Origin of the sequence: Collimonas arenae (genome assembly GCF_001584165.1) — a bacterium.
In the GTDB taxonomy this organism is placed as follows: Bacteria; Pseudomonadota; Gammaproteobacteria; order Burkholderiales; family Burkholderiaceae_D; genus Collimonas; species Collimonas arenae.
Genome location: NZ_CP013233.1, coordinates 4,430,812 through 4,488,482 on the forward strand (window position 1 = coordinate 4,430,812; position 57,671 = coordinate 4,488,482).

A 57,671-nucleotide genomic window follows, 5' to 3' on the forward strand; every position below is an offset into this window, starting at 1 on the left:
CGTGTTGTCGACGGCCCCTGCCGCATTGACAGTCAGCTGGCTGCCGCCCAGATAACCGCCGGCGCTGTTGTTGATATCGCCCTGGGTGGCGGCGATGGTCGTGGCTTTCTGACCAAAAATACTACCGCCCTGGTTGGTAATACTGAGCGCGCTGACATTCGTCAGTCCGTTGCCGCCAATGCTGCCCTGCTGGTTCTGCAAGACGCCACTAGCGGCGGTGACGGTCAACGTTCCGCTGCCCGCCAGCGCAATGGTACCGCCGGCGTTGTTCAGGGTCTGCGGCGTCAGCGTCAGATCCGCGCTATTGGTTTGAATGACACCACCGGCGCTGTTGTCGAGCGCATTGGCGACAGCAATAACATTGGTGCTTGTGCCAAATTGGGCGATCTGCCCCGCTTCATTCGTCAGGTTCGTGCTGTGGATTGTCAGCTGGTCGGCGGTAATTTTACCGCCGCTGTTGTTCAACTGTGGAATCGTGAGCGCGACAGTCGACGCATCGATCACACCGGCGTTGTTGACCATTGTTCCCGCGTTGGCTTGCAACGCATGGCCGGCAGCGAGGCGACCGCCGCTGTTGTCAAACGTGCCGCTGACATTCGTGGTCAGATTATTGTTGGCAGTGATACTGCCAGCGTTGGTCGCATTCGCGGCAGATACCGCTACATTGCCATTGCCGCCGATCACGCCAGCGGCGCCATTGGTCAACTGGCCGGTGCTGGTGAGCGTCAAGCCGCTGGCGTCGAGCGACACCATATGACCGGCGCTGTTATCGATGCTGCCTGCATTCACTTGTAAAGCGTTGGCAGCCTGGACAGTTCCCTGCACGTTGTTAAGCGCGCCAGCGACGTTCAATGTCTCGCCAGCATTGGCCGTCAGTTTCCCGGCCTGGTTATTGACGCTGCCAGCGGTCACAGCCAGCTGGCCATTCGTGGCGATACTGCCGTTTTGATTCTGCACCGCACCGCTGCCGGTATTCACCGTCAGGGTGCCGGACCCCGCATGCGCAATAGTTCCGCCAGAATTGTTCAACGTCTGCGGCGTCAGCGTCAGGTCGGTGCTATTGGTTTGAATCAGGCCGCCCGCACTGTTGTCCAGCGTAGCGGCGACATCGATCACGTTGGCGCCCGTGCCGAACTGCAGCAGTTGACCCGCTTCATTGGTCAGATTCGTGCTATGGATCGTCAGCTGGTCCGCGCTGACTTTGCCGTGAGAATTGTCCAGCTGCGCAACGGTCAACCCGACGTTGGCCGCATCGATAGCGCCAGCGTTATTTTTCAGCGCCGCCGCATTGGCTTGCAGCGTCTGTCCGGCGGCAAGATGGCCGCCGCTGTTGTCGAGCAGGCCGCTGACGTTGGTGGTCAGATTATTGGTGGCGGTGATCTGGCCGCTGTTGCTCGCGTTCGCCGCCGTCACGGATACGTTGCCGTTACCGCCAATCACGCCTCCTGCCACACCGCCTGCCGTCGTGCCCGCCGCATTGGTGAGTTGACCGGTGGTGGACAGTGTGAGGCCACTGGTGTCAAGGGACGTGATCCGGCCGGCACTGTTATCGATGGCGCCCGCCTGCACGGTCATGCCTGTGCCCGATTGCAATATGCCCTGGTTATTGGCGACGTTGCCGGTTATTTGGAAATTTTCGGCACCGGCGGCGATCACTTGACCGCGCTGATTATTCAAACTCGATGCATTGACGGCCAGCTGGCCGCCAGTCGCTATGTTACCGGCGACGTTGCTCAGTGCGCCGCTGTTCACGGTCAAGGTGCCCGTGCCGGTCTGGTTGATCTGTCCCGCGTCGTTGGAAAGCCCCCGACTTGCAGGGTCGCGTTTTGCGCGGCGGTGGTGATCGCACCAGAACTATTGTCCAACAGGCCGCTGGTCGAAATACTGGTAGCGCCATTGCCCGATTGATTTAACGTGCCGCCATGGTTCGACAAGCTGGTGGAGGTGCTGGTCAACTGCGCGGCATTGATCACCGCAGCATCGTTGAGAATAGCTCCACTGGCGTTGAGACTCGCGCCGCCACCAGCCTGTAGATTACCGCCGGTATGGTTGATATCGCCGGCCCGCGCCGTCAACGCCACATTCCCCGCCGCGCTGGTGCTGGCATGCGAAATATCGAGGCTCGCGCCATTCATCGTCACATTCGCGCCGGCCACGTTCTGGCCGGTCGCGCTCAGGCTGCCTGCCGCCACCAGGTTGACACTACCAGGCTGGCTGGCCTGGTTGTTCGCATCAATGCCGGCACCCAGCACGCCAGTCGACGCGATACTGCCAGCGAATAAGGTCAAATCGCTTTTTGAAGCAATCGTGCCGGAGTTGGCGACCTGGTTGTCGCTGGAAACCAACACCGCTTGCTGACCATATACCGTACCGCTGTTGACGACGCCATCATGGCTGTGTATCGTCACTGAACCGACTGCGCTCGTTTGGCCGGCCAAGGTAATTTGGCCTTGGCTGTCCAAGCTCAGATCACCGGCCTGCGAGGCAATTCCACCCAGGCTCCTAACGCCGACGCCGTTTTCTGTGCCCACGAGGCGGATCTTGTTGGCATACATGCCGCCAAGCGAGGCAACGTCTATCGCCACGGTCGGCTTGTTATTGTCGCTCTGGATGGTCTGTACACCTAAATCAGCAAAATTGACTTGGTTCGTGCCCGTGATGACATTGAGCTGGTTAGCCCACAATTGCCCATTGATGGCGACGGATCGAGAAATTAAATCTGTCTGGTCCGTATTGGCTGCGTTGAGGCCGTTGATTTGAATATCACCACGCGTCACGCGAAACGCTTGCAGACTGCCATCGCCGCCAAAGACTGGCGCACCCGTACTGAGAACACCTCTGCTCGTATTGATCCAGCCACATCCGCTGCATGTGATGCCATTTTCGTTACTAATAATGACTTGCGCCTTCTGGCCCGCCACTTCCAGATAACCATTCAACTGGCTGCGGCTGCCCCCACCACCTCATTCAAAATGATGTTGGCGCTGCCGCCCGATAGATTGGGGTTGCCCTGAATTTGCCCTGCGAGCTGGGTTCCGACAACCACTCTGGAATTGTTCAGGACCGCGCCCTGGCTCCCCACTGAGAAGGAGTTAAATTGATTGTGCGACAAGCCGGTGGAATTCGGGCTGGCAATCTGCACCAAGGGAATGCCGCTGGCCGTTTGCGTCACGGTCGGACGTATGTTCGGCGCGGCATTCGGGTTGGCGACGATCTGAGCGTTGACCCCGCTGACACATCCGAACAGCGCTAAGACAGCAACGACCAGGTGCGCGAAGCGCATCAGCGGCGCATGAATCACGCCAGAACTGCTCGACTCACTACCGCTGCCCTTGGACTGATTGGAAATATTTTCTGCCACGACGACCAGAGCGTTACGTGGTTTGCTGAAAATCACGCGGAAATTTTGCTTGTTCATTTTATTTTTCCAATGCAGGGAATTTGAATCTGCAGCACTTAATATTGATAGGTCAAGTTGAAGCCAACAGCAGGCATGGCGGTATTGAAACCTTGCGGCTTGTATAGCGCCCAACTGGAAAACACGTCATAGCTCAAACCATAGAAGCCGCCGCGCAAGCCAAGGGCAGCGCCGGCCAGCTTATTGCCGAGCAAACCAGAATTACCCGCTCTATCGGCTGTCTGCGGCCAACCGGCAACACTAGGTCCGTAGACTTGTCCATAGTCGAGGCCGACATAGGCAGATTGGCCGCTATTAGCGATTGGCAGATTCAGTTCATTGCGCAGATAAAATCCGCGTTCAGCGGCCAGGGTCAGCTCTCCATCGAAACCGCGCACCGTGTATCGGTTGCCGATGCTGAATTGATCCGCCAGGATGAGCTGCGAACGCGAGGTTTGACCGTGCAGTGTGCCAATGTAGGTCACCGGCTGATCAGCGATCTTGAACGGTACGCTCAAGGTGGCGTCGATGGTCTGCAAGGTGTAGTGCAGGTTATTGGTGGTGGGATTTTCTTGTCCGGCGAGATCCTTCAAATACGTCTGACCGTTGAACCAATTCACACCCCATCTGTTAGCTATCGACAGATCCAGTTGCGCGCTGCCGAAGTAATGGGTGTGCACCCAAGCCAGCTCAGCGTAAGTGGTATCGCGGTTTTGCAACTGGATTTCGGCATCATCCACATAGGCATGGCTCCAGCGCTTGCCGACTTTGAATTGCCAGCTGTTCTTTTGCTGCTGGTCACGCTGGAACAGTTGCGAAATCTTCAGTTCCAGATTGCGCGATTTTCCGTGAGAAATAAATGGCTGACTCGCTTGCGCCACCGCTTGATGATAATCATAGGTGCTGCCCGAGACCGCGAAGTTCCAATATCCGAAAGGGATAGCGTAGTAAATATTGTTGCCGGTGGTGCCGCGCTGGCCAGCCTTGCGGTCAGCATCGGTGCTGATGCCGATATTGAACAGATCATTAAGTCCCAAGGGATTGTCGACGGCTAGATTCAGGCCCGCTTGCAGCTTACCGGTGCCCTTGGCGCCGCTGTCGTCCAGCGTGCCAGTCAGCTTCCACGGCGTGCTGCGCTTTACCGAAATCACCACATCGCTTTCACCAGGCGTATCGCCCGGCACGATCTGCATGTCCACATCCTGGCTCGGAACACGTTTCATCTGTTCCAGCCCTTGCTCCAGGTCGCGCAGATTGAGCAGCTTGCCGGGACCAGTCGGGAAAGCCGTCTTCCAAGTGCCGTACAGGCTCGGATCGCTAAAGCGAATCGCGTGGATCACACCAGGGATCAGCGTCAACGTGAGGGTGCCGGCGGCAATATCTTGTCCTGGAATACCCACACGCGTAGTGCTGTAGCCCGCTCTAAAATCCGGTTGGTCAGACGCTTGACGATCACGTTCAAGCCGTTTTTCCCAACACAAGCGCCATCGTAGCGCCGCAGGTAATCCTGAGCAAAGCGGAAGGGATCGTGCGGTAAATCACTGGCGCCGACAGCACGGACCGATGGCGATAACTGCGCCGGCACATCCAGGACGAATTGATGAATGGTAAAACAAGGAGTTTCGGCCGGCAGAGCTAGGCTGTCTATGTCCTCCGCTGGCGTAGCGGCTTGCAAAGTGACGTTCGGCGCCTGCAACTGGCGCTGCCTCTCCTGCGCTTCAGCCTGGCTGCGGCGGCGCTGTTCTTCACTATCGGGCGTTTGCACCGATTGGGCATGCAAGTTGGGTATGGCGCCGGCCAATAGCAAAGCCAGGCTAACGCCCTTGGCAAAGCCGTACGGATTCCCCTTACGTCTAAAACGCTTCCCCATTTCCACTGCTTTCCTGTTGTTTTTGTTTGGAAAGAGAGAGTGTGAGAGAACTTGAATGTTATTTGCTGGTTAACGACAGGAATTTGCCAAAGTTCACCTTTGTGGTTGCAATAAAACAACGATTGCCATAAGGGAATAGGCCTTACAGGCTATCGGCAACCAAAAAAATCCATAGAAATGCAGCAAAAAACGCGTTATTTTGCGTCACGTTGATGTAGTCGATTGCCCGCGACCCCCACGTGCCTTGGACGCTTTGCATTTTGGCGAGTTTGGAGGCGTATCCAGAATTGACGGTGCTAACACTCGCCGTCTAGTATTTAACAGTATGGAATTGTGTTAGCACCATGCTGGGGGGCTGAATCTGGAATTTAAGAGTTGGCCGAGGCATCTCATGCTTGGGGGGCATATGCATTTTTCTAGTCCATCCTCTACTACATGCAGGTCCGATATCCTGTAATGACCTTTTTACATGATTTTCCCCAGAATGTTTATTTATTCTCTATAGAGCAATTTTTTAAATATTCTATCCAGGTGAACTTGCGTCAGACATCAACAGGGCGGCTCCAGGTATAGGCATGTTTACTAATTGCATTTAGTAAATATTTCCTGCCGGTTGGGGGTAACTATGTACCAGACCAAAAGCTGACAATCGCAGGACGCCGCCAGGGACAATTTGGTAGGTGTGCCGATATGTTGCTGTCAGTGCGCGGCAGGTAGATGTCAGACGGTTATGCTCGTGCAGACAGCGAAGATTTTTGGGAAGATGAAAGTCAGGGCCATCAATTTAATGACATGGACGCCAGCTCAATGCTGCTGGACCCTGATCTACTTCAAGCGCATTAAGGTTTCCGCCACTGATCAGGCTTCCCCTTTGATGTATGCCGTACACGCTCAACGTGCGGCGCGACACCATTGTTCAGCTCGCGGGCGCGTTGGATTGCCTCTCCTTGAGTTGCCTTCACATCACTTGCTCGATCAGAGTTTGCTCGCCTGACGGCATAGTCACCCTGTTCACGTTGTTCAACGTACATTCTCTTGTCAGCCATTTCAATTTCCTTTCAATTTAAAGAAAATACTAGATGTAGTGCCGTGGCACTGTTTTCCACTATAGGTGGAAAATTCGGAAAGGCAAGAATTTTTTAGCACTCATGCGGCCAGAGTGCTAATACCTTGAAAATCGACTTCATTTCTGAGGTAACGACAGCAGATTATCGGTCTTTCGGCCATCCGCGACGGTTTGGACATACTTGATGCGCCCGTTATTGTGAACATGCACCCATGCGCCAGTGAGTTGAGGATTGCGGTCGGGGCACCATACCGAAAAATTGCCGTTCTTCTCAATGTAGGTAACCATTTCTTCCCGCGTGCAGTTACCACGCTCGGTTACATTTCCCGACTCATCAACCCTGTCCCACCAGAGGTGGCTGATGTGTTCATGCCCTGTGCCTCCCGCCATCCGGCGAGCCGTACATTTAACTGTTGTTGCCATGGTGAAGCCCTTTATGAAAGCGCCAAAAATGGAAAGTTCGGCATAGGCGCACTTTAAGTATCGGCCCAAAGAATTCACTTGTCAAGCAAAAAAATACGTCTACTCTGAACATTGTAAATGGAGGATTAGAATTGAAAACTGTACTTGGTGAAAAAATACGAGCACAGCGGAAACGATTGAAGTTGACGTTGGATCAGCTTGCTGAAAAAACAGGTTCCAGCAAGAGTTACATTTGGGAATTGGAAAATAAGCCAGTGGTACGCCCTTCGGCAGAAAAAATTACTCGCATAGCCGAGGTCTTCGGCGTCACTGTTGAATTCTTACTTGATGACGGTAAGCAAGACTTTGCGGAGTCGGATGCCGATCAGGTTTTTTTTCGGCGAATCTCGCAGCTAGATGCAACAAAACGAGCGCAACTAGAAAAATTTCTGAAAGCAATCGACGACGATGAGTGATCCGACCACGCCAGTTGCATGGGGTATTCAACTAGCCAAGCTCTGGCTGGCAAGTGGGCAAGGATTTCCTGTGCGCGTGAAGGATATCGCTCTCGAAGTTACGAAACAGAAGTTCCCTACTGATCCAGTCGGCTGTGTCGTGCCGCACGGGATTAGTGGAATCGATGGCATGCTGTCGAAGCGTCAAAAGCACAAGGACTGGTGCATATCTTACGACGAAGCTGTCACTGTTCCTGGCCGAATAAATTTTACGATTGCCCACGAGCTGGGACACTACCTTCTCCATCGCAAGGTACGCGATACGTTTCAGTGCGGTGTGACTGAGATGATGGACTATGGCAGCCTAGAATCTAAGCGGCTCGAATCACAGGCCAATACGTTTGCGTCATATCTGCTGATGCCGCGCAATGATTTCGACGATCAGATAAAAGGGCAAGAAATATCGTTTGAGCTGCTGGGACATTGCGCCGAACGCTACCAGACTTCGCTAACGGCTACGGCCTTGAAGTGGTTAGAGTTTACTGCTGAGCCTGCAATGCTGGTGGTGGCCGACCACGATGAATTTATTCGGTGGTCATTTTGCAGCCAGTCAGCTAAGCGACTCGGTGCATATAAGTCACCGGGCGAAATGGTTCCATCGTCGGCGCTCGATTATCTAAAAGAAAACACATCGAGTTCCCGTTCGCCACGGCGAGTGGAAGCTGGAGTGTGGCACCCTACGGAAGAAGCAATAGAATCGGCGATAGTGTCCGATCAATTCGAACAGTTAATTTTCTTAATTCGTTTTCCATGCGCGACAACTCCCGATCACGCGGAAGAGCCTGAGTCGGATGCGTTCACGGTGCTGTCAGAAAAATCCCAAAGATTAAACTGGAAGAAATGAATTATATTTTTCCACGTTTTGTAGATAAATTTTGAGTGAGGCAATCCAACCACATTGAAATTGAAGAGAAATCAGGAATATTTATGGAGTGGAATCTTTCGTACAAAAATTTCAAATTGTATGGCCCCGACCACCCGTCGGTGGACGTATTGAATTCACATTTTCAAACTGATGGCGCATGGCTAGTGTGGCTCACTTTAGAACAGCTCAGCCAGATTGTTGATGATCGCAGAATGTCAGTAAACATTGCAGAAATAGAGGCCGACGTTGTTGGGGACGTAAAATGGAATGGTCTTTTAGATTTTCTTGCATCAAATAAGTCTGTAGCACCTCCTTGGGCGACAATCATCGCCGATACTGAGAAACTAGGACCTGCACACGGGTTGCATAGATTTCAATACGCGATTTTTATGCAAATGAAATCTATCCCGGTAGTGGTAAATTTTGTGGATGCGCGCTTATTGAATTCTAAATTTGGGTGTCGTATTGAGAAAATGGCACCATAGCTTCTGTTTGTAAGCAGGTCTGCCTTTCGAGCGGCCATCTGCGACTTAACCCATCGGCAGAATCCATTGCTGTATTGCTAAATATGTGTATTTTAATTTGTCACTCACCAATAAAAGTGCGGCGTGGCCGCACTGAACCATAGGAAATTTACGAACTGGCGGGCGATTCAAAGTGCCGGACAACCCTCCTAATACTTAGAAAAGTTGCCCATCCTCCTCCGGAACGGCATCATCTGCGCCCCGGATTTGTGGCTCGTGAATTGCCTGCGCCTGCTGTTGTGCAAGCGCCACCCATTCTTGAACTAAACTTGGAAGGCGTTCAACCACCTCGTAACCGAACAGCACTTCGTCGACGTACCCCATATGCAGCATGTCAATGATTCGGCAAAGGTAGCTGCGACCCTTCACCCACCACGTAAAGTGCGCGTCCAGCGCCAGCATATGCTCTACGTTTCGCCCCTCATGCTCGCGCATTTCCTCTAATTCCATGCCATCTAAGAGCGTCTCGTACACCCCGTCCGCAACACGAGAGCCGAAAGTAGTTGTGTAGTAGTACTCCTTGATTTCCCAGAGCGCAACCGGGTTTACGACGCCAGGCAGCGCACCATCGACTCGCCGGGACAGTGTGCGAAGCGGCATAGCGCCTCTAGTGAATGTCGTCAACTGGCCAGGGTTGTAATTGAATCCGTCCAAGCCGGCCACGCTCTCGACAATCATGTTTACGATGGCTGTCAGGTAAGCGATTTTCTTCATCTCGCCAGACTGCTTGTTCATCGTCACACTGAGCTTCGGACGCAAACGCGCCTTCAATTCGTTGTAGACAGTTTCCGCGCGCGTCGCATCCATCAAACGCGGTTGAACAAAATTGTCCAACACGTCAGCACGATATGCAAAATATCGGCAGAGAACGACGCCACGCTCGGTCAGTTGTCCACCGTAAACCAGATGATCGCTCGAAAGTCCCAGCTTGCGAAACGCTGCTACAATCCCTGCTGCTGTCAAAGTCTTGATTACACCCGCGCCTCGGACGGTGTAGCCTTGTGCTTCCGATATACTACGGACATGGGCCCAGAAGCCTTTGTCCAATCCGATAAATTCCTTATTTGCTCGCAAAAGTGTCTCCTCAATGTCGAACTTGCTTGACCAACCACAGTCTACCGCTTTGACCTCGATGTTGTTGGTCGTCAACAGACCGCCCTCCCTCCGCTAAAGGGGCAACTGCTGAAGTGGATTGGTAACAAGCAGAAATTCGCGCTGGAGATATGCAGTTACTTCCCTAAGCTGTACGGCACGTATTTCGAGCCATTCATCGGGAGTGGAGCCGTCCTCGCAACTTTGGCGCCAAAAGTCGCTATTGCGGGCGACGTGTTTGCTCCCCTGATTCAGATTTGGCAGAAGCTGCATGACGACACCGAAGAGTTAATTCAGTGGTATGCCGAACGGCATGCCCTCATTGACGTCATGGGGAAGAAAGAAGCCTATGCAAAGGTGCTGGCGGACTACAACGCCAGTCCGAGCGGTGCCGACCTGCTCTTCTTGAGTCGAGTTTGCTATGGTGGCGTTGTGCGCTTCCGCAAATCGGACGGACATATGAGCACGCCATGCGGACCGCACCGTCCAATGCCCGTCGAGAACTTTGCCGACCGCGCTCACATTTGGGCTGCACGCACACGCGGCGCTCGCTTCATGCACGCGGACTTCGAAGAAACGATGAAGTTGGCCAAACCAGGCGACTTGGCGTATTTCGATAGCCCTTACGTGGACAGCCAGACTATTATTTATGGTGCACAGTCATTCAGCGTCGAGCGCCTATTCAAGGTCGTGGGCGACCTTAAGGCTCGCGGAGTGTACGTTGCAGTCAGTTTGGATGGAACGAAAAAATCCGGCGACCACAAAGTGTCCCTGCCAATTCCCGATGGGTTGTTCGAACGTGAGGAATTAGTTCACCTGGGCTCGTCGATGCTGAAACGCTACCAACTGAAAGATCAAACGGCCGAAGACCACCACGTGGTCGACCGCTTGCTGCTAACATATTGAAGAGCCCCGGCCCAGTGCCAGGGCGTGTGAATCAATTCATCAGTGGCAGAACTTGGGCTGCTACGACCTGAAGTGCATCGAGTCGCTCAGCGTGCGTAGGTGGCACCTTATGCATGTCGAGTAACGCGCAGATGTCCAGCACCTTCTGATGTGTCAGTCCGGCTTCCAGCTGGTGCAGGTGCGCCTGCAGAATAAGCTGTAAACAAAGCCGAACGTGCTCCCGGGTTGGACCGGTTCTTTCCATAATGCTCTCCAGTGGTTGTCGCATTTGGTATAGATAAAAAAAGCCCTTCTAAGAGGGTCATGTGGTCAGTCTTCCGCCGCCGGCACCGATGTGAATGGCTTTCTCTCAATATTCATCCGGCAGCAGGAGTGTCGTTGACGAACGGTCGGCTTCGGTAATGATCCAGATTTTTGTCGAAGCACTAATCTTGTAGCTGCAAAATATGCGCATGCCTGAGCGTATTGCCAGCAGGTTTTGCTGTTGATCTTCTGCGCCCAAATCGCCCCAATCGCCAGTGATGTGCCGATGAATTAATTCATCCGGCGAAACGCCGAGTTCGATCATCGCGTTCAATGCGCCACGTGTTGCGACAACTTGGCCGAGCGAGAACAAAGGCTTGCCTTTAGCCGGTGACGGTTTTACATCCTCACTCATCATGGTCCTTCGCCTTGATCGAATATCCTTCTGAAATCAGATTGCCGAGCCATGTATACAGACTGTCGTTCAGCGCGCGTTTTGCCAGAATATCGATGTGATTCTTGCGTGGCGAATAAACCGAGTCAGACATATAAGCGTCGTGATACGTCAGAGCTTCGGCCATATCACGATCAAGGTAGATGGCAACGGTCATTTCCGTACTAGTAAAAACCTCGCCAGATTTGTGCCGGTCGATGTGACTCAACGCGATAGTCAACTTTTCGTGCGTGCGGTCTAGGACGTCAAAAGTAAGTGGCATCAATCCATCTACTTCAGTTAGGCCAATGTCACCAATGGTGCGCAAATCAGGTATCACATCGAGTAGCCTATGAAAGATTCGAGTGTGGATGTTCTCGAATGAATAGTCGTGAGTCATCGTAGTCCCTAAACAGTTGATGATCGTCAGGCGACACAGAAGTTAAACTTCCATAGTCGCCGTATGTTGACGATAGCAATTTAGATTTCGATGATTTGATGAACGATGGTCTGCACTTCCGGGCCGCTCTTTTTCAGCAGGGAGGCGAAGCGGGCGACGATCAGGCGGTTCTTCTTCGTTTCCAGCTTGTTTATTTCGCGGACTACACTCAGGTCGAGTGGCTTACCCGGCTTGATGTTCTCGATAGTGTTCTTGACCAGTTCGGTGCGCTCGGCATCGAGGGCCTTGATGACTTCGCGCAGATTTTCGGAGGCGTTCTTCTCGGGCGTGCCGCCGCTGGATTGCGCGGCGTCTACCAATGGAGAGGCCGTATCGGTAGTGGTGACCCTCTTGTCGAGAGTAATCGTAGGCTTTTTGTCGGTGGCTGCATTCATAGTAAATCCCTTGTTTATTTGTCAAATCGACAAGAGAAATTCTATCCAGCCTATCGAAAATCGTACATAGATTTATTGCCATAATGCAAATATTTGTGGGATTTGGCGGAAAGCAAAATCTCGATTCAGTTAAATACTAGATAGCTCGGTTAGCACCGATCAGTACAGGCGCGAAACGGATGTAATTCAGTTTCAGTGTTGGCCGAGTGCTGCCATTTCCGGTATAGTGGACTCAATGGCATAGCTGTCCAGTGGACGTGATCGACCTAAATTCAGCTGCCTTACCCAATCGCCTTACTTAGCTTTTCCAACCAGTGACAGCTAAAGCAGTGCAATTAAATGATCACATGGGTTCGCCTCGCTGCTGAGCACGTCACGATTGAGAAAGGTTATGTCATGTCTAAAAATTCCCAAGAGTTCCAAACTGTCGACGTTGTGAAAGAGGCTGTGGATTATTCCCGGACTACACTTCATCGCAACGGCTTCAATGTCGGACCTGCACATTTGCACGAGGCGGTAGCTGGTTATCTCGGCTACCAGTCCAAAGTCGCGCTGAATGCTGATTATTTTTCGTCAGATGATCCAAACATTATCCTGAGCATAAAGCCAAACATGGAGCAGATGACTAACAACATTTCCCGCCAGAAGGAGAGTCCCCTAAAGCAAGTTGCACCTAGTCTTATGGCGGGAATCATTAGAACAGGATTGACACCGGCCTGTGCTTGTTGCGGCGAAAAAAATCCGCACATGACGCCAGTGGCGGATGCGGAGCATGCATCTATTGATGGCTATGACCCTGTTGAATGGGTATGCCCGAAATGTTCGACAAACGAAGAGTATGGTCATTGCCATTACTGCGGGGATGAGCTTCGCTATCGTCTGAGTCATCTCAACGAAAATTGCGAATGCAGCATTCACGCTGGCGAATCCTCGATGGATCCCGAGGAGGCGGAGGACTGGGAAAGCTACATCGAAAACCGTATGAATAACGCTGACTAGACATATAGTTGCTTAATCGCAATATTGGCTAAAGGGTGAGGTTTCTCACCCTTTTTTATTAGATGAAACGTACTTGGCGAATAAATTTTGCGCTATCAATTTCCCTACGCACCTCAAGCAATTCAACGTAAAAGGCTTCAATGGAACCCTGGCAAACAATCCTTCACTGCACAGCCTTCATTCGGTTGTCGAGCACCTGCTTGAGCAGGCCAATGCTTTCTGCGTGAATTCGCATGTTTGCCGCGACATCAGCGTCGGGCGTCTCAAGATGCAGGATCTCAGGATTTTCAGCACTTGGCTGAATCATTCGAATCGATCCGGTACGAGACGCGGCGATGAAAAATCGCTTGCCTGGGTTCGGTACGAGATTGTATTTGGCCGAGATGTGCTCGTTGATATCATCAGGGCTATAGCTTTTGGACAGTAAGTGTTCTCTCAGCGCTGCGATATAGACCGGCTTTTCGACGTAGCCACCGGGATAAATCATGATTCGTCCAATCAGTCGCTTAACCTGCTGGCTGAGCTCGGCCCGCAAGTTATACAGTTCGTCTCCGGTCAGTTCATTCATTCGCGATACGAGATCGTCGATGGTTGCTCGTAGAGCCGCAATATCGACTTTCATGCTGGCCGACCGCTCATATTTTTTCTGAGCAGATTGCAACTCGAATTCTATATGAGTGCGCTCCTGCTCAAGCTGTCTTGCGCGCACTTCGAATTGCTGGAACTTTGCGCCGGACTCGATTGCAGAAAGAATGTTCGACTCCTTGCTTTGGATGGATTCGACGGAAGCTTTCAGCAACGCAATTCTTTCTGCCAGCGACGTGATTTCGGACGCCGCTGCATCGTCCAGTTGAAGAAAATGTTCTACATCTAGGCCTGTGCAATACGTCAGCATACTTTTCTCAAAGAAAGTATATTCCCACGGCACGTAGTGGCAGTCTTTTCCACCCTTTGCATTTGAGCACACGAGCAATTTGCCGCGCGGGCCGACATGACCCTTGTTCACGTAGACCATCGACCCTTGGCAATAGCCACACCTGAGCAGGCCGGAAAATAAGTTCGAAAGCCCTACTCCCTTGCGGCCGGCGCCGCCTACCCTGCGTGACTGTTGCGACGAAGTCGCTAACAAGAAAATCTCATCCGAAATGATGCGCGGGAAGTAGTCGAGGATAGGTTCGCCTTCCGGCACACGTTTGCCATCGAGCATGACGTGTGGCTGAAACTCTCCAAGCACTGATCGGTTGGAAAGGATTTTCTTAATGTATGAGGTATGCCACATGTTTTTGGCACGCGCTCCAAACGTCGGCACGTTTTGCTGGTTAAGGCGTTTCGCAACTGACGCAGTTCCCATACCGTTCCGAGTCCAGTCGAAGATGTCCTGCACGAGTTGGACTTTGTGCGGCACTGGGATATATCTGGATCGATCTTCGCTGATTTCCAACCAGCCGGGAGCCAGCGATGTGAGTTTTTTCGTGTCGAGATTCGCCCGCTTTGAACGCCATGCTTCCTTGATCCGCTTGCTTTTCATCAGCGACTCTTCGTGAGCACGGGACATGATCGCGATGGAAATGATAATGTCGGTGAATTGCTTATTAATCTTGTCTTTGCTGTATTCCATGCCGTCGGCAAGCGTGACGAGAGTAACGCCACGATTGATGATTGCCATGAAAATTTCGAGCGCATCGGTGATCTTCGCTCTTGATATTCTATCAAGAGATTCGACCAACAGGTATGAGCCAATCGGCACAGCCCCAGATTCAATCGCCTTTAGAAATGCACCAAGTTGGCCATCGCGCACATTTGACTTGTCGAAAGCCGACACTCCAAGATCACGATACGTAAGGCGCTCGTCCAGAATAAGGCCATGCAGTTCAGCATAGGCAAGTGAAAGCTCGTATTGGCGCCGGAACGAATCGCCGGTCTGTTGCTCAGGGGTGGAAAATCGGATGTATGAATATGCTTTAGGAGCGATTGTCACAGGAGGATGAGTAGGCAGGGAGAGGGTTTAATATAACATATTGTCTTTATATTATGTCCTATAGAACCCAAATTTTGACAGGCTCAATAGGCCACAGTGCCCTGCTGATAGGGCCGCCCGGCACCGGTAAATCGATGCTGGCGCTGCGCTTTCCCGGCATCCTGCCGCCGATGAGCGATCTCGAAGCACTGGAGTCGGCGGCGGTGCAATCGTTGACCAAGGGATTTTCTGGAGAGGCATGGAAAATCCGTCCTTATCGCGCACCGCATCACACAGCATCCGCGGTGGCGCTGGTCGGCGGTTATGAATTCCAACGATAAAAGCTACTAGATATCGATCTCGGCTACCCTATATTAATAATCACTACCGTTGAGCCACTGAGATGCTCTTGCGACTTTTCCTAGCTCGACATCTGATGATCCAGGTTTGGCTGGGTAGACCAGTTTAACGAACGTACCTTATCCCTCAAATAATCCGCACTTCTCATCTCAGTCACCGAAATTTAAATCCTCAACTCCCCCGCTCGAATATTTTGTTATTTGCAATATATTTCATATTTTATATCGGGCAAATAGCGTTGGTTAAGCACCTGATTTCTTTTCAGTTGCCTTAAACAATGTAGGTAACATTGATATTTGTTACCAGATTGCAATCTGTCAGGTAGAGTATAGATTTGCTAACTATTATTCGTGTAATTTGAGATCATCAGAATGGCTGAAAAAATTACATTGTCGGAAGTAGCAATCCCGTTGCTCACCGAGGGGGATGGATACTGGCGTATCGACTGGCTTGGCAATCTATCGTATCCAGACAGGATTCAACGGCATAGTCAACCTAGCGTTCGTGTCATGCTTTCCAAGCTACAAGGCCCGCCTCGGCAAGTAGATCTCAATCACAAACGTTGCTCAAACTATGAGCAGCAACGCTCGATTTCACTCCCTATCGCTGTTCTACCCCTATTGCGGATAGGGGATATATGGCGTAAGGAACACTATGTTGCCAGCCCTACCTATGCAACAGAGACGTTTGAAAATATTCAAATCAATAATGAACATTGTCAGCAAATTGAAGCTGGAAGCTACGAACTTGATGAAGAAACGGGATCAAAAAGATATTTCTTACCTAGTTCGCACCACCCCTACCATATGGCGCATAGAAATTCTAAGTGCGTCGTGATATCTCAACCAGAGAGCACAACAAAGATTGTTGTTCCTCAATTGGAATTAGCACGCTTTTATTTTGGTTCTTCTGCTGCACTAATTTCAAAACTCTTTAGTTACGGCATGATCCTCGATGGGATATATGCTTACAACGAAACAATTCCACAACAGGAAGATGGGTCAGCATTTGTGCAATTGAGGCCAAAGATGAAGGACAAATCAGCCGCAGATATCGCGCGTATCGCCTTGGACCCATACGCGAAACATGCAGCGATACTCATCAGTAAATCTATTGTTAAATGCGCGAAGGAAAAGCGATCAATATATGCCGAGACTGATTTTCCTTTTAGGGGGGAGACCACACTTACTCTTATAGGAAAGTGGCTACCTTACACAACAGAGGGAAGAATATTTTGTTGTTATCGCATAGTTCGTTGCACCGCCGCGTTCCCGTTTGAATCCCTGAAATTTTTTAGAGACAACGCAGGAAACAAAGATGGCACGAATGACCCCTCTCGTCCCATAGCATACGAAGGAAGCGGTCCCCGACTCACTCCAAACCATATTGATGGCGCAGCTCTACTGACAGATGAAGAACCTTACGCGTTCTTAGATGACACAGAAATATTGATTCCTGAAGAAACACCGTTTCCGGATTTAACAATAAAAACTGTCGAAAAGGAACGTCAGAAACCGTGTGAATATCAGGCGGCAGAGCACACTGAAATTATACCTATCGATACAGGTGGATTGGGGGTAGGTGAAGGTGGCACCGACAAAGCTATTAGCCCTGCCGATTTAGGCAAGGAAGATCAAAAAGGGGTTGAAGCAGTTTCGACATCCGAAAAATTGTCGGCAGACTTCGAGACTTTTTTTTCCATTTTGGATGAACTCAATCGTCGTGAAGGCGTAGAAGGTATTTCGTTTGAATGCCCATATCCAGGTGCCACTGACCCACGTTGTTCAATCTTCCCATTAATAAGCACAGAAACAGGGCGGAAGAGCACATGGCCGTTCATTGATTACATCAAAGGCACATGTCATGAGACGAAATTGCGCAGACGTGTAGTTATTGCAAAAATTCGTTTTGAAAAGAAAATTCGATATTTTATGGAGATAGAACGACGTGTGGACGGGGATGGAAAGGACTTGGATAAATGCTCGATGCTACTGCTCCACAGTCATACTAATGGAATCGTTTCGGAAATAGATCTCAGGGCTATCCTTACCGAATGTGCAGAAAGACGCGGTCAATGGCTAACCGATGAGAGCCTTACTCATCTTCATCGACATCCAATCAAGCACACATTTTCGAATAGAAAATTAGAGCAGGAAACGATCTCAGAATTTGCCAATAAAATTTGGGCGAAGCTCTAATTGGAATAACGAATATTTGACATGTACAAGATGAAATCACAATTCACCTCAAAGTGAATCTATGCATGTTTACGCTCTTTATACGCAACACCAACAGTAGAATAAAAACAGGGAGTGGAAAATGAGTGAAAGCACAAGCAAACATAAAATCATCTCGATTGCGTCGGTTGAAAGAAGCAAAACAAAATCTGTAGATCGCTTGCACGGCCGCGCATCAAAGGAATTAATTGTCGCCTTTATGGGTGCGGTAGGGTGCGGCTTAGCTCGTATCGTAACCGAATGCGAAAAGCAACTCGAGGAACTTGGATATAAGGTCATCAAGATAAAATTAAGCGATTTCATCAAGAGTCAAATAGATGCAAAAAAAATTGAAATACCAGTACCAGATAAGACAAATCGCTACCTGTCCTACCAAAGTGGGGGCAATTTACTGCGTAAGGAATATGGCAATGAAATTATGGCGGAATACGCGTTAAATCAAATTGGCCGCCACCGTATAGCGATCGACACAGAACTTGCAGATCTAACTAAAGAACCTCCTCGGGTAGCTTATCTTATTGATCAAATTAAGCATCCAGAAGAGGTCATGCTTTTTCGCATGGTCTACAGAAATTTGTTCTATCTCATCGGTGTTATGAGTATTCACGAAGATAGAAAGTCGCGTTTGGTGGACGAGGGGCTACAGCATGATCTCATCGAATCCATCATAAATAGAGACCGTAAAGAATCCGATAAATTTGGCCAGCAGCTGGAAAGATCTTTCAAGTTGGCCGACTATTTCATGCACAATCCGCTTGGAAATGTGGAGCTCATCCCGCAGCAGGCAAGTAGATTTTTCAATTTAGTTCATGGCCACAACGGCATCACTCCGACAAAACATGAACACGCTATGTATGTTGCCCACTCAACAGCATTGAAGTCCAGTTGCCTCTCACGACAAGTCGGTGCTGTGATTACAGACAAATCCAACCGAGTTATAGCAGTAGGCACGAATGACGTGCCGCAATATGGCGGAGGCCTCTATACGACCGAAAGTGGTACTGACGACAGATGTTTCCAGCATAGACGTATTTGTGAAAATTCTGCTGAAAAAAAATTACGTAAGCAACGTATTAAGGAAGGGATTGCCAAGGAATTTCCGACAATTTTTTCAGACAAAAAAATGTTAAAGGTAGCTGACAGTAAAATTGATGAGCTAGTTGAATTGGTTTTTGCACAGTCAGGAATACCCGATCTAATCGAATTTTCTCGAGCAGTCCATGCCGAAATGGATGCGATCGTCTCATTGTCACGTGGCGGCGGTGGATCAACAGTTGGCGCAAGCCTTTATGCCACGACCTTTCCCTGCCACAACTGCGCGCGACACATAATTGCTGCGGGGATAGAAAAAGTTTACTACATCGAACCATATGAGAAAAGCCTTGCCCCAGAAGCGCACAATGACTCCGTCATTGTGCTCGATCACGACCATGACGAGGCGACGCAAGGCAAAATTGAAAAAGTGAAATTTATTCACTTTTCTGGCGTTGGCCCAAGATTATTTCCCGAACTGTTCCTGCGAGAGAGGGGGCGGAAGGATGATGATGGCAAATTTATACCGTTTGACTCATCTGCACAAAATCCCCCAGACAAGATGATCAACGAGTATATTGATTCATATAGAACTTTCGAATTGAAAATTGCTGCGCTATTTACAGATGATTTTCCACCCGCCTGAAAATAAACGCTAAAATTTAAACGCGTTTAAATTTGGTCGTATAATTAGCGGTTTTCAAATTTGGCAGGGCATCATGAACTTGACGGAGGTACCTATGAGTAACGATCGTCACGACGTGAAACAACTAGCGCTTGATTTTGAATCAAGAATTCAGAACCAACAGTCCTGCCAAGATGTTTCCTCTGAGCCAACAAAAACTCTAACTTCCTCTAACCGCCTGTCTCTTGTAGTCGACAACTCGACCATAATACGCCGGCAGTCTACGACTACGTTAGAGCCAAATTCACCTGAGATTACTCGCATTATTCGTGATCTGGGGAAAACATTGAGCTGGTAGGTGTCTACGATTGTCGACTCATTGGTGAACTCGAATTTCACTGAACGGCACTTTCTAATGACAGAACCTCTCAATATCTTCCGTGGCTAAGCTTTTTCATCAATCGTTAGTGCCATTGCATTGAGTGATGAAATTGTAGAGAATACGAGCAACAACTAATCCGCAATGCTGGCGTGGCTTGACCATCTAGGATGCGGAGGAAAAAGCCGGCGAAAGCCGGTTTTTCTATTTCCAAAAGAGAAGCTGCGAGTTGCCGCCCGCCAGAGCTCGACACTTTGTACCAGCTCCTGCTATTCACGGTGAAAAAAGGGCAGCTAACCGCTCTACGTCACATCATGGGTCAGCGACCTCATTGGTTCACGCTCGTGTGTGCTACTTTGCGCGCGCACCTTCACGAAAGCTCGTTTCAATGTTTCATTGTGACATCACGGTTTAGAGAATTTTACTTTAAAAAAAACGATCAATTGGTGGGGGATTACCATAGGGGAGTGCTCCCAGAGCCAGGATCGTTGATTCATCAACAGCCTCTTGATCAACGGCGCGGTGCTGGCAAGAATGCCAGAGCGACAAAGCCGCCTCATTAAGTGACTTAGCCTGTTTCATCTCGCTTCTCCGGAGGCTTATAGTTTGGCCGTCTTTCTCAAAGAGCTTTGCATAGGGGTGCGACGTTTGTGGATTACGCAGCATGGGCGTCATTGCCTCATAAATCTTGCTCAGACGCAGATGAGGAATAGCGCTCTTGAGTGATATATATATGTCGAATGCTGCCACGTCGAGATCCCCCCACATGAAGACGTTCGACGCTTTGAGCATCTGATCAAGGGTAGGAGGTTCTCCACAGCGTACGATCATCACAGGACAATCTGATTCTGGAGTGTCCTTGGAGTGCAGCCACTCCTGGCCGAGGTAAGACAGGCCGAAGCCGAAAGAGCAGATGAGTGCCACCTCTCTTGCTAGTCCGCTTTGGACAGCGTTTTCAAAAGCGCGTGGGTTCTCAATCAGCAGTGTTGCCGTCGGAGAATTGGGGCCGGCGCAGACCACATACTTTGGCGATGAGTTGTGTAGACGAGTCGGCAGGTTAATCGCTTGCAGCATGCGTCTTGACATGATGCTCAATACCTTCGAGCCACCCATCAGGTGCTTTGCGCTAACGTTGAAGCCAGCGTCGTTGGTGGTCGTATCACCTGCCTGACTGAGTTTTTTTAAGCCGCTAGCCAGGATTGCCATATCTTCGAACTGCAAGTCTGCAACGTGATCAGATAATTGCGCCAAGATCGATATTTTTTCGGGAGCGAACTCTAGCGCTGAAAGCGCTGCCAGCCAATTGGTATAGTGTTCCTGAGCGACGAACGTTTCCGGACTGATGGTGATGTACCCCGAGACAGGTAGCTCGCGACCGTCGGCCTGATATTGCAGAAGGTTAGCTCGGTAGAGGTCACGGATCGCTTCGTCAATGGCAAGGCGGGGCATGTCGAGCTTTGCAGCGAGTTTGGGCAGGGCAGATGAGGCTCTCACTCTGCAGCTGGCACCGGCAATGCGCCGGAGTTCCTTGAGCACCAGAGGTGAGTGCTCTGCTTCCAGCGTTGGGGTCATCATGCGGACGCCGTCTGTGTTGAGGATTGTGTAATGGTGGAGAAAAATCCCACCGTTCCTGTTTGCCGCCCTGTCTCCCTAAATGAGACCAATCCATCGCCAGCGCCGTTGGTCAGCTTTTTGCCGACATGGTAAACAGGAAAAACAGTGTAATCATTGGTCCATGTGGGCGAGTGCAGAAAGCCGATGATCTGAAAATTTCCGCCCAAGCCTCGAAGCCCATTGAGGGCCTCCTTGATAATCTTGCGATCAGACAAGGTGCTGAATATTCCGTCGATCAGGATGACTCGGTTGGCTTTGGCGCGCGACTTGGCAGCTTGTTTGCTGGAGAGCTCCGTTAGACTTCGTTCGATCTCATATTCAGCTTGGCGAACGATCCACATGAATTCCAGTGCTATCTTCTGTCCTGTAGACAGTTTTTCGGACACGGGGCGTTGCTTACCAGACCATATGCCCGCGTTTACAAATTCAACCTCAGTGTTGGTGAAAACGCACTCGATGAGCTTATCTCGCAAGATTCTTTTGATCTGGGTGTCGTTGTTACGACGAAGAGACCTGCTGCGGGCGTCTACATCGCGGTTAGCGCGCTCGACTTCCAGCTTGAGATCATCAATAATGGCCTTGATTTCGTCGTCCTTATTGATTTGAGTCTCAATAAAGAATCGCCCGCCGGGGTAACGCTGCATCACCTTGTTGAGAATCTTCAGGTTGTCTTCCGCACTTGAAATGAGTCTGGAGAGTTGGCTGATAGTGTCTTCATTGGTTTCTTCAGCAACTCGTTTTGCTCTTTGTGCTTCGTCACGATCCTTGATGAGGCTATCCTGCAAGCGCCCAAAAAGCTCGGCTAGCACGCGCATGGTGCTGGGCGTTGCCTTTCTGATTTCCTCGATTTCCAGAGTATTGAACGCTGCGTCGTTTGAGCCCACAGTCTTCTCAGCTTCTTCGCAAAATGCCGAATTCAACTTGGTGTAGTTGCTGAGCGCGACCTTGTATTCACCATCGATTCGCTTGTGATTGCTCAGCCCATCGTTAATCGCGATCCCCTGGATTAGCTGTGTGACTTCATCGATCTGCTCAATCAGCTTTCCCGTCGCGTCTAGGTCTGGTTTGTGAAGAGCCCGCAGCAACATTTCGGTGTGCGGGTAAGCAGGATGTGTCTCGGGGACGGCTTTACCCTCCTCAAGCTCGAAGGCTTGCTCTGCAACATTGTCAGTCTGTGCAACCCGGTGACCCAGTTCGTAGGCCAAATCATGAATGGCCTTTCCCAGACGCGACCAGGTGGGAATCTCAGCCCCTTTCAGACGGCTGATGGTTGCGCTTCTTTGGTTGACGATATTTTGCTGTTCGAGCGACTCTTGCTTCTTTTTAGCAATTTCTAGGTTCAGGTCTAGATCGTTCTTGCCCTGGTTGAGCTTGAAAGATTCTGCCCGAGTGTAATTGACGCCCAGGGCATTGGTTAGTGATGTTTCCTTACTCGACAACTCATCGTCGACTTTCTTGAAGTTCATCATGAACTTCAAATTGTCTTCGTCGTCAGCCAGATCCAATGCTCGCGCAAGGCGATCAATTTCAGCCACACCTTGTTCCCGTTCGAACTCTTCAGCTTCGGTTTCGACCACTTTCCTCTGTTCGATAAAGCCATCAACCAGTTCCCCCGCCTCATGCACTTTCTCTTTGACCATCTCGAGTTCCTTGTTGCTCTGACTCACTGCTTCTGAAGCATCCTGGTAAGCAGAGCTACCACCCATTCCCAGATACTTCGATGCCGCATCGCGCGCATTGAGACTTTCCTGAGAAGCGCGTGCTTTCGCGACCTCTTCGGCCGACTCCAGTGTAAGGACTTCAGCTTTCAGGGACGGGAGTTCTTCTTCGAGTCCGATCAACCGGGCAGCTCCGTCTCTGCCTATGAAGGATCTGGCGCAACGCAAGACATCTAACGCCTGCTGCGTCACTCGATAAGCGATCTTGATCAGCTCTTTACCAGCAGCCTTGGCTTGAATTTCATAGGCCAAATACTTCTCACGCGCGCTACTGGCTAGAGCATCTCTTGCCTTGCACGCGAGCTGGTAGTCTATGTTGGTGGTCAGAAAAATGGGCAAGCGGTCATTGATCCGTTTCAGCTCCGTTTCACAGAGACTCAGATCTACATTGAGGCGATCCAATTCGGTACGAGCATATTCGAGGTCTAACAGGATGCGTACACGGCGAGAAAAATTACCGCCGAGAAAACCAAAAAGCCGAATATCACCATGCCTGGAGACGCCGTTCTGAATGTCTTGCAGCAATGCACTCTTGAGAAGAAGGGGCACCGATGCGTTTGCGGCCTGCAAAGTGTTAGCGGCAGTCTGCATTTCCTGCATAGAGTCGAACACTGGCGCCGATAGCATGCCTGAGAAAGCACTCATGATGTCGGTGCGTAGCTCAAGCGAGTAACCTGCAGATAGGACGGTTTCGTGCAGCCGCTGCGCCTTCGACCTCTCGGAGGTGAGCACTGCCCACGCTTTCTCGAACGCACCGTCTTCAACGGAGCGCATCTCTTCGATGGCTTTGATTTCTTTTTTGAGATCGTAGTGGCGGGATTCTTGCTTGCTCTTTGCATTAAGAAGCTCATCCCGTGTCTGGTCGGCAGTAACAATCCAGGCTACGGGAGTTGTGCCTGGATGCAAGTCTTCGAATTGCTCAATGGCTTCTTTCTTGTCATTGAGCGCTGCCATGGACTGTCGAGCGGCCGATTCGTGCTCAATCCAGATGCGTTGATCATTGAGCGGGTCGCACTTCAATGGATCGGCATCTTCGCCAAAGATGGCCTTGAATGTACTGGCTTGGCTCTGCAAAGACCGCAGGTCATCGGCTTCATCGGTGTTTCGTTTGACACCGAGCCGTGTTTCGGCAAGCATCTTGGTTACGCTCCGGAGGTCTTCCAGTGGATTGACAGCCTTAGGGTCAATACTTCCGAAGATTTTTTGAAATTGCTCAAATCCCTCTTTGAACTTGCTTAATTCCTCCAGCAATTTGATGGCGTCAGTAGCTTTCTTAGTCAAGGGGCCGATTGCGGCCTGTGTTGTACGCAATGCGGCGTTCGCTGTATCAAGTGCTTTATCAATCCTTGTACGCTCTGCCTTGATCCGGTCTCGTTGAGTTACGAGCGCAACGTGATGCTCACGAACACCGTCGATGCCCTGAAGTCCGTGTTGTTCCATGACCGCGAGGTAATTGCTCCAAGCCTCGCGAAGTTCCCCCAGTCGCTCGCTTCGTTTGGCAATCTCCTGCTTGAGGGTGTGGAGCTCCTTATCGATCCACAGCTTGGTTTGTGCAGGCTCTGCACGCAGTTCGTTGGGCAGCAAGTTGCCAACTTTAATGAAATCGTCCCACGCTCCCTGATTGTCCTGGCGGTCCTTGATCTGGGTCTCGAGTCCCGCGATGGCTATTTTCAGTGTCTCAATCTGCTCCAAGGCAGCCTCTGCTTCCCCTGCGAGTGCTCTGCATTGCGCCTGTAGCCTGCGAACGGTGTGAGAACCGGGGTTAGTGTCAATCTGCGCTTCGGCAATACTGAAGGCCAATGTGAGCACCTCTCGTAGACCTGGTGTCCTCGAGCCTGAGAGACTGCTAATGATATCGGGAATGGCAAGTGCGGAATCTTTGGAGTAACCCTTTCTAATATGTCCGCCGCCTTGGAACCCAGATCCGGAAATCACAAAAAGACACATAAAATCAATAGCTTGCGATTTACTGAGTGAAGAGGGATTTGCTTTCTTTCTGCGTATTTGCTTAGAGTGCCGACATCTACCCCGGACAACTCACTCAAGGTCTTGTCCAGGAGAAGAATTCCCTCATCTCGCGTGATTACCATCCCCTTCAGGGCTACAAGGATCCTCGGATCCTGATCTCCCATTTTGGGTAGTTTCCTAGGAAGGCCCGGTATTGTGGTGGATTCACCTTGAAGACCAAAATGCCAAAGGAAAACTACGTCCTTACGCAGATCCCGCAAAGTAGTGTCTCGCTGCCTTTTAAGGTTCTCCGCTGTTGTGCCGACCTCCAAAATGGGTTCAAGCTTGGCGATGCCGCTCTCTCGGATGGCCAAGTGTTGTCCCTTCCTGGCGATTTCTCTGTCGGCATCCACGATGCGCGAGAGGCTCTTGAGCAGTGTATCCTCCACTGCTGTTTCATCTTCGTCAGAGAATGTGCTTAGTAAGTTATTCAGCAAATCGGGGGCGATCACTGACCGGAAGAAGGCACTGTCATAAGACTCGCCCCCTTTGGGAGTGAAGTCGAAGAAGCTGGCGTTCTTGTCGTCAGACCCCTTGAGCTGGTACACCACGTTGCGCCGAATCACCTCAACAGGCAAGAACAGACGGATATGGTCCTCCCACTCGCGACGGCTGGTAAATTTGTTCCATTTGCAGCCGCGCAGGGATTTTGTTTTGGCAATGAACTCGGCATCCGGGACCGGGGTAAGACTTTTACCATCGAAGATGTAACAGGGTGAGTCCTCCAGTGTCCCGCTGTAGGAGTATAAGATCGGTGGGTCGTTGATGTCGTCGTTGAGGACCACGCCGACGACATGCGTCTCACCAGGTAGGTTCAGGGAATCGATCTCCAATAGGCTGGGCGCGGAGTAGTTGTCCTCGGGGGGCGCGCGGAACTCGATTCTTGCGTGGGTGAAGCCCCGCCCCTTTGGTGCTACCTTCTCTCGGATTTTCTTGAGCAGACGCGAGTCGCGGCTGAGTAGGAACAGTAGTATTTCTACCAATGATGTCTTGCCCCCGCCGTTCGTGATATTCACCAGTGCGGATTTACCACTATCCATGCGCAGAGTGATACCCGTGAGCATAGGCTTCCAGTCAGCCGAGCGTCGGTGAACATTGATGCCCTCGGTAAGGTAGTTGGTCACCTCCACGCGTGAAATCAGGCCCATTGCGTACCTCCATTGGATTCTTCTTCTGCAGTTTTAGTGAGTAGTGCATCCGAGAGAGTGGCTAGGCGAACACGTTCGGTCAACATATCTGCATCTATCATCAAAGGTGCCAGGGTGCGGTCGTAGTTCTCTTTCATCTCAACTGCTGAGAGAAGGGACTGTCGGTAGACGCCATCGCCACGTTCATCGAGCATTCCGCATTCGCACATCAGGTCGAGGAAGCGTTTGGTGTATCTGGCAATGTCGGTACCTTTTTCCGCTGTCAGCACTTCGTACACGTCACTCTGCATCAGCTCGTTAGGGTTGAGGCGACGTACAAAGCCGTTGATGTGTTCGCGCACCGCTTGTTCAAGCATCTCTTTAGTGAACGTGGCGTCAATCCACTGGTTACGTTCGTGCGGACCGCGGTCGCGTTGGGTGTAGAGCAAATCCAGGTGCGCCAACCATATTTGCGTAAACCAGATCTTGGCTGCGGTGGCTCTGCCGTTGGCGGCATCCATCTTCTCGACCAGCTGACTCGTGCTAAGCAATGAACACAGATTGTCTGACTTGCGCGCCAGGATATACACTCGAGAGCCTTGTCCAATGCCCGCAACATCAAAGCTGTTGAGGGTAACGAGCACGAATCCCTGACCGCTCATCAGTTCCTCGAGATCTCGAATATTTTCCATGGATGCTTCACGAAGTACGACTGCCAAATCCTTCTCGTCACGTTGCATCCCTCGCTTGTCCTGACGATCCTCCAGTTTACGGTGTTTGATTAGGAAGGAACTAATCCGTCCCATTTCATATGGCGTCATGTTTGATCCTCTGGGCTATCGGCCCGTTTTTTTAGTTCCAGCGTTGAAAACATCACGTCCAGGCCGGGAACCTGGGACCGCCCAAGTTCGGGACCGAATTTTCCCTCGACGTGTGTATTTACCCATTCATCGGGCGTAGTCAAAGCCGTGACAAGGCAGTTCAAAGCGGCCTCTCCATTGAGCTCACCCAAGCCTTGCTTCAGAGCATCCAGAATGTTCAACCTGCCGTTATTAAGCTGCTGATCAAGCGCGGATTGGTTGATCAGCAACCATTCGAGAAACTGGTCCTCGATGGGCGCCGTAAATCCCTCTAGTTCGACGTTCTGTAGTGCCGCGATCTTTGCCGATCTGGCCTTGATGATGCCAGCGAAGTCGGTTCCAATCGGAATAACGCCGACGACGAATGCGGGGCCAAGGACCGCCAGCACTATGTTCAACTGCGAATTTGTGGGCTGCGTCTTTACCCATTTCTTGGCCAGATCCATGAAGGAAGGAGCTTGAACTGACGAGGAGGTACTACGCATGGACAGTTCAGCCAAGTGCGTAAGTTCTCGCCCATAGCGAACAATGCCGCCTGAGAGCTCCTTGACCTTTGCTTTAATCAGTCCAATCGGTACGTCGTCGGTCAATGGAATCTCTCTACGAATGATCTCGTCAACTTTGCCTCTCGCCACTTCGACCAGATCCACTGCTCTGCTCATCGTCTGCCGGTGCAGCTCCAGATCGGAAACCGCATCGGTTCGGGACCTGCGACCACCTGACGCCTGTTCTATCAGGGCGATCAGCGACAAGTGTTCAGTTCGCATTTGTTGGAGCAATCGTTCGACAAAACCCAAGGCCGACGTTAGGCGGCCCGCTTCAATGGCCCGGATCAGCTTGGTGACATCACCTTCGATGTAGGTGATGTCCAGGTTGTCAGACGCAATTGCCAGAGCCGTCTTGCCTACTCTGGAGAGTCGGTATTCGACGATATGAGCAGCTTTCTCCACAAGGTTTGTCTCCTTGTCACCGATGATATGCGCCGGCGCACCGTCCTCACTGTGAAGCAGCTTGAGTTCGGTGGGTCGCGACAAAACATTGAGAACGTATTCGATGTCGAGATCGGTCGCCCATTCAATTTGATCCTGGACTGCCTGCTGAATGGAAGCCAGCGACGAATACTCCTCGCCTGAGCGTGTTCCCTGCTCTTGGAGGATGAGTAGGACTTCTTCAGCGATGGCGAAGTAACGACCATCTCCCAGACCTGGTCTATCTTCGCTCTGATATTGGGCCGATTCACCTGAGCTGCGACGCGAGTCATGAAGGTCCAGCAACCTAGCTGCAATTTTCAGGATGGGAGAGAGAGAGAGATCTGGCATGGAGATTGAGCTTAATTTATTTTACGCAATGGCTATTTCTAAAATTCATCTTACGCGGATGCGTAGTCCCAGTGGATTTCGGTAAGCCGTCAAGATTCATCGTCTATTTCGTCTTCGGCGAACCAACTTCTAGCAAGAACATGGGCTTTCATTGCTGCAGGATTTTCCGTATAGACCACGAGCGCTAGGCTCTTCTCCGCACGACTGCATGTCACATAAAATAGCCGGCGAGTCCGATCCAACCCGGTTTCCTTGCCCTCTTGAGCATTTTTAATGTCGGTACTTGAGGGAGCTTTCGCACCGAAAAGCTTCTCGTAGTTGAACATGAAGCCTCGTGTCTCGGCATCGTCCATGAGAACCATGACGCGATCAAACTCCAGCCCTTTGACGCCTTGATGGGTGTCGAAAGAAGCCTGGCCAGAAACATACGTGTTATAGGTACCGACTTGCTCAAATGGGGCGTCTAAAAAGCCCAATAGAGCGGTAGTTTCTTCCGTAACTGGATCCGCCTTCTCGGCCTCATCCGTTTGCGGGTTCCCTTGAGAAGATCGCAATGCGACAATGGCTTTCAGGACCTCGGGAAGAGTGAAAAGCCCGCTCGCAGCAACACTGTCGAGAATCTGACCACAGGTAGGCAGGCCATTTTTCCATAGGGACATTAGCGCGGTGACCGCATCTTGTGCTCGGCGCAGGAGTGCGCCCGGATCGGGGGAATCCTTTAGCGCTTCAACAGTCAATAATGGTGAGCGGGAACGCACGATTCTCGCGACAGCAAACTTGTCGCGACGTTGCTCAGCTTCGATTAATGGCAGGATATTCTGTGTAAAAAACCGCGTGGCAGGCAGGCTTCCATCGAGAAGACTCGTCCGCCACGCCTCAACAGCAAGCAGCGGTTCCAAAATACCTTCGAAGCCAAGCCGCGTAGCAGCCATATGATGTTCGAGCGTAAGGATTTTGCAATCATCGAGTGATCGCCATTGTTCGTCGTCGGTAATATCTGCCATCTGAGCACGGATGGCGCTCTCGACAGCCTGGCGATTTTGAGTGTTCGCAGGTCGGATAAAGAGTCGGACAAAACCTTCGATGGCATCGCTTCTGGACTCCTGATCATGGTCATCAACAGCGGATCGAATCTGATTAATCAGTCGTACAATGCGTTTTGGGCATCGATGATTTAGTTTTTTGGATGGCCTTGCCCATGACTCTGGCAAACCTTGCTCAATTTTCTCTTTGCCGTCGGCATAGATGCGTTGCATCACGTCTCCGACCAGGCCAAGAGCGAAGCGTTCTGGATGTTTGACGGCCGTAGCGAAGAACGCATCGACTAGACGCTTGTTCGTATCTTGGCTTTCATCGATTAGCAAAAATGGGAACCGCCCTACTAGTATCCATTGCATTAACGGCTTAGACAAAAGAAAGTCTGCGCAAAGTTCTATGACCTCTGAATGATTCAGAGAATTGGCCTCCCGGTTCTCGCCGGTCGGGCTGTAAACGAATGATTTGATCGTATCGAGCTGCAGACGGCGCCTCGTTTTGGAGTCAATCTGAGCAAGACGCGTAATTGAAGCTTGCGTTCCTGCGCGACCTTTTGCTTCTGCCTTCTGAAGTTCGACAATGTCCGCGGCGAGCTTCGTTCGCAACCATTCTCTGATATCGTAGCTAAAGTCTTGAATTAGCTCCCATGCGAAGCGATGAATCGTCGCCACGTAAAACAACGGATCGAAATCGATCCGTCGCGTGATCTCGTCACATGCTGCATTAGTGTAAGTGATGACACCAACCCTCTGCCCACGAAATACGAGTTGGCGTCCGTGTGTACTACGGATGTGGCTTAGCGCTTTGACTAAAGATCTCGTTTTCCCTGACCCAGCTCCAGCAAAGAGGAAGAAGCTGCGTGGTTTATCTAGATTGATATATTCGGCAATCTCATTGTCGACGTGATCATCTAGATCAGTATTTGACGCGGCCAATGGTGCGGCGGTCATTTTTCCTCCGCTTCTGGTACTCCATTTAACGTTGACGTAGCAACGCCAAGCTCTTGCTGTTGCTTCCTGAGCTGGCTTGCAAGCCATAGCAAGCCCTCCTTGATATAGAGCGGAGGACGTAAGGCGTTCGGATCCTGTATATCGAGCAGATCGAGTGCAAACTCCGCTTTGCCCCCACCCTTCAGGTCCTCAAAGAGTGCGCTACCAAGCTCGGTGACCGTTTTACTCTTTTCGATGGAGATCTTGAAGCGAGAGAATAGACCGTTACCGTTGGTTTTCGCAAAAAAATCGAGATTCTGGAAGACAAGCGCATCTTCAAGCGTGTTTGAAATTGCTTCAGTCTTGTTCCCGTTGAATTCAATATCTATCGGACATTGATACGCAACCCGAATCGCGAAGCGCTCGTTGGCATAGACTTTAATTTTTTCGTCGGATTTGACGTCGAGAAGTACATCCAAATCGTCCTTACCGGGCCACCAACTACCCAACGTGGTATTGCGTGATTTTTGACCAGCACCTCTCAGGGGAGCGATGGTCTTCCTCTCTGCTGTCATGGCGTCAAGATCGGTCACTACGAGCGTCGTTAGCCCGAGATGCTCGATCAATGGGCGTAGTCGGTGAGCGTGACTCCCTCCGATTTCCAGCCAGGTGACATAGCATTCTGCCAGGTCATGAAGGTCAGGTTGATTACGCATAAAGAAGGGGACTAGAATCCGCTCCGCAGGCCCTTCGACCAAAACTGCAGCATCCGCGAAGAAAAGGTCGCAATGAGTGACATTCAGATATCTGGTAACGAAGCGTCTTGTGTCTTGGTCGGCTCCGAACACATTTCCTAGGTTGACGACACACGATGTCGGTACACTGCGGACACTCGCAGGCAAGCGACGAAAATAGCGCAGTGTATCGAACTCGCATTCATGAGCGACATGACTCGAATGTGTGCTCACAACCATCTGAGTGGAGAGGATAGATCCGTTTTTTTCAAGCTCAGGGTGTTTTCTGAGAATATCGTAGGCCTGTCGAATGAAGACCTGTTGCACCTGCGTATGCAAGTGAGCTTCTGGCTCCTCGATCAATACGAGATGCAAGGGCGGTACAAGTGCGCCTGGCATATCAGTTTTCGTCGAACTCGCTTTGCCGACACGCATCCACGCATCCCTAAAACTCATCAGCCGGAACACCATAGAGATCAGGTTCTGATATCCCAGTCCGTTGGAGTCTTCCGGAAGGTTCAGATCGAATGAATTTTCTCCATCGACTATCTGAATCATATATTGGACCGCGGCCTCATGATTCAGACCGTCAATTGGCCTGAGGCGTGTCGAAATGTTTAGGCGTGGATCTGTCACACCTGGATAACCGAGCCCTTCAACCTCCTTGAGAGCTGGCGCGAATCCTTCTCTTAGGCGATCGTCAAATGCTTTTTGCGCATCCTCGATCGCCTTTAGCGCCCGTAAATCCCGAGCGTCTGGATTTTCATAAGGGTCTAGATGCCGGTTCCAGTAGCGCCGTAATTGATCCGACATTTTGCGAGTTGCCGACGCACCTGCTGCTGCATTGTCGTCTTCCGAATCTTTTATTCCATCCGACTGTCCAAAGCCTCGTTGAGCACTAATCTCATCAATTCGGATGAGGCCCTTGAAGGGCTCCCCATCGATTGGTTCCGCATCGCTTCCTATGACTTGAGGATGTGCAACGCCGAACTCCGGGTCAACTAGTTTGGTCGGATCGAGAATATACGATTTGACTACAAAGAGTTTTCCCAGCCGGCGTTGGAGAAACTCGCTCAAGCTTCTGGGCCAGAGCATGATCGATTTCGCAACCGGCACGCCATCGTCATTGAGCTGAGGTTCGTCAACGGCCTGAATGGCCTTGGCATCCTCGCGAGCAGCAAGGAAATCTTTCTGAAACTGCAATCCCTCTCGAGGCTCAAATCTTAAACGAACTCCGAGACGACCTCCATCCCAATCAAGCGTGGGAATAAGTTTCTGAACATAGTGAGCCTCGGTTTTTGCGACGGTCAACCAAACATCAAGATACGGAAGTACAGGACTCAAATCCGGCACAGGAAGCTCTGCGTCCGCGGCCTTTGCAGCTTCCCATGCTTTACCCATCGCGTCGATTGTCGGCCAGTGCGAAAGCGTGAAGTCATTAAGCGAAAACTTTGCTCGTTCCCGATCCACTAAGAAGTGCCGTAACGCTATCATTGCCGAGGTCTTGCCACTATTATTGGCACCAACAAAGATGGTTTTTTCTTTAGATAGACCAATACGGACTCCAAGTAATTTTCTGAAGTTTCCGATTTCAACAATCTCGATATGCATTCCCGCTCCCTAATGATGAATCTATCCTGAGCTTGCTTGCTACAACCGGTCGGAGCAAGCTGCGTTGCTCGCTGATAGCATCAAAAACGGATGGATGAGGCATGCGGAAGGCATGCCTATTGGAAACTGTATACTTTTATTGATTAATTGGAAAGATTATTTTCATCGACTCTGAGGCATTGAGAATCATTAAAAACCGGGCAATGACTACCGTTTTCGCGAGGATTGGGAGCCTTCAGTGACCGTACTTGTGATTTCATTGTGGATTTCTATACTGAGTATGAATTCACGAATTGCAGCACAGCGGCTGCGGTAGTTGCGCCTATAAACGGTAGGCGACATAGCGACGTTACACTTCGAAAGATCTGCCCATTGCTTCGCTGTTATAATCCACAAATTGCTCGAAGATATTGCATTTTACTTAACTCCAGCCCAAAGACGCTATGCCACTCTTCAGAGTACGTAAATGTTGACGGCAAGCTACAATCAAGACATAGGCACAGTACGCGACGTCAAGATACGCCGCTTGCGCAGTGTTGAACCGCAATCCTTGCCGCAGGTTAATGCTATAAGTGGTATCGGACTCGAGGGCGACATGCATGCCGACCCGTTGTCGCCTCGCCAGGTCCTCCTTGCAAGTACAAGTGCATATGAATCGTTTGATCTAAACCCAAACTCGCTTCGGGAGAACCTACTTCTAGATGCCGATGTCTCGAGATTGAAATCCGGAGGCGTGTTGTGTATTGGCTCGTCTGTTGCGTTGTGGCTTATGTTTCAGTGCGAAGCCTGCGGGCACCTTAATGTTCAAAAGGCTGACTTATCCAAGGTAATTGGCAACCAGCGTGGCATGCTTTCGCGAGTCTTGCGAGGAGGCGAAATTAGACCTGGGGATCGGGTCAGGTATTTCGAATTGTTAATGCCATCTTGGTCTCTGGATTGGCGCGACAGGATTAGAATGATCTTGTCGTCAATGCCATCTGGCCAAGTGGTCGAGTACAAGCAATTGGCACGCATTGCCGGCGTGCCCTCAGGCTATTGCCGTGTGTTTCCTCGTGTGTTGAAGGAGATGGGTACCGGTTATTCAAGCAAAGCCGTTTCCGTCCGCAGTCAGTCGACTAGACCGCGTTGGCTTGGAAGTGAGCTGTTCAACGTGAGCACAAACTTTATCGACGGTGTTTCCGAAATTCGTAGCACTCCTCATCATGTCACTCCTCATTTGGAGAATAAAATGCAAAAAGAAGACAACACGTACGCACAAGTCAAACATCAAATGACAAAATCGCTATCTGACTCCGGCCGCACGGAAGATGCACTCAATTTCGGCGCAGTAAATGTTCTCTTGACCAAAGGCCGATCGCTAAAGAACGATACGGCACAAAATTTTAATCCCAAGCCTTACCCAGAAGTCAGTGATGCGCTACCCAGCGACTACGATAGCTGGCTGAGCTAATTGAACAAACCAAAGAAGACAAACACCCGGGCAAAACGCGATGTCACGAGAACGATTAGCGATACGGATAGTCGATCTTTTCCGTCATTCGACAGTTTGGCGACATGGGCTGTGGAGGCGGGGCGAGCGGAAAGCGTTGCATCGGTACGTGAAAACGAACGACACCTTTGGGGCGATCTCCTTTTTGAGTGGTATGCACAAGGACAAATTGCTTGCCTTTTTGCTGTAGCCCTGGCTCGCGACACCGAAGCGGTCCGATGGTATTCAGCCGTGGTAGCTGGGCCATGGGAAGCAGACCATGTCACCGGGATAATTGATGCCGCAGCGGAATCGGGCGCAGAAGCCATCCAACTTCTCTTCCCCGCGGAAGGCACTGTCGAAGAGGCGGTTGAGATCGTACGAAAACTCGGCGGGCATGATCGTTGGAGTTGCGTCGACACCGGATGGCTTCAAAGCGAATCTGGAGAATCGATTCAAGTTGGCTTGCGGTGGATTGCTCCCAATCGAGAGTATGAATCGTGGGCACTGGGAATCGCATCATTTGAGCCGATGCCCTTTACGCGCTGCTTCAAAGGCGCACCGTTTATCGCCCTGGTAATTAGGCCGAGCCCGCCGGCCCCCGAGCGAGCGCCTGTTCCGACGGGAACTACCGGCCTGGCAGCATCTCATCTTGCACACATGGATGACGGACTTGGAACGGACGATGAGAAACGTCAAAAATGGACTCATTCGACCAAGACAGGAAAACATGCATTGATTCGTCCTGAGCCGTTGTCGCGCGCGCGCGCCAAAGTGACGTTTGCATTTCCAGCCAGTGCACGCGCCTCCCTGGGAGACGTCTTGACCGCTGAGGGGCATTAAGTGAGCGGCCGTCGATAGCTTGTCGAATATATCTTCGCTGATGCGGAGTTGCGCCCATCGATATGATAAAAAACGTCAAAAAACTCCGATGACGAATTATTGTCACCGCCAAACCGAGATCAAAAAAACTTAGGTGCCTTGTCGTTGAGAGCAGCTATCTGTCAACGAGTTGCACTCAGCATCTGTTGAGATCTGGATTGGTATGACCTTGGGCCAGAAAGTGAAATTGCATCTGCGTTTGCCCCATTTTTGCTCTTGGCAAAAAGCCCGCCACGCACTTGAAACTTCTAGCGCACACACATTTTCCATGCATGCGCCGGGATCCATGCCAAATACAAAACTGGATCAGTGCAGCGTGTAAATCCAAAACGTGCATCAGATTAATTATTATGCAGTTTGTTTTTTTCCATTTCCCTTAGCAACTATTTTTTTAACAAGTTTTGAATCACGAACCCCAAGAAGTCGACTTACTCGTTGCGCACTGACTCGTATACTTTCACTCTGCAGCCATGAAACAACGCTATCAACTTCATTCTTGTTGGGGCGATAACTCGCGTGTATCAGGTTCCACTTCACAGGCGCTGCATACCACCATGGCGCATTTTCAAAATCTTTCATTAGATAGGCCATGTAAAGATTTGCTTTCTTGCAGTCATTAATAAATATTATCGGCCAATCTAAAATCATCTCAGCCACACTTCGTGTCGCCTCATAACGAGCGTCAATATCCAAATATTCGATGCTTCGCCCTCTCACATTTTTGCTGAGATCGGTCACCAACCCAATATTCCTAAGTCGCTGTGAGCAGTATTTATCTGTCGTCACTAATTTCATCAAATGTCTTATACCTTCAAAATACAAAACCGAATACACAACTCCAAATTGAGGTAACTCGCCCCATCCCTGGGACAATATTTGCGTAACAGATTGAAGAAAACGTACAACCGAATCATCCGAGTTGATTCGTGGAGAAAAGATCAAATCGAAGCCACAAGCATGACAGCTTGTAAGCGACTCGTGATCAGGATTTTCCTTATCCTGGAAATCGCGTCGATGGAACATCACCACCGCACCGCATTCCGGACAGCGATCTAACAGTCGGCATCCGTGCAGTGGACATGCGGTATAGAGTGCGATGCGCCAGGATCGACGAAAATATGGCTCGTTATCACTAGCTAGGCATTGCGGACAAAATTGCAATCCGTAGCGGCGACGAACACGATGATATACCCCTGCCGGTAAGATCCATGGTGTTGTACCACTGGGATTATGCTGCTCGTACAAGTACCCCTCAAATGAAGCAAGTGAAGTTTGCTGTGCGCGTTGGTAACTGGTACCGGTTTCTCCAGCCAACACCGCAAGGATGTTTGGCGTTACTGATTTATCTATATCACGATTCCAAATAGATATTTCACCGAATGCCATACGGCAAAAAGTATGCAGTTTCTGTCCATTTGCTCTTGCGACTCTCGCCAACCATGAACTAAAGAGCTCGTCGGATTGCGGCTTCGGGTGCGCCGGTAATAATCCTCCTGATAACATCACAATACCTTATCGGCGTGACGTTTTCTCTCTGACGGTGCCACCCAACCTAATGAATCGACTAATTTGGCATCTATCTTTTCCTTGCCAGTCTCTACTGCCCGCACGGCGGCCTGTACGAGTAGCCTGGAAAGCTCGCCAATATAGCCTTCACTCACGGCCAGAAGTTTCATTGCCAACTCACTTTCATGCAAGTTAGATGGCTCTCGGAGTGGCAACATGCGCTCAAAACTCACTAACAATCGCAGAAAATTATTATCGAATGACCAGCGTTGCAGAACAACAGGCTCGAACCGATTGGCAAGTTGTGGGTCGGTCTGGATAGCACGAAATGCATCTTTGGTCCCGACCCCCACAATGGGGATTTGCAATTCGTTACCAAGGTACTTAACTACGTTCAGGAAAGTCCGTTGCTTGTTCAAATTACCCGCCAGTATCGAGTGAATTTCGTCGATTACTAAGACCTTCAAATTTATATAACGCAGCAATTTGATCACCTGGTATTGCTTCTTTTCCACTCGATCATTATGTCGAAATGATGCGAAAAGTTGCTCGAGAATTTCACTATAAAAACGGCTTTCATCAGGTACTGGAGGTGCCTGCACTACCATTACTGGCGCTATGATTGCATCGCCATCCGGAGCATCATATGACGGATGAAGCTGATTGAAGCGTTGCACAAGCATTGTTTTACCATTGTTGGTATCACCAATGATTAGCAAGTTAGGCATGCGATGCATCTTTGGGTAAACGAGCAAATCTTCAAGTTTCGCGAGAATCTCTTTGGCTTTTGGATAGCCAATCCAACGCGATGACCGGATACGATTAATCCGTTCAACGTCGCTAAGTTCCAGCAACTTAGCGGCACTCTCGTTAAGGTGGGAATAATCTACTACTTTATTCATTGTTCAATACTCCTCCATCTCATCAAATGGCGCAATTGGCTCGCGCCGCTGTGAAGCGTCTTTCGATTCATTTGTCGAAGTTTGGATCTGAGATGAGTGGAGAAGCGAATTTTTGGGAGACAAATCGGTTTGTCCATTCGGTCGGCGTTGCACCGCCTTCCTAACCTGCTTAGTTGCAGCTTTCGCACCTAGCTCAATTTCGCGCATCCGTTCGTAAGCGTCAAAAATCAACCGCTCGTTGATATCCTGCTTACCTTCCAATTCCAATTGCTTACGAATTTTCCGCAATTCCCAAATACTAATTGGTGGATGCGATGTATCTCGGTAGGGAATTGGGAAATAAATATTGAGCTCAGGATCGAAGAACCAGATTGTGCTGATATCGCGAGGATCTCGTTTGAATATGAACTTGCGCTTGAGTTTCGCCTTGCCTGGTATAGTTGCGCTAATCCAGCGGCGTAGCACATCATGGTAGTAATGAATTTCATCAATTACCACGCCGTAATCCTGAACAGTCCGCTCTTCAAATGGCATGAAATCCTGCCGTAGCCGATCCTCGTCAAGAATCTTAGCTGGCATGCCAATGCCTGGACGGCTCTTTGTCCCGAAAATTCCTTCCTCGTATTTTCTAATAGGAGGCATGCCAATGCCAGTGTGCGTACGTTGATGATAGACCTCGGTGATATACGTTGCTAACCATTTTTCCAATTCTGCCAACGTCAGCGCGGCATTCCCCTCTGAATCATATTCTCCACGCGCGTTAGGATTCGAGAACGTCGAACCTGGAAGTGTGTGGACCTCTCGAAGAAGTGTCCCCAGCAACCGCTCAATGTGCCCTCCAAAATGTGGTCTCGCCACAGGGCGCCATTCGATGTTAATACCATATTCGCTGCACGCCCGCTGTAGCATGGCTCCACGAAACTCCTTGGCATTGTCCATGTGCAAAGTCTTTGGTAATCCCCAGCATGGCCAGGAAGTTCCGATGCCATGTTTAGCAAGCCATTTATCTTTGGACAAAATCGCTTGTGCAAGACATAGGCCTGTTGAGAGAGCTCCGGGTGGATCAAATGAAATATAGAAGCCGTATACCATCCTGCTGAACACATCAATCGCAAGGGTAATCCATGGTCGGTCGAGTGGCTGCCGATACACGTCATCGACCAAAATGATGTCCAGTTTGGTATGGTCAATTTGCACTACCGCTAGCGGCCAATCCGCGTTAGGGAAGTTACCTTCGATTGGCGCAAAGCGCTCTTCCGCGGCGCGTCTGCCACGCCGCCGCGATAGCTTAAGCTCTTCCGACAACTTAGCAATTCGGTTGCGGACAGTATTACAATGAGGCGGCGTAATTCCAGCGTTTGTGCAGAGACGACGAACTTCATCACACACTTTTTGGATGGATTTTTGTTGTTTGCTAAGATATTCCTCCTCAATCACTGATTTGATAATAATTTCAAGCTCAGTCGGCAACTTGGTAGAACCTAAGTCACTCCGTTGACGAGGCATTAAGGAAGTTAATGTGCCGCTCTCTTCATACAGCTTGATCCAACCATATAACGTATTGGTATGCAGATCGAATTCGACAGAACGATTCTCGACATCGGTTCGCGTTCTTTCCGGCATATTAACCAGCGGCTGTATTATTTCGAATCGCTGCTGGGCGACCTGCCAGTCCTCGTCTGGAATTGCGTTGAGATCCGGACGCTTAGCCAGCGCCGTTCCAGACGGTTTGCCGGACAGCTCAGCAATTGGCAGACGAGTGACCTCTCCACTTTCTATTTCACGTCCCAAGATGGACTCAAGGTCCATGATGTACGTAATGGTGTATTGATGGCCCTTATGATAAACAATGCTTCCTTGCTGCAGCGTAAGCAAGGCGGGTTGCAGTATTTTCATCGCACGATATCCTTGCTCCAAATTCTCGAAAACATTGTCAATGGCAGACCGAGATCCGTACCTATTCGCCGATTTGCTATAAGGTGCCAAAGTGCCGGCAGCAACTCAGCACGCGCCCAGCGGTCACGAAATACTGCGCTACCCAAACTATTTGGGTCAGCTTCACGCATCTCCGACAAGCGCCCCAGCAGTAGCTCCGCATGAACCTCGTTCAGTTCTTGACGCATATAGGTGAGTAGAAAACGAGCGTTATCCAAATATGGCGTTCGAATTTCCTCTTCAGTAAAAATCTTGAATCGCCATCCATGCTGTTTGGCATATTTAAAGCCAGCTTTTAATTTGGGACGTATTTCGGCCCATTCTTCTCGAAGATCTTCTCGGTACTTGACCTCGCAAAGCATCGGGCGAAAATTCTTGGCGGGCACGATATCACGGCGATATTCCACCAAAACATCCGGCGTATAGCGTCGCGGCTGTCCTTCGGAGTCACTCCAATCAATTTGAACTGGCTGTACTTCAAACTGCTGAACGTTCAAATCGAACTCGAGCACCATCAAGAAATCACGCTCTAGAGTAGACTCGAATGCAGCCGATCCGTCGGCTTTTACACTTGTAGCAATACCTGTAACGTTACGATAATTTTTCGGGATTTGGCGTATTGGCATAGCGAATCTTAATCAGTACACGTGATCGATAGAAAATATAACTCAGTAAACGATATCGTTGTTTATCAGTAACATTGATCGTTATGAGATTATTACTTTGACGTCACTACAGTACAGATTAACGAAGGAAATGTCAGCGGTGGTAGCCCACCGCGCCCCGGCGAGATTTCGCTGGCGCATAGGGGCGTTTTATTCCTTGATGAACTGCCGGAGTTCGATCGTCGTGTCCTCGAGGTGTTGCGCGAACCGCTCGAATCAGGTCACATCACCATTTCAAGGGCTGCCCGTCAGGCCGATTTTCCCGCTCGCTTTCAATTGATTGCAGCGATGAATCCCTGCCCCTGCGGCTATCAGGGCCACGCAACCAAGGAATGCCGCTGTACGCCGGACAACATCGCCCGCTATCAGAATAAAATCTCCGGGCCGCTGCTGGATCGCATCGACATGCAGATCCAGGTGCCGGCGCTGCCCCACGAGCAATTGCTGCAGCAAGCCGATGGCGAATCGTCGGCGCTGATCGCAGCTCGCGTCGAACAGGTGCACGCGATTCAGCTGTCGCGCCAAGGCAAGCAGAACCAGGCCTTGTCGACCGCTGAAATCGACCGTTTCTGCAAACCTGACAGCGCGGGTGAAAACATACTGCGCAACGCAATGACACATCTGCACTGGTCGGCGCGCGGCTATCATCGCGCGCTGAAAGTAGCGCGCACCATTGCCGATCTGGCCGGCGCGGACAACATTGCCGCGGCGCATGTGGCGGAGGCGATACAGTATCGACGGGCGCTGCGCGATACCTAGCCGTTGCAACTGCTTCACCGGAAATCACATCACGTCGCCATTACGCGACGGAAATTGCAAAATTCGCACAATCCAGCGAATTTAAGCTTGTTTTAATTTTATTCTCCTATTCTGTAGTTGTGAGCTAACCCAGCTTATTCGTTGCCGTACCGACCTGCACTTTTCTGGAGGACGCATCATGAACAAGCAGATTCTTTTTGCACTAGCCGCGCTGATCACTGCCACGGCGGCTGTCGGAGCCAATGCAGCACAGGCGCAGGACACGCGCACCGCCGCAGCAGCTGCCGGCTATCTGTCCGGCGGCATCGGAGAAGACGAAGCAGCCACCATGCAGCGGGAAGCAAAAAATTATCCGCTGGAGCTTGAATTTGTCGTCAAGGCAACACCCAAAGATGAATTTACTGCCGACGTCCACGTGAAAATCAGCGACGCCCACAGCCAGACCGTTCTCGATGCAGTATCAAAGGGCCCGTTCTTCCTGGCGCAGTTGCCTCCCGGGCGCTATCGCATCGAAGCCATCAAGAATGGACAATCGAAAACCCGCGATGTTGCCATCACCACGGGATCGCATCAGCACATCATGTTTGAATGGATTGAGTAGATTCCAACAGCCAGGTATTGCCGATGAGGACGCTTCTTGGCAGCGTTCGGCGATATGCAAATATTGAATAGATTTTTAGTAAAAATGCATTGCGTTCATCAATATTTAGTACGTGACAAACTTGATCTCTGGCGTACTATGTAACGAAGCGATTGTGAAACAAATGCATCGATTCTTTTGTCAGTGAAATATGTCTGTCCCAACAGAAACATGTCTATCGAAAAAGGAGCTAAAAAATAATATTTTCACCAGCTGGCTTGAAAACTGCTTACTCGATCATTACCTTCTGTCTTAATTACCGGGAGCGCATATGAACCTGATTTATAACAGTGACCAATACAGCGTCGTCGAATTTGGTGCCGATGAACAACGTGAGGCTTTGCGTTTCGGAGGCTATGAAATCGTCGATAAATCGTTCAAGCGCGAGATTTTTATTGCTGGTGCCTTGGCAGAGTTTTTCCGTAAAGGGGTCGAAGATCTGATCGCAACAGAGCCGAGCATCGAAGATATTGATGCTTTTCTGGGCAATTACGACTCGATGATGAGCCAGCCCGTAACCTTACAGTAAGCCGGACACATCCAGATCAACTCCGTTTCCCACCCGCCTTGCAGCAAAAGCAGGCGGGCGGGGCGGCTTTTGTTTTGTCCGCTCCTCTGCAACGGTTAAACTGGCGTACCTGGCACACAGCAACGCGCCGATCGGCAGATAGTCGGCAGGCGTCCTGTAGCGTGCCCAACTCTCATCTTCACGTTTCATGTTCGCCAACTCCAGTCCCATCCACAGCGCGCAAACCGGCGTCCATGACCAGCTCGCGGCAACTGTCGCCAAGCACGCAGCACACAAATTCCAGAAACCGGTCAGCAGCTATAACCAGGCTGCATTCGACACCAGCATCACCGCCTGGCGTGCTGCTGGCAGTGCTCCATTGATCCTGGACGCGGGTTGCGGGGTCGGCTTGTCGACCATGCACCTGGCGGCCGAATACCAGGATCATTTCGTGATCGGTGTCGACCAGTCGGCGGACCGGGTTGGCCGCAATACGCTGTGGTCCGGCAATACGCCGCAACCGCAAAACTTCATCCGGATCCGTGCCGACCTGGTGGATTACTGGCGCCTGTTATTGGCGGCACGGATTTATCCGGCACGCCATTACCTGCTCTATCCGAATCCGTGGCCAAAGATTGGCCAGCTGAGTCGGCGCTGGCACGGCCATCCTGTGTTTCCGGATATCGTCGCGCTGGGCGGCATTCTCGAATGCCGCAGCAATTGGCAGATCTATGTGGAGGAATGCGCCAGTGCGCTGACGCAGTTGACTGGCATCGATGTCGGCTGCGAACCATATGAAACGGCAGCACCAATCACGCCGTTCGAGAGTAAATACCTGGCTTCGGGACATCAATTGTGGCGTTGCCAGGTACAGCTCGGCAAACCCGGGGGAAACCAGGACCGGAGCGCCACGTAGCGTGACATCCGATCCTGTGTAGAAGCGGAAGCCAGGACGGCTTCCGCTGAAGGGTGTAGCGCTTAAATTTCGACTTTGGTGCCCAGCTCAACCACCCGATTGACCGGGATATGGAAAAAGTCGGACGGTTTGGCGGCATTCTGATACATCCACGCAAACAGCTTTTCGCGCCACAACTGCATGCCCGGAATCTTGCTCGGGATCACAGTGTCGCGCGCCAGGAAGAACGACGTGTCCATCACGTCAAACTCCAGGCCGAACTGGGCTGTGGTCAGCGCCATCACGGTCTGCACGTCCGGCGCTTCCTTGAAGCCGAAGGCTGCACGTAGGACATACACATCCTTGCCCAGTTCACGCAAGGTAAGGCGTTTGCTGTCTTCAACGAAAGGCACGTCCCAGATGCTGATCTTCAGGAAGAACACACGCTTGTGCAGGATACGGTTGTGCTTCAGGTTGTGCAGCATCGCCACCGGCACCGTATCGACGTTGCCAGTCATGAATACGGCAGTGCCCTCGACCCGGTGCGGCGGATGGGCCAGCAGGCCTTCGACGAACGGCTCCAGCGGAATCCCTTCATCCTTGGTGCGTTCACGCAACAGCATGCGGCCGGCGTACCAGGTCATCAACAGGAAGAAAGCGAATCCACCGAGCAGCAGCGGGAACCAGCCGCCGTCGACAATCTTCAGCAGGTTGGCCGCAAAAAACGCAAAGTCGACAACGAAGAAAGCGCTGATGACCAGCGCCACCAGGAAAGGATTCCATTTCCATACGGTGCGCATGACCACTGCCGCCAGCACCGTGGTGATCAGCATGGTGGTGGTCACCGCGACGCCATACGCGGCAGCCAGATTGTCGGATTTCTTGAAAGCCAGCACTACTGCCACCACTAGTATCAGCAGCATCCAGTTAATCATCGGGATATAGATCTGGCCGCGTTCATCTTCAGAGGTGTGCAAGATGCGCATGCGCGGCACGAAGCCCAGCAAGATGGCCTGGCTGGTCAGCGAGAACGCGCCGGAAATCACGGCCTGCGATGCGATCACGGTGGCTGCGGTCGCAAGGATCACCATGGGTACCAGCAACGCGTCCGGCACCATCAGATAGAACGGGTTCTGGATCGCGCTCGGATTAACCAGCAGGTTGGCGCCCTGGCCGAAATAATTCAACAGCAGGCAAGGCATGACGGTGTACAACCAGGCAAAACGAATCGGACGGATGCCAAAGTGCCCCATGTCAGCATACAGGGCTTCCGCGCCGGTCAGCACCAGCACCACCGAACCCAGCACGACGAACGCCTGCAACGCATGCGCCTGCATGAACGCGTAGGCATAGTAGGGATTGATCGCGGCCAGGATTTGCGGCGCCTTGATCACATTGAAGATACCCAATAGGCCAAGCGACAGGAACCAGATGAACATCACCGGACCGAACAGTTTGCCGACCACGGTGGTGCCGTGCTTCTGGATCAGGAACAGGCCAATCAGGATGATCAGCGATAGCGGCAACACGAAGCGGGTAAGCCCCGGCGTCGCAATTTCCAGCCCCTCCACCGCCGACAGCACGGAGATGGCCGGCGTAATCACAACGTCGCCGTAGAACATGCAGGCGCCGAATACGCCTAGCATCATCAGAGTCTTGGCGCGCCGTGAGCCATGCTGAGCGGTGCGCAGCGACAACGCCATCAATGCCAGCACGCCGCCTTCGCCGTTATTGTCGGCCCGCATCACGAACAATACATATTTCAGCGACACGACGATCGTGATCGCCCAGAACAGCATCGAGATAATCCCCAGCACGCCGTCGGGTGTGAACGGGATCCCGTGTTCCGTGCTGAAGCATTCTTTCAACGAGTACAGTGGACTGGTGCCGATATCGCCGAACACGATCCCCAGTGCGGCCAGCGTGATAATGTGCAGACGGGATGACTTGAATCCGGCGCTGTTACCGCTGGTTTGCGTATTGCTCATGGTTTCTCTCATCTTGTTGGTAAGGGCAAGTCCTGCGTCCGGGAACGCATGGACCACTTACTTCTCATTGTTGCTTTTTTAAAATCTTTTTGACGCATTGCACAAGGTGGCGGATTTTACTATCGAACCCTGATCGGAAACTAATTTGCGATGTCGATGCCGTTGTGAAAATACATCGCCGTATTGCTGAATTTGTGCTTATCTGATTTCCCGGATAGGCCAATTTGCATAAGACAAATCTGATTAATGACGAAAAATTAATAACAAAATATTCTCATTCGGCCTGCCCGTCAAAACCTACTCGTTTTTCAACGCGAGAGCCCTTTCGTAAAGCGCATTTTTCTTTTGCCCGGTAATTTGCGCCGCCAATGCAGAAGCTTGCTTGATCGACAATTCAGCCAGCAGAATCTTCAATACACGTTCTCCTTCCGCACTATCGTCGAGCGCGACCGGCGCCGCCTCAACCAACAGCACAAATTCGCCCTTTTGCCGATTGGCGTCAGCCGCCAGCCATGCAGGAGCATCGCCCAGTGCGCAGCGATGCACGCTTTCAAACAACTTGGTAAGTTCGCGCGCCAGTACTACCTGGCGCTCCGGGCCGAATGCCTGCAGCAGCGCGTCGACGGTCTCGATGATACGGTGCGGCGCTTCATACAACACCAGCGTGGCGCTGGCGCCAACCAGGCCATTCAACACAATTTCGCGCTGACGCCCCTTGCTCGGCAGGAAGCCGACAAACTGGAATTGGTCGTTAACCAGGCCGCTGACCGACAGCGCGGTAACGGCGGCCGATGGCCCCGGCAACGGCAATGCACGCAAGCCGGCACGCAGCACCGCATCGACAATCCGCGCGCCCGGATCGGACACGGCAGGCGTGCCGGCATCGGATACCAGTGCGACGCGCTCGCCGGCTTGCAGGCGGGCGACGATCTTGTCGGCGGCTTCGCGCTCGTTATGTTCGTGCGCCGCCAGCAAAGTCTTGGATAAGCCATAGCGACTCAGCAAATGTGCCGTATTCCGGGTATCTTCACAGGCCACCGCATCGACCATCGACAATACGTGCAGTGCGCGCAGGCTGATATCGCACACATTCCCGATAGGCGTAGCCAGCACATATAATGTTGACGCGGGATACGCCTGCTGCGCCACCTCATCCAGGATTGACGAAGTGACGAGGGTGCTTGCAGATTGATGAGTCATGGGGAGTTATGCATGTTATATAAATGGGCCAAGCTGACATTGGTGGCAGGGATCCTGTTGAACGGATTGTGCCCGCCCGCGCTGGCAAACACAACCATCGTCGAATCGGCCAGCCCCGATCCCAGCGGCAACACGATTCCGCTGGCCAGCATCGCCTTGCTGCTGCCACTGCGCTCCGGCCCGTTGGGCGCGGCTGCCGACGCGGTGCGCGCCGGCTTCCTGAATGCCTATGAACGCGACAAGAGCGACTTGGCGGTGACCGTGATCGAATCTGCCGACACCCCCGCCGACATGCTGGCGACTTATGCCGCGGCCAGCAAAAAATACGACATCCTGATCGGCCCACTATCGCGCACCGGCATCACGGCCATCGTGCAGAACGGTCAGGTGACAAAACCGACGATTGCGTTGACCCAGCCGGATCTCTCTGCCGACAAGGACCAGGCGTTGCCGGCGCAATTGCTGCCGATCGGCCTGTCGATCGAAGCCGAAGCGCGCCAGGTCGCCAGCTGGGTGGGCGCCGAACTCGCCCCCGGCAAGGTGTTCGTGCTGAGCACCAGCGCCGCCTGGCAAAAGCGCGTCGCCAGCGCTTTCACGCAACAATTGCAAGGCAGCGGCCTGCGTGCGGACCTGATGACGTTCAGCATGGCCGACGGCGTGCTCAACCCCGGCGCCCTGACGCAATTGCAGCAGCGTATCCAGAATGAAAAACCACGCCTGCTGTTTGCCGCCCTCAATGCCGACCAGACTAGGCAGATACGTAATGCGGTCGGCGCCGAGACACCAATCTACGGCATTTCGCAATTGAACCCCATGGCGCTTGGCGACATCAATCCTGAACACCAGATTCCTGAATTGGACGGCGTGCGGCTGTTGGACATCCCTTGGCAGGTGCAGCCTGATCATCCGGCCGTGATGGTCTATCCGCGTCGGACCGATGGCGCCGAACAGCAACCCAACGCTGACCTGGACCGCTTGTACGCGCTCGGCATCGACGCGTTTCGCATTGCGCGCGAAGTGGCCGCGCGCAACAGCGTGTTCCAAATCGACGGCGTCACCGGCAGGCTCAATGTCAGTTTCGGCGTTGGCATCAATGCGCCAAGCTTTGAGCGTGCCGAGCCGGAGGCGGTGTACCAGAACGGCGTCGTCACGCCGCTGTACGCACACTGAGCATGCCGCTCCGCCGCCTCATGCAAGCGCCGTCATGAGTATCCTCAGGACAATTCTGCCTGGCCGCTCGATTCAGCGCGGCCAGGCGGCGGAAGACATGGCGTTGGCATACCTGCAGCAACGCGGATTACAACTGGTCGAACGCAATTTCCGCTGCAAAGGCGGTGAAATCGACTTGATCCTGAGCGAACCGGGGCCATCCCATCAGCTGGTATTTGTCGAAGTCAGGCAACGCAGCAGCAGCCGCTATGGTGGTGCCGCAGCCAGCGTCACGCGCAGCAAACAAGCCAAACTGATCATCGCCGCCCAGCTTTTCCTGCAACGCTATCCCAAGCCCCCGGCCTGCCGCCTTGACGTGCTGGCCATCGACGGCGAACGCATCGAATGGATCAAAAACGCGTTCGACACCTGATCCTCGCTCACGCTTCTGCTGGTAAAGCTGCTGCGCCAGCTATAATCGGGCCATGGCAACCGATGCAATGACAAACGGCGGCACCATATTAACCAGAGAGCAATTCTGAACATATCGCGCGGCAGAGCCATCTCCTGGCGTCCACGCACTTTCGGCAGCATCTATCACCATCCAAACCGACATCATGATAAATCAACGCATCCTGGCGCACTTCAACGAAAGCGCCGAACTCAAGGCCCGCGCAGCGGAGGTCCTGGCCGGACCGATTTCCAATGCGGTTGAACTTATGTTCTCCGCGCTGTCCAATGGCAACAAGATTCTTGCTTGCGGCAACGGCGGTTCTGCTGCCGACTGCCAGCATTTTGCAGCGGAACTGGTTGGACGCTTTGAACGGGAGCGGCTGCCGTTGCCTGCCCTGGCGCTCAGCACCGACACCTCGATCATCACTGCGGTCGGTAACGATTACAGCTTCAACGAAATCTTTTCGAAGCAGGTGCAGGCGTTCGGACAGGCTGGCGATGTGTTGCTGGCGTTTTCCACTTCGGGTAATTCGGCGAACATCCTGGCGGCGATCGACGTTGCGCTGGAACGTGAAATGCGCGTGGTTGCACTGACCGGCAAAGGCGGCGGCGCCATCGGCAAGAAACTGACTGAGGCGGATGTCCATATTTGCGTGCCGCACGACCGCACAGCGCGCATCCAGGAAGTCCATCTGTTGACGATACACTGCTTATGCGACGGCATCGATGTCGCTTTATTTGGAGGAGATGCGAATGATTGATCGGGGAAGTTGGAGCAAATGGCAACGTCCATTGGCCGCAGTGGCACTGTGCGGAACGGTGGTGCTGGGCTTGCAGGGTTGCGTCGCATTGGCGCTTGGCGGCGCCGTCGCCGGCGGTTTTGCAGTGACGGACCGGCGCACGCTGGGTGCGCAAACCGAGGACAAGGCGATCATGGTCAAGGCCGAAACGCGAGTTCCCGGCGTCGTCGGCCAGGATGGCCATGTCAACATCACCAGCTTCAATCGCAAGGTATTGCTGACCGGCGAAGTACGTGACGATGCCGCCAAGGCCGCCGCCGAACGTGAGGTGCAGGGCATTGAAAACGTCCATGCGGTCGACAACGAACTGGCAATCGGTGCGCCATCGTCATTCTCGTCGCGTTCCAACGATACCTTCATCACCAGCAAGGTCATCGCCTCGCTGGTTGATGCCAAGGATGTATTTGGCAATTCGATCAAGGTCGTCACCGAACGTGGCAATGTCTACCTGATGGGCCGGGTTACTGAGCGCGAAGGCAAGCGTGCGGCGGAAATCGCTGCCGGCGTCAGCGGCGTGCAAAAGGTGGTCAAGGTGTTTGAATACATCACCGAGGATGAGTTGACGCAAATGTCGTCCGCACCACGCGAAAGCGCCAAATAAGCCCCACACATATTGCAAGAAGCGGGAGAACAGGCGGTTCACTTGCTTTTCGGCTTCTTGTCATATAACGTTGCCGCTGGATAATTTGTCCAGCGGCTTTTTTTTGGGGAAAACAATGATCGGCTTCATCATTTTTCTGGCAATCGTGCTTGCCATCGTGGTGTGGATGGTGGGTATCTATAACCGCCTGGTGAGTTTTCGGAATCGCTTCAAGAACGCGTTCGCTCAGATTGATGTGCAGCTGAAACGCCGTTACGACCTGATCCCGAACCTGGTAGAAACCGCCAAGGGCTACATGAAACACGAGCGCGAAACGCTCGAAGCGGTGATCTCCGCGCGTAACCAGGCCGTCACGGCAAACGCCAAGGTGGCAGGCAACGCCACCGATGCGGCCGCAGTCCAGCAGATGGTCACCAGCGAAGGCGCGCTCAGCTCCAGCCTGGGAAAATTGTTTGCGCTGTCTGAAGCCTATCCTGACCTGAAGGCTAACCAGAACATGATGCAGCTCACCGAAGAGCTGACGGGCACCGAAAACAAAATCGGCTTTTCGCGCCAGGCGTACAACGACAGTGTGATGGAATACAACACGGCCATCGAACAATTCCCTGGTTCGATTTTCGCCAACATGTTTTCATTCAAGCCAGCTGAACTGCTGCAAGCCACCGAGGCGCCGGAAGAACGCAAGGCAGTCAAAGTCACATTCTGAGCTGGTCCGACGCAGCCGGCGCGATGCCGGCTGCCTTGCATCTGGCATCCCGACCTCTCTTGACTGAGCTGCGAGCATGACTTTCTTTGAACAACAGCACCAGGCGCGGCAAGAAACCAGGAAACTGGTGTTCCTGTTCGCGCTGGCGGTGATTGCGATCGTAGTGGCTGTCAACCTGGCGATGGCGCTGGTATGGACTTTCAAATTCGGTGCGCATCACGGCTTCATGCGCAACTATCCAAAGGGCTTCTTTGAAACCAACACACTGATCACGCTGCTGCTGATCGGCGGCGGTACGCTGATCCAGACGTTCAACTTGCGCGACGGCGGTGACGCCGTTGCGCAAATGGCTGGCGGCCGCCTGGTCTCGCCGGCCACGCGTGACCTGCAGGAGCGGCGCTTGCTGAACGTGGTCGAAGAAATGGCGCTCGCTTCTGGCATCGCCTGCCCCAAGGTTTATCTGCTTGAACAAGAGGATGCGATCAATGCCTTTGCTGCCGGCTACAATCCGAATGAGGCGGTGGTTGCAGTCACGCGCGGCACGCTCAACCGGTTGACGCGTGATGAATTGCAAGGCGTGGTCGGCCACGAGTTCAGCCACATCCTGAACGGCGACATGCGTCTCAACGTGCATCTGATCGGCGTCCTGTTCGGAATCCAGATGATCGCCGGTTTCGGTCAGCAACTGATGAATTTTGGCAGCAGCTTCTGGGATGTCCGCGACCGCAACGACAAGGGGCCGCCATGGCATCTGGTATTGATCGTCACTGGCCTGGTGTTGTTCGTGGTCGGGTATATCGGCATCTTCTTCGGTCGTCTGATCAAATCCGCCGTATCGCGCCAGCGCGAGTTCCTGGCCGATGCCAGCGCAGTGCAGTTCACGCGTAATCCGGACGGTATCGGCGGTGCGTTACGCAAGATCGGCGGCCTGACCGACGGCAAGAAAATCGGTTCGCAAATCAATCATGCAAATGCCGAGCAACTGTCACACCTGTTCCTCGGCAGTGCCCGCCCTAACCTTCTGGACGGCTGGTTTGCCACTCACCCGCCGCTCACAGAGCGCCTGCGGCGCATCTACGGCAGAAGCATGGGACCGCTTGAAGCGCCAGAGTTGGCGGTGCCGTATGCCGAGCACAGCGAACGCCTGGCCGACTTGCCCTTTAGCGCCGCAGGTTTTGCTGCTGCTGGAGACGCGGTGGCAATCCAGACGCCGACGACAACCGGCACGCCAACGCCATCGCTTGAATTCGGAAATAGCAGCGGCACGAAATCTCCGTTGACGCCGCAATTGGACGGCGCCGTGCGTGATCCTGTAGCGGCTTGCGCAGTAATCTACGCGCTACTGCTGGGGAGTGATACGGAACGCGATCAACAATTGGCAGTGCTCAAAAAAGAAGCAGAACAGCAGGCCGCGCTGACTACCTACCTGGCCGAATCAATCGCACAGTTGCCGCTGAGCGCGAGGCTGCCGTTGGTGGATCTGGCGATGCCGGCGCTGCGCCAGCTAAAGCAGCCCGAACGCGACAAATTGCTGGCGATTGTCGATCAACTGATTGCCGCCGACAACCGCATCACGCTCGCCGAGTTCGTGCTGCAAACCATCCTGGCGCGCCGCCTGCGGCCACGCGCCGGACGCCTGGTGCAGATAAAGTTCAATCGCCTCGCCGAGCTGAAGAGCGACATCGCCGTGCTGCTATCGCTGGTCGCGCACGTCTGCGTGCCATCTACCTCCGCTAACGCAGGTGAAGCGCGCATCGCGGCCTTCCTGCGTAGCGCCCAGCTATGCCCCGAGCTCGATATCGCTGCCAAGGATTATTGCGATGGCGCGGGCCTCAGCTTTCCGCGCGTGCGCCAGGCGCTGGACAACGCCAACCGCCTGGCACCGCTGGCCAAGCCGCAATTGGTGAAGGCGTTGCTGGCCGTCGCCGATAATGGCAGTGCCGATGGCGGCCAATTGGATATCGCCAGTGCCGACATCTTGCGCGCCATCTGCGCCGGTATCGAAGCGCCGATTCCGCCGGCGGTTGCCGCTACTTATCACGCTTATCCGTGGCAATTCGATAACTAAACGACGACTTCGACAAAGATTTGCGCCGGTGACTATAATGGGATCTTTCGGGCTTTGCCCATGTTGGGATTTCCGCCATGCAACCTCAAGTTGAACAATCCGCCGGCAAACGGCACTGGATCAAAGCCGTGGCCGCTGTCGCGGTGATTGCTGTGGCCTCGGCTGGCTACATGTCGATGTCGAAAAAGGATGTTGCGCCTGACGTCACGTTCACCAACCTCAAGGGTGAGCAGGTATCGCTGAAGAGCATGCGCGGCAAGGTGGTGATGGTGAACTTCTGGGCCACCAGCTGCACCACCTGCGTGGCCGAAATGCCGCAGATGGTCCAGACCTACAACATGTACAAAGACAAGGGCCTCGACTATGTGGCAGTAGCCATGAGTTACGACCAGCCCAACTATGTGACGAACTTCGTGGAAACCCGTGGCTTGCCGTTCCAGGTCGCGCTGGATTTGCAGGGCAAGCTGGCCAACTCATTCGGCGACGTCAAGTTGACGCCGACCACTTTCGTGATCGACAAGCAAGGCAACATCATCAAGCGCTATGTCGGCGAACCCAAGTTCGCGGAATTGCATGCGCTACTCGACAAGGCACTCGCAGCATAATGAAAAAGGCGCTTCAAGCGCCTTTTTATTGCCCGTCTAAAATGAAAACGCTATCTTGAAGTGGCGCCGCGCGAGGCCGTGTCATACAAGCCGGATGCGGTGCGCAACAGCTTGGCGGCATCGCCCAGCGCCTGGTTCGACAGGCCGGTATCGGAGAGCACGGTGATCAGGCACTCCTCGCGCACTTCGCGATATTTAAGGCAAAGCGCGTAACCGCCGGGGGTAGCTGAAAAATAGGCTTCCTTGCCGACCTTCTCGCTTTTGATGTAACCGGCTTTCACCAGTTTCTTGAGTGCGTAGCTGGCGATATGGGTGTCCTCGATGTTGAGCACGAAGCAGATATCGGCAAGGCTTTTTTTGCGTTCGCGGTGGCAAACATGGTGCAGCAATGAAACCTCGACCGGCGTCATGTCCTTGACTCCGGCGGCCGACATGCAGCGCGTCATCCAGCGATTGAAGGCATTGCCTGCAATAATCAATGCGTATTCCAGTTCCGACAACTCGACACTGCTTTCCGAAGCCAGGTGTGCGGAAGAAAGGATTTTAGGGGCGGCACCGTTCATACATGTCCTCAACGCCAAGAAAACCAAATCATACAACCAGTTATACCCGGAATCGATGAAATCCCGGTAGCTGGAGCGCCGTGATTTCAACAACAATATAAACTATTTATGTACAAATTATTGACATTTTATTTTTGTTAGATGATATTGCAAGCTGTTCCAAGCTATCAGCGATCCAATAAAGAAGTGTTGAGGATACGGCAATCAGTCGCGCAACAGCGGCATTTGCGCCGTCCGCAACAAGATGATTCTCTCAGGCACCTCAGTGCAGAAGGAACCCGGCCGCAATGACCCAGCCCGTCATACAAGCACTTGGTGAAAGCGCCTTGATATTGAATACAGGGTCCAGCGCGACCCTGGAACACCAGCAGCGGCTATGGGCCATCGCAGCTCAGGCGGCACAATGGCCGCATGTCCGAGATATCGTGCCCGGCATGAACAACCTGACCATCCTGTTCGACCCGCTGGCAGCCGATCCTCAGCAACTGGAAGAACGCCTCCAGGAGGCCTGGGACACTGCTGCAGTCAGCCAGAAGACCGGCCGCAAAATCGACATTCCGGTGGTCTACGGCGGCGACAGCGGCCCCGACCTGGAAGAAGTGGCGCGCCATACCGGCTTGGCGCCGGCTGAAATCGTCAAGCGTCATACAGCGACCGAATACATCGTCTATTTCATCGGTTTCCAGCCTGGCTTCCCGTATCTGGGGGGACTTGATCCAAAGCTGGCGACACCGCGCCGCAGCGAGCCGCGCGTGATCGTGCCTGCCGGATCGGTCGGCATAGGCGGCAGCCAGACCGGAATTTATCCGGCGGCCTCGCCCGGCGGCTGGCAATTGATCGGCCATAGCGCATTGCAACTGTTCGATCCGAATGAAAATCCGCCCACCCTGCTGCAACCCGGCGACCGTGTGCGCTTCGTCGCCAGCGAGGTGATCCTGTGATCAAGATCATCCGCGCCGGCCGCCTCAATTCGGTCCAGGACATCGGCCGCAGTCATTTCCGTCATCTCGGCATCTGCCAATCCGGCGCCCTCGACCGTACGGCCTTATCGATCGCCAATATGCTGGTCGGTAATCCGCCCGAGGCCGCGGCCATCGAATTCACGCTCGGCCCTTGCGAACTGCGTTTCACCTCGGATTGCCGCATTGCATTGGGCGGTGCTGATTTCGGCGCAACATTGGACGAGCGGCCACTGTCGCGATGGTGGAGCGTGCAGGCGCGCAACGGCCAGACCTTACGGCTGAACGCCGCGCTACATGGCATGCGCAGCTATCTGGCCGTCGCCGGCGGCTTCAATTCGGCGCTGCAGCTAGGCTCACGTTCGACCGATCTGCAAGCTGGCTTCGGCGGCCACGCCGGGCGCACACTGACAGAGGGCGACAGCCTGTCCGTAGGCGAGTTGAACGTTCCCGACGCAGCTGTACATGCCGCTCCGTCATTCGGTGTGCGTGCACCGTCCTGGTATGAGGCCGACGACAGCGAGCCGATGCCGATCCGCGTGATCCCCGGCCCCGAATACGATTCGTTCACGGTAGCGGCGCATCGGGCGTTCTGGAACGAGACCTGGACCCTGACGCCGCAAAGCAATCGCATGGGTTTCCGCCTGAGCGGCCCCGAACTGAAAATCAAGAAGGGTAACGACCTGCTGTCGCACGGCGTATTGCCGGGCGTGATCCAGGTGCCGCCGGCCGGCCAGCCGATCGTGCTGATGGCCGATGCGCAAACCACCGGCGGCTACCCGAAGATCGGCGTGGTCATCGGCGCCGACCTGGCCAGGCTGGCGCAACTGCGCTTCAACCGCACGCTGCAGTTCGTCGAATGCGACGCTGTCCAGGCACGTGAAGCGCTGCGCCGTGACAACCTGTATCTACAACAAATCGAGGCAGCGATGCACTGGTTGCGTCCGGCAAGAAAGTAAGGAGCACATGATGCCTAAGAAAGATATCCCAAAAAAACACCCGCAGTTAAGCGTCGACCTGAACGCTGACCTCGGCGAACAAAGCGACGGCAGCGACGAAGCGTTGCTGGCGCTGGTCAGCTCCGCCAATATCGCCTGCGGCTGGCACGCCGGCAGCGCGCTGATGATGCAGCAATGCGTGGCCTGGGCGGTCGATCAGGGCGTCGCCATCGGCGCCCATCCGAGCTTCCCCGACCGGGACAATTTCGGCCGCACCGAAATGCAGCTGCCGCCCAACGAAATCTACAGCGGCGTGCAGTACCAGATCGGTGCACTGGCGGCGATCGCCGCCGCCAATGGCGCACAGCTGGCACACGTCAAACCGCACGGCGCGCTGTACAACATGGCGGCGCGCGATGCCGCCCTGGCCGACACCATCGTCGCCGCCATCTACGATATCGATCCGACGCTGACGCTGTTCGGCCTGGCCGGTAGCGAACTGATCTCGGCCGCCCAGCGCGGCGGCCTGACCGCCATCGAAGAAGTGTTCGCCGACCGTGGCTACAACCCCGATGGCAGTCTGGTCAAGCGCGGCACACCCGGCGCCCTGATCGAAGACGAAGAACAAGCACTGGCACAAACCATGCATATGATCCGCGAAGGCAAGGTGCACGCCATCGACGGCAGCTGGGTGCCGCTCAAGGCGGATACCGTCTGCCTGCACGGCGATGGTGCGCACGCGCTGGCATTTGCGCGCCGCATCCATGCCGAACTGAACCAGCAAGGCATCGCCATCCGCGCGCCGCAGATGACCGATAGCGACGCCTTGTTCCCGTTGCTGGGCTAATCGATTACACCAAGAAGTGAAAAATCGACGACGCGCCAGCGACCGTCATCAACCCTAGGAGATATCAATGGACGTTTCAGGACTGCTGCCTCTCATCGGCATACCCATCGTGGTGGCCGGTTTTGCGCTTAAATTCAACCCCTTGCTGGTGGTGTCGGTAGCCGGTCTGGCGACCGGTTTGTCAGTCGGCATGGATCTCGGCACGCTGCTCGAAACCTTTGGCGAAAAATTCATGAACAGCCGCTCGCTCGCTGTTTATGTATTGATCCTGCCGGTGATCGGGCTGCTTGAAAGCTACGGTCTGAAAGAGCGCGCACAGGACTGGATTTCCAGCATGGCAAGCGCCACTTCTGCGCGCATCCTGATGTTGTATTTCGTGCTGCGCCAAGGTCTGGGCGCACTTGGCCTGACCTATATCGGCGGCCAAGCGCAAACCGTGCGGCCGCTGCTGGCGCCGATGGTGGAAGGCGCAGCGGCAGCACGCCACGGCGACCTGCCGAAACATATCCGCGACAAATTGCGCGCGCATTCGGCGGCCTGCGATAACATCGCTGTGTTCTTTGGCGAAGACATTTTCATCGCCTTCGGTGCGGTGCTGCTGATGGATGCCTTCCTCAAGGAAAACGGCATCCAGAATATCGAACCGCTGCATCTTGGCCTGTGGGCAATTCCGACTGCCATTGCCGCCCTCCTCATCCACATGGCTCGCCTGGTGCGTCTGGATGCCAGCATCCAGCGCGATGTCGATGCATGGAAAAAATCCGAAGGAAAAGAGGTGACAGCATGAATACCCTGATCACCATCAATGAAATCTACTATCTGATCGGTATCATCGTCATGCTCTTGGTCGGCATGACACTGCGCGACAAGGGCAATCCGAAACGCCTCACTACTGCGCTGTTCTGGTTCCTGTTTGGTTCCGTATTTCTGTTCAGCGACTTGCTCATTGCCGGGTTCGGCAAACAGATGGCTATCGCATCATCGGTGTCGAGGTGTTGCTGCTGTCGCTGATCGCCGGCTGCGGCTTGCTGTCGATGGGCAGCTACAAACAACGCAGCGCCGAACAACGCCAGGCATCGGCGAATCAGTTCGGCAACTGGATATTCCTGCCGGCAGTGCTGATTCCGGTGGTGACTGTAATCTGCACGGTCCTGCTGAAAGGTGTGGCTATCGGCGGCGTCTACATCCTCGACCAGAAACAACTGACGCTGGCGGCATTGTGCGTCGGTTGCATCTGCGCCATCCTGGCCGGCTGGAAGCTGACCGGCGGCACACCGCTGCACGCAGTGCGCGAATCGCGTCGGCTGCTCGACGCCATCGGCTGGGCATCAGTGCTGCCGCAAATGCTGGCGATGCTGGGCGGCGTATTCGTTGCAGCGCAGACCGGCAAATCGGTGCAGGAAGTGGTCGGCCTGTTCGTCAATCCCGAAAATCGCTTCATGCTGGTGGTGATCTATTGTGTCGGCATGGCCTTGTTCACCATCATCATGGGCAACGCTTTCGCCGCCTTCCCGGTGATGACCGCCGGCATTGCGCTGCCATTCATGATCGTCGGCCACCACGCCGATCCGGCGCCGCTGGTCACGATTGGCATGCTGGCCGGCTATTGCGGCACATTGATGACGCCGATGGGTGCAAACTACAACATCGTGCCGGCGGCGCTGCTGGAACTGAAAGACAAATACCAGGTCATCAAGGTGCAGATTCCAACCGCAGTGACACTGCTGGCGGCCAACATACTGCTGATGTACTTCATCGTATTCCGCTAAGGAGAAACCATGCATCTGACCCAGGAGCAAGTCTCGGCCTTCGCTGCGCTACCGCTGCGTTCGCTGCGCCACGAGTATCCGAACTACATCATGCACGCCCTCAACGGCCCGCAGGACGTGTTGTCGCCGCGTGCGCTACATCCGGTGTTCTACGGCTGCTACGATTGGCATTCGT

50 protein-coding genes and 4 pseudogenes (2 of these 54 only partly in view) are annotated in these 57,671 nt (G+C 52.7%); 27 read left to right on the forward strand and 27 right to left on the reverse strand.

All coding sequences use genetic code 11. The features are described 5' to 3' along the window. From CAter10_RS20280 to CAter10_RS20305, 6 genes and pseudogenes are all read right to left on the reverse strand, one after another. Positions 1 to 1,752 carry the 5' end (the start) of a beta strand repeat-containing protein gene (locus CAter10_RS20280; protein ID WP_164840475.1) on the reverse strand. 3,117 nt of this gene lie to the left of the window's left edge, so only the first 1,752 of its 4,869 coding nucleotides appear in the window; its start codon is at positions 1,750 to 1,752; its stop codon lies off the left edge, out of view. A gap of 2 nt (positions 1,753 to 1,754) precedes the next feature. Then, positions 1,755 to 3,418: pseudogene (locus CAter10_RS20285) on the reverse strand (two-partner secretion domain-containing protein). 38 nt (positions 3,419 to 3,456) lie between these two features. After that, positions 3,457 to 4,797 (reverse strand): ShlB/FhaC/HecB family hemolysin secretion/activation protein, encoded by a 1,341-nt coding sequence (locus CAter10_RS20295; protein ID WP_236905419.1) that lies wholly within the window; start codon positions 4,795 to 4,797, stop codon positions 3,457 to 3,459. Continuing rightward, positions 4,752 to 5,267 (reverse strand): ShlB/FhaC/HecB family protein, encoded by a 516-nt coding sequence (locus CAter10_RS23830; RefSeq protein WP_236905421.1) that lies wholly within the window; start codon positions 5,265 to 5,267, stop codon positions 4,752 to 4,754. The genes CAter10_RS20295 and CAter10_RS23830 overlap by 46 nt, the downstream gene beginning before the upstream one ends. Before the next feature lie 839 nt (positions 5,268 to 6,106). Then, positions 6,107 to 6,313 carry a DUF2188 domain-containing protein gene (locus CAter10_RS24065; RefSeq protein WP_061534871.1) on the reverse strand — a complete coding sequence of 69 codons (207 nt, stop codon included), beginning with the start codon at positions 6,311 to 6,313 and terminating at the stop codon, positions 6,107 to 6,109. 137 nt (positions 6,314 to 6,450) lie between these two features. Beyond that, entirely contained in the window at positions 6,451 to 6,756 is a 306-nt protein-coding gene (locus CAter10_RS20305; protein WP_061535482.1) for a DUF3892 domain-containing protein, read from the reverse strand. A 131-nt stretch (positions 6,757 to 6,887) separates the two neighbouring features. On the opposite strand from CAter10_RS20305, the gene CAter10_RS20310 reads away from it, so the two are divergent. The 3 genes from CAter10_RS20310 (at position 6,888) to CAter10_RS20320 (ending at position 8,600) form a co-directional block, all read left to right on the forward strand. Further along, positions 6,888 to 7,211 (forward strand): helix-turn-helix domain-containing protein, encoded by a 324-nt coding sequence (locus CAter10_RS20310; protein ID WP_061534872.1) that lies wholly within the window; start codon positions 6,888 to 6,890, stop codon positions 7,209 to 7,211. Next, positions 7,204 to 8,094 carry an ImmA/IrrE family metallo-endopeptidase gene (locus CAter10_RS20315; RefSeq protein ID WP_061534873.1) on the forward strand — a complete coding sequence of 297 codons (891 nt, stop codon included), beginning with the start codon at positions 7,204 to 7,206 and terminating at the stop codon, positions 8,092 to 8,094. The genes CAter10_RS20310 and CAter10_RS20315 overlap by 8 nt, the downstream gene beginning before the upstream one ends. 83 nt (positions 8,095 to 8,177) lie before the next feature. Beyond that, positions 8,178 to 8,600 (forward strand): hypothetical protein, encoded by a 423-nt coding sequence (locus tag CAter10_RS20320; RefSeq protein ID WP_061534874.1) that lies wholly within the window; start codon positions 8,178 to 8,180, stop codon positions 8,598 to 8,600. A gap of 195 nt (positions 8,601 to 8,795) precedes the next feature. Here CAter10_RS20320 and CAter10_RS23185 read toward each other — a convergent pair whose 3' ends face one another. Beyond that, positions 8,796 to 9,788 (reverse strand): DUF7687 domain-containing protein, encoded by a 993-nt coding sequence (locus tag CAter10_RS23185; protein ID WP_205630271.1) that lies wholly within the window; start codon positions 9,786 to 9,788, stop codon positions 8,796 to 8,798. Positions 9,789 to 9,830: 42 nt separating this feature from the next. On the opposite strand from CAter10_RS23185, the gene CAter10_RS20330 reads away from it, so the two are divergent. Beyond that, positions 9,831 to 10,637: a DNA adenine methylase gene (locus CAter10_RS20330; RefSeq protein WP_257722430.1), complete on the forward strand. Its 807-nt coding sequence runs from the start codon at positions 9,831 to 9,833 to the stop codon at positions 10,635 to 10,637. A 31-nt stretch (positions 10,638 to 10,668) separates the two neighbouring features. On the opposite strand, the gene CAter10_RS20335 is transcribed toward CAter10_RS20330, so the two are convergent. The 4 genes from CAter10_RS20335 to CAter10_RS20350 all read right to left on the reverse strand — a co-directional run bounded on the left by CAter10_RS20335 (position 10,669) and on the right by CAter10_RS20350 (position 12,147). Continuing rightward, a complete protein-coding gene (locus CAter10_RS20335; protein ID WP_061534876.1) occupies positions 10,669 to 10,881 on the reverse strand; it encodes a hypothetical protein in 213 nt (70 codons plus the stop codon). Between the two features lie 105 nt (positions 10,882 to 10,986). Further along, positions 10,987 to 11,295 carry a hypothetical protein gene (locus CAter10_RS20340; protein ID WP_082798007.1) on the reverse strand — a complete coding sequence of 103 codons (309 nt, stop codon included), beginning with the start codon at positions 11,293 to 11,295 and terminating at the stop codon, positions 10,987 to 10,989. Further along, positions 11,288 to 11,713: a DUF1249 domain-containing protein gene (locus CAter10_RS20345; RefSeq protein ID WP_061534878.1), complete on the reverse strand. Its 426-nt coding sequence runs from the start codon at positions 11,711 to 11,713 to the stop codon at positions 11,288 to 11,290. The genes CAter10_RS20340 and CAter10_RS20345 overlap by 8 nt, the downstream gene beginning before the upstream one ends. An 80-nt stretch (positions 11,714 to 11,793) precedes the next feature. Then, positions 11,794 to 12,147: a hypothetical protein gene (locus CAter10_RS20350; RefSeq protein ID WP_061534879.1), complete on the reverse strand. Its 354-nt coding sequence runs from the start codon at positions 12,145 to 12,147 to the stop codon at positions 11,794 to 11,796. A gap of 339 nt (positions 12,148 to 12,486) precedes the next feature. On the opposite strand from CAter10_RS20350, the gene CAter10_RS20355 reads away from it, so the two are divergent. Continuing rightward, positions 12,487 to 13,146: a hypothetical protein gene (locus CAter10_RS20355; RefSeq protein WP_061534880.1), complete on the forward strand. Its 660-nt coding sequence runs from the start codon at positions 12,487 to 12,489 to the stop codon at positions 13,144 to 13,146. 163 nt (positions 13,147 to 13,309) lie between these two features. Here the strand turns inward: CAter10_RS20355 and CAter10_RS20360 are convergent, their stop codons facing one another. Then, the gene (locus tag CAter10_RS20360; protein WP_061534881.1) at positions 13,310 to 15,124 is read right to left on the reverse strand and encodes a recombinase family protein; all 1,815 of its coding nucleotides are present in this window, start codon (positions 15,122 to 15,124) and stop codon (positions 13,310 to 13,312) included. Positions 15,125 to 15,213: 89 nt separating this feature from the next. On the opposite strand from CAter10_RS20360, the pseudogene CAter10_RS20365 reads away from it, so the two are divergent. The 3 genes and pseudogenes from CAter10_RS20365 to CAter10_RS20375 form a co-directional block, all read left to right on the forward strand. Next, a pseudogene (locus CAter10_RS20365) lies at positions 15,214 to 15,426 on the forward strand (ATP-binding protein); the annotation flags it as partial. A gap of 408 nt (positions 15,427 to 15,834) precedes the next feature. Continuing rightward, complete coding sequence (locus CAter10_RS20370) at positions 15,835 to 17,661, forward strand: hypothetical protein (RefSeq protein ID WP_128083158.1); 1,827 nt, start codon at positions 15,835 to 15,837, stop codon at positions 17,659 to 17,661. Positions 17,662 to 17,782: 121 nt separating this feature from the next. Then, positions 17,783 to 19,378, forward strand: coding sequence for an anti-phage dCTP deaminase (locus CAter10_RS20375; protein WP_061534884.1), 1,596 nt, complete (start codon positions 17,783 to 17,785; stop codon positions 19,376 to 19,378). A gap of 784 nt (positions 19,379 to 20,162) precedes the next feature. Here the strand turns inward: CAter10_RS20375 and CAter10_RS20380 are convergent. From CAter10_RS20380 to CAter10_RS20410, 7 genes are all read right to left on the reverse strand, one after another. Further along, positions 20,163 to 21,311, reverse strand: coding sequence for a hypothetical protein (locus CAter10_RS20380; protein WP_061534885.1), 1,149 nt, complete (start codon positions 21,309 to 21,311; stop codon positions 20,163 to 20,165). Next, positions 21,308 to 24,868, reverse strand: coding sequence for a hypothetical protein (locus CAter10_RS20385; protein WP_128083159.1), 3,561 nt, complete (start codon positions 24,866 to 24,868; stop codon positions 21,308 to 21,310). Before CAter10_RS20385 ends, CAter10_RS20380 begins: the two co-directional genes overlap by 4 nt. Before the next feature lie 131 nt (positions 24,869 to 24,999). Further along, positions 25,000 to 26,223, reverse strand: a complete 1,224-nt coding sequence (locus tag CAter10_RS20390) for a hypothetical protein (protein ID WP_061534887.1) — start codon at positions 26,221 to 26,223, stop codon at positions 25,000 to 25,002. After that, entirely contained in the window at positions 26,214 to 27,023 is an 810-nt protein-coding gene (locus tag CAter10_RS20395; RefSeq protein ID WP_061537476.1) for a hypothetical protein, read from the reverse strand. Before CAter10_RS20395 ends, CAter10_RS20390 begins: the two co-directional genes overlap by 10 nt. Continuing rightward, entirely contained in the window at positions 27,020 to 28,381 is a 1,362-nt protein-coding gene (locus CAter10_RS20400) for a hypothetical protein (RefSeq protein ID WP_061534889.1), read from the reverse strand. Before CAter10_RS20400 ends, CAter10_RS20395 begins: the two co-directional genes overlap by 4 nt. Before the next feature lie 89 nt (positions 28,382 to 28,470). After that, entirely contained in the window at positions 28,471 to 30,366 is a 1,896-nt protein-coding gene (locus CAter10_RS20405) for a UvrD-helicase domain-containing protein (protein ID WP_061534890.1), read from the reverse strand. Continuing rightward, complete coding sequence (locus tag CAter10_RS20410) at positions 30,363 to 32,690, reverse strand: AAA family ATPase (protein ID WP_061534891.1); 2,328 nt, start codon at positions 32,688 to 32,690, stop codon at positions 30,363 to 30,365. The genes CAter10_RS20405 and CAter10_RS20410 overlap by 4 nt, the downstream gene beginning before the upstream one ends. Before the next feature lie 466 nt (positions 32,691 to 33,156). On the opposite strand from CAter10_RS20410, the gene CAter10_RS20415 reads away from it, so the two are divergent. Next, on the forward strand, positions 33,157 to 34,140 hold the full coding sequence (locus CAter10_RS20415; protein WP_197467153.1) for an MOSC domain-containing protein: 984 nt from the start codon (positions 33,157 to 33,159) through the stop codon (positions 34,138 to 34,140). Then, entirely contained in the window at positions 34,141 to 35,001 is an 861-nt protein-coding gene (locus tag CAter10_RS20420; protein ID WP_061537477.1) for a hypothetical protein, read from the forward strand. 387 nt (positions 35,002 to 35,388) lie between these two features. Here the strand turns inward: CAter10_RS20420 and CAter10_RS22190 are convergent, their stop codons facing one another. Genes CAter10_RS22190 through CAter10_RS20440 form a run of 4 tightly spaced genes read right to left on the reverse strand, consistent with a single transcriptional unit; the run spans position 35,389 to position 40,009 of the window. Continuing rightward, on the reverse strand, positions 35,389 to 36,543 hold the full coding sequence (locus CAter10_RS22190) for a TniQ family protein (RefSeq protein WP_082798009.1): 1,155 nt from the start codon (positions 36,541 to 36,543) through the stop codon (positions 35,389 to 35,391). Continuing rightward, positions 36,543 to 37,448: a TniB family NTP-binding protein gene (locus CAter10_RS20430; protein WP_061534894.1), complete on the reverse strand. Its 906-nt coding sequence runs from the start codon at positions 37,446 to 37,448 to the stop codon at positions 36,543 to 36,545. Before CAter10_RS20430 ends, CAter10_RS22190 begins: the two co-directional genes overlap by 1 nt. A gap of 3 nt (positions 37,449 to 37,451) precedes the next feature. Beyond that, on the reverse strand, positions 37,452 to 39,344 hold the full coding sequence (locus tag CAter10_RS20435) for a Mu transposase C-terminal domain-containing protein (protein ID WP_061534895.1): 1,893 nt from the start codon (positions 39,342 to 39,344) through the stop codon (positions 37,452 to 37,454). Continuing rightward, the gene (locus CAter10_RS20440; protein ID WP_061534896.1) at positions 39,341 to 40,009 is read right to left on the reverse strand and encodes a heteromeric transposase endonuclease subunit TnsA; all 669 of its coding nucleotides are present in this window, start codon (positions 40,007 to 40,009) and stop codon (positions 39,341 to 39,343) included. Before CAter10_RS20440 ends, CAter10_RS20435 begins: the two co-directional genes overlap by 4 nt. A 132-nt stretch (positions 40,010 to 40,141) precedes the next feature. On the opposite strand from CAter10_RS20440, the pseudogene CAter10_RS20445 reads away from it, so the two are divergent. The 3 genes and pseudogenes from CAter10_RS20445 to CAter10_RS20455 form a co-directional block, all read left to right on the forward strand. Continuing rightward, positions 40,142 to 40,807 (forward strand): annotated as a pseudogene (locus tag CAter10_RS20445) (ATP-binding protein); the annotation flags it as partial. A gap of 178 nt (positions 40,808 to 40,985) precedes the next feature. Beyond that, positions 40,986 to 41,408 (forward strand): peptidase associated/transthyretin-like domain-containing protein, encoded by a 423-nt coding sequence (locus CAter10_RS20450; RefSeq protein ID WP_061534897.1) that lies wholly within the window; start codon positions 40,986 to 40,988, stop codon positions 41,406 to 41,408. A gap of 310 nt (positions 41,409 to 41,718) precedes the next feature. Then, complete coding sequence (locus CAter10_RS20455) at positions 41,719 to 41,976, forward strand: BTH_I0359 family protein (protein ID WP_014008142.1); 258 nt, start codon at positions 41,719 to 41,721, stop codon at positions 41,974 to 41,976. Here CAter10_RS20455 and CAter10_RS22655 read toward each other — a convergent pair. Then, positions 41,968 to 42,165 carry a hypothetical protein gene (locus tag CAter10_RS22655; protein WP_128083160.1) on the reverse strand — a complete coding sequence of 66 codons (198 nt, stop codon included), beginning with the start codon at positions 42,163 to 42,165 and terminating at the stop codon, positions 41,968 to 41,970. The two genes, CAter10_RS20455 and CAter10_RS22655, sit on opposite strands and share 9 nt — an antisense overlap. Here CAter10_RS22655 and trmB point away from each other — a divergent pair. Further along, a complete protein-coding gene (gene trmB, locus CAter10_RS20460) occupies positions 42,164 to 42,871 on the forward strand; it encodes a tRNA (guanine(46)-N(7))-methyltransferase TrmB (RefSeq protein ID WP_061534898.1) in 708 nt (235 codons plus the stop codon). The two genes, CAter10_RS22655 and trmB, sit on opposite strands and share 2 nt — an antisense overlap. A 62-nt stretch (positions 42,872 to 42,933) precedes the next feature. Here the strand turns inward: trmB and CAter10_RS20465 are convergent, their stop codons facing one another. Beyond that, positions 42,934 to 44,850 carry a potassium transporter Kup gene (locus tag CAter10_RS20465; protein ID WP_417924732.1) on the reverse strand — a complete coding sequence of 639 codons (1,917 nt, stop codon included), beginning with the start codon at positions 44,848 to 44,850 and terminating at the stop codon, positions 42,934 to 42,936. A gap of 285 nt (positions 44,851 to 45,135) precedes the next feature. Beyond that, positions 45,136 to 46,038 carry a 16S rRNA (cytidine(1402)-2'-O)-methyltransferase gene (rsmI, locus tag CAter10_RS20470; protein ID WP_061534900.1) on the reverse strand — a complete coding sequence of 301 codons (903 nt, stop codon included), beginning with the start codon at positions 46,036 to 46,038 and terminating at the stop codon, positions 45,136 to 45,138. A gap of 12 nt (positions 46,039 to 46,050) precedes the next feature. Here rsmI and CAter10_RS20475 point away from each other — a divergent pair, with 12 nt between their 5' ends. From CAter10_RS20475 to CAter10_RS20505, 7 genes are all read left to right on the forward strand, one after another. After that, positions 46,051 to 47,208, forward strand: a complete 1,158-nt coding sequence (locus CAter10_RS20475) for a penicillin-binding protein activator (protein ID WP_061534901.1) — start codon at positions 46,051 to 46,053, stop codon at positions 47,206 to 47,208. 34 nt (positions 47,209 to 47,242) lie between these two features. After that, the gene (locus tag CAter10_RS20480) at positions 47,243 to 47,620 is read left to right on the forward strand and encodes a YraN family protein (protein WP_061534902.1); all 378 of its coding nucleotides are present in this window, start codon (positions 47,243 to 47,245) and stop codon (positions 47,618 to 47,620) included. A gap of 184 nt (positions 47,621 to 47,804) precedes the next feature. Beyond that, positions 47,805 to 48,401 (forward strand): phosphoheptose isomerase, encoded by a 597-nt coding sequence (locus CAter10_RS20485; RefSeq protein ID WP_061534903.1) that lies wholly within the window; start codon positions 47,805 to 47,807, stop codon positions 48,399 to 48,401. Beyond that, a complete protein-coding gene (locus CAter10_RS20490) occupies positions 48,394 to 49,041 on the forward strand; it encodes a BON domain-containing protein (RefSeq protein WP_061534904.1) in 648 nt (215 codons plus the stop codon). Before CAter10_RS20485 ends, CAter10_RS20490 begins: the two co-directional genes overlap by 8 nt. A gap of 115 nt (positions 49,042 to 49,156) precedes the next feature. Continuing rightward, positions 49,157 to 49,747, forward strand: coding sequence for a LemA family protein (locus CAter10_RS20495; protein ID WP_197467154.1), 591 nt, complete (start codon positions 49,157 to 49,159; stop codon positions 49,745 to 49,747). A 76-nt stretch (positions 49,748 to 49,823) separates the two neighbouring features. Beyond that, positions 49,824 to 51,815, forward strand: a complete 1,992-nt coding sequence (locus tag CAter10_RS20500) for a M48 family metallopeptidase (protein ID WP_061534905.1) — start codon at positions 49,824 to 49,826, stop codon at positions 51,813 to 51,815. Between the two features lie 77 nt (positions 51,816 to 51,892). Beyond that, a complete protein-coding gene (locus tag CAter10_RS20505; RefSeq protein WP_061534906.1) occupies positions 51,893 to 52,420 on the forward strand; it encodes a peroxiredoxin family protein in 528 nt (175 codons plus the stop codon). A 50-nt stretch (positions 52,421 to 52,470) separates the two neighbouring features. Here the strand turns inward: CAter10_RS20505 and CAter10_RS20510 are convergent, their stop codons facing one another. Continuing rightward, positions 52,471 to 52,983, reverse strand: coding sequence for a winged helix DNA-binding protein (locus CAter10_RS20510; protein WP_061534907.1), 513 nt, complete (start codon positions 52,981 to 52,983; stop codon positions 52,471 to 52,473). Between the two features lie 287 nt (positions 52,984 to 53,270). Here CAter10_RS20510 and pxpB point away from each other — a divergent pair, with 287 nt between their 5' ends. From pxpB to CAter10_RS20540, 6 genes and pseudogenes are all read left to right on the forward strand, one after another. Beyond that, entirely contained in the window at positions 53,271 to 53,924 is a 654-nt protein-coding gene (gene pxpB / locus CAter10_RS20515) for a 5-oxoprolinase subunit PxpB (RefSeq protein ID WP_061534908.1), read from the forward strand. Further along, complete coding sequence (locus CAter10_RS20520; RefSeq protein WP_061534909.1) at positions 53,921 to 54,901, forward strand: 5-oxoprolinase subunit C family protein; 981 nt, start codon at positions 53,921 to 53,923, stop codon at positions 54,899 to 54,901. Before pxpB ends, CAter10_RS20520 begins: the two co-directional genes overlap by 4 nt. A gap of 10 nt (positions 54,902 to 54,911) precedes the next feature. Continuing rightward, positions 54,912 to 55,727 (forward strand): 5-oxoprolinase subunit PxpA, encoded by an 816-nt coding sequence (gene pxpA, locus CAter10_RS20525; RefSeq protein WP_061535484.1) that lies wholly within the window; start codon positions 54,912 to 54,914, stop codon positions 55,725 to 55,727. 67 nt (positions 55,728 to 55,794) lie between these two features. Further along, on the forward strand, positions 55,795 to 56,514 hold the full coding sequence (locus CAter10_RS20530) for a DUF969 domain-containing protein (protein ID WP_061534910.1): 720 nt from the start codon (positions 55,795 to 55,797) through the stop codon (positions 56,512 to 56,514). Beyond that, positions 56,511 to 57,496 (forward strand): annotated as a pseudogene (locus tag CAter10_RS20535) (DUF979 domain-containing protein). Before CAter10_RS20530 ends, CAter10_RS20535 begins: the two are co-directional and overlap by 4 nt. A 9-nt stretch (positions 57,497 to 57,505) precedes the next feature. Further along, positions 57,506 to 57,671: the beginning of a DUF2891 domain-containing protein gene (locus CAter10_RS20540; RefSeq protein WP_061534911.1), read on the forward strand. It continues 845 nt past the right edge of the window; only the first 166 of its 1,011 coding nucleotides appear in the window; it begins with the start codon at positions 57,506 to 57,508; the stop codon falls past the right edge of the window.

What these genes read in the sequence shown, in the direction of transcription:
- CAter10_RS20530 (WP_061534910.1), top strand. Translation starts at nt 55,795, where the DNA reads ATGGACGTTTCAGGACTGCTGCCTCTCATCGGCATACCCATCGTGGTG.
- CAter10_RS24065 (WP_061534871.1), bottom strand. Translation starts at nt 6,313, where the DNA reads ATGGCTGACAAGAGAATGTACGTTGAACAACGTGAACAGGGTGACTAT.
- rsmI (WP_061534900.1), bottom strand. Translation starts at nt 46,038, where the DNA reads ATGACTCATCAATCTGCAAGCACCCTCGTCACTTCGTCAATCCTGGAT.
- CAter10_RS20315 (WP_061534873.1), top strand. Translation starts at nt 7,204, where the DNA reads ATGAGTGATCCGACCACGCCAGTTGCATGGGGTATTCAACTAGCCAAG.
- CAter10_RS20370 (WP_128083158.1), top strand. Translation starts at nt 15,835, where the DNA reads ATGGCTGAAAAAATTACATTGTCGGAAGTAGCAATCCCGTTGCTCACC.
- CAter10_RS20415 (WP_197467153.1), top strand. Translation starts at nt 33,157, where the DNA reads ATGTTGACGGCAAGCTACAATCAAGACATAGGCACAGTACGCGACGTC.
- CAter10_RS20475 (WP_061534901.1), top strand. Translation starts at nt 46,051, where the DNA reads ATGTTATATAAATGGGCCAAGCTGACATTGGTGGCAGGGATCCTGTTG.
- pxpA (WP_061535484.1), top strand. Translation starts at nt 54,912, where the DNA reads ATGCCTAAGAAAGATATCCCAAAAAAACACCCGCAGTTAAGCGTCGAC.
- CAter10_RS20455 (WP_014008142.1), top strand. Translation starts at nt 41,719, where the DNA reads ATGAACCTGATTTATAACAGTGACCAATACAGCGTCGTCGAATTTGGT.
- CAter10_RS22190 (WP_082798009.1), bottom strand. Translation starts at nt 36,543, where the DNA reads ATGTTATCAGGAGGATTATTACCGGCGCACCCGAAGCCGCAATCCGAC.
- CAter10_RS20335 (WP_061534876.1), bottom strand. Translation starts at nt 10,881, where the DNA reads ATGGAAAGAACCGGTCCAACCCGGGAGCACGTTCGGCTTTGTTTACAG.
- CAter10_RS20405 (WP_061534890.1), bottom strand. Translation starts at nt 30,366, where the DNA reads ATGACCGCCGCACCATTGGCCGCGTCAAATACTGATCTAGATGATCAC.
- CAter10_RS20350 (WP_061534879.1), bottom strand. Translation starts at nt 12,147, where the DNA reads ATGAATGCAGCCACCGACAAAAAGCCTACGATTACTCTCGACAAGAGG.
- pxpB (WP_061534908.1), top strand. Translation starts at nt 53,271, where the DNA reads ATGACCCAGCCCGTCATACAAGCACTTGGTGAAAGCGCCTTGATATTG.
- CAter10_RS20485 (WP_061534903.1), top strand. Translation starts at nt 47,805, where the DNA reads ATGATAAATCAACGCATCCTGGCGCACTTCAACGAAAGCGCCGAACTC.
- CAter10_RS20490 (WP_061534904.1), top strand. Translation starts at nt 48,394, where the DNA reads ATGATTGATCGGGGAAGTTGGAGCAAATGGCAACGTCCATTGGCCGCA.
- CAter10_RS20450 (WP_061534897.1), top strand. Translation starts at nt 40,986, where the DNA reads ATGAACAAGCAGATTCTTTTTGCACTAGCCGCGCTGATCACTGCCACG.
- CAter10_RS20320 (WP_061534874.1), top strand. Translation starts at nt 8,178, where the DNA reads ATGGAGTGGAATCTTTCGTACAAAAATTTCAAATTGTATGGCCCCGAC.
- CAter10_RS20375 (WP_061534884.1), top strand. Translation starts at nt 17,783, where the DNA reads ATGAGTGAAAGCACAAGCAAACATAAAATCATCTCGATTGCGTCGGTT.
- CAter10_RS20440 (WP_061534896.1), bottom strand. Translation starts at nt 40,009, where the DNA reads ATGCCAATACGCCAAATCCCGAAAAATTATCGTAACGTTACAGGTATT.
- CAter10_RS20400 (WP_061534889.1), bottom strand. Translation starts at nt 28,381, where the DNA reads ATGCCAGATCTCTCTCTCTCTCCCATCCTGAAAATTGCAGCTAGGTTG.
- CAter10_RS23830 (WP_236905421.1), bottom strand. Translation starts at nt 5,267, where the DNA reads ATGGGGAAGCGTTTTAGACGTAAGGGGAATCCGTACGGCTTTGCCAAG.
- CAter10_RS20435 (WP_061534895.1), bottom strand. Translation starts at nt 39,344, where the DNA reads ATGAAAATACTGCAACCCGCCTTGCTTACGCTGCAGCAAGGAAGCATT.
- CAter10_RS20340 (WP_082798007.1), bottom strand. Translation starts at nt 11,295, where the DNA reads ATGAGTGAGGATGTAAAACCGTCACCGGCTAAAGGCAAGCCTTTGTTC.
- CAter10_RS20430 (WP_061534894.1), bottom strand. Translation starts at nt 37,448, where the DNA reads ATGAATAAAGTAGTAGATTATTCCCACCTTAACGAGAGTGCCGCTAAG.
- CAter10_RS20345 (WP_061534878.1), bottom strand. Translation starts at nt 11,713, where the DNA reads ATGACTCACGACTATTCATTCGAGAACATCCACACTCGAATCTTTCAT.
- trmB (WP_061534898.1), top strand. Translation starts at nt 42,164, where the DNA reads ATGTTCGCCAACTCCAGTCCCATCCACAGCGCGCAAACCGGCGTCCAT.
- CAter10_RS22655 (WP_128083160.1), bottom strand. Translation starts at nt 42,165, where the DNA reads ATGAAACGTGAAGATGAGAGTTGGGCACGCTACAGGACGCCTGCCGAC.
- CAter10_RS20305 (WP_061535482.1), bottom strand. Translation starts at nt 6,756, where the DNA reads ATGGCAACAACAGTTAAATGTACGGCTCGCCGGATGGCGGGAGGCACA.
- CAter10_RS20395 (WP_061537476.1), bottom strand. Translation starts at nt 27,023, where the DNA reads ATGACGCCATATGAAATGGGACGGATTAGTTCCTTCCTAATCAAACAC.
- CAter10_RS20380 (WP_061534885.1), bottom strand. Translation starts at nt 21,311, where the DNA reads ATGATGACCCCAACGCTGGAAGCAGAGCACTCACCTCTGGTGCTCAAG.
- CAter10_RS20505 (WP_061534906.1), top strand. Translation starts at nt 51,893, where the DNA reads ATGCAACCTCAAGTTGAACAATCCGCCGGCAAACGGCACTGGATCAAA.
- CAter10_RS20510 (WP_061534907.1), bottom strand. Translation starts at nt 52,983, where the DNA reads ATGAACGGTGCCGCCCCTAAAATCCTTTCTTCCGCACACCTGGCTTCG.
- CAter10_RS20465 (WP_417924732.1), bottom strand. Translation starts at nt 44,850, where the DNA reads ATGAGAGAAACCATGAGCAATACGCAAACCAGCGGTAACAGCGCCGGA.
- CAter10_RS20410 (WP_061534891.1), bottom strand. Translation starts at nt 32,690, where the DNA reads ATGCATATCGAGATTGTTGAAATCGGAAACTTCAGAAAATTACTTGGA.
- CAter10_RS20480 (WP_061534902.1), top strand. Translation starts at nt 47,243, where the DNA reads ATGAGTATCCTCAGGACAATTCTGCCTGGCCGCTCGATTCAGCGCGGC.
- CAter10_RS20495 (WP_197467154.1), top strand. Translation starts at nt 49,157, where the DNA reads ATGATCGGCTTCATCATTTTTCTGGCAATCGTGCTTGCCATCGTGGTG.
- CAter10_RS20390 (WP_061534887.1), bottom strand. Translation starts at nt 26,223, where the DNA reads ATGGGCCTGATTTCACGCGTGGAGGTGACCAACTACCTTACCGAGGGC.
- CAter10_RS20500 (WP_061534905.1), top strand. Translation starts at nt 49,824, where the DNA reads ATGACTTTCTTTGAACAACAGCACCAGGCGCGGCAAGAAACCAGGAAA.
- CAter10_RS20355 (WP_061534880.1), top strand. Translation starts at nt 12,487, where the DNA reads ATGATCACATGGGTTCGCCTCGCTGCTGAGCACGTCACGATTGAGAAA.